Below are 43,853 nucleotides of genomic sequence, written 5' to 3'. Positions count from 1 at the left end.
ACTCATCCACACCCGAAAGTGCTTCAGCGTTCGACTTGCATGTGTTAAGCACGCCGCCAGCGTTCGTCCTGAGCCAGGATCAAACTCTCCAACAATGCTGTTGAACAATCCCAGCAGACACTCAAACAAACCCGAAGGCTCGGAGCGCCATACTCAAAGAAACCACCAACCAAAACCAAAGCCTTGGTCGGGGGCATTAAAGAACACTAACCAAAACAGTCCGCTGTTGAGTTCTCAAAGAACACACCCACACCATCACCACCAGCCATTCAAGACCAGCAAGCTCCGGGGAGCATTTCCTCTGTTCGCTTTCTTGTGTCGGTAACTCTAGCAGGCCGTTTTTCCGGGGTTTCAGGGGGGTCACTTTCGTTTCCCGCACCCGATTCGTTATCTCCCGGAGATCGAACCGTCCAGCGTTATGACAGCGAAGCGAATCGCAATTTTCAAAGTCTTGCCGTTTCGGGCTCACCCACTCTACCACTCGTTCGTGGGAGCTTGGTTCGTGACCCCGTGTCAGGCTCGGCCCGGTTTTCCCGGCCCGTGTCGCTCTGACTCGTAGAACTTTACAGACCCCCGAACACCCCCTGAACACCACCCCCCTTTAAAGGTCATCATCGCAGGTCAGAGCCGATGTTCAGGTCTCAGCGGCGAGGTCCGCCCGGAGTGCTGTTGATGTCCACGTTCGTGTGGTCCTGCTTCGCCACCGCGATTCGTCCCCCGCGCGCGGGTAACCTGCCAGGCGATCGTCAGGACGGGGGTACGCAGTGGACTCGACGCCGATCTACACCGAGCTGCGAAAGACTCTGGGAGACCCGGAGGACCGGAACTGGGGTCCGAGCTCTCCTCCGGAGTTCGCCGCTGCACTGGCGGAGCGGGTCGAGCGGCCCAAGGCGGAGGCGAAGAAGTCGGCGCGCACCGGTCCCGGTCAGCGCGCTCGCTCCCGCAGGCACCGCGCCGAGGACTAGGCCCCGGCCAGCCGGCGTTCGTGCTGCCGCTCCGGGTCCGGCACCGGGACCGCTGCCAGCAGGCGCTGCGTGTACTCGTGCTGCGGGCTCCCGAGGACCTGCGCCGTGTCGCCCTGCTCCACCACCTGGCCGCGGCGCATGACGGCCACCCGGCGGGCGAGCATGTTGACCACGGCCAGGTCGTGGCTGATGAACAGGCAGCTGAAGTTCAGCCTGGCCTGCAGCGACTGGAACAGCTCCAGCACCGCGTCCTGCACCGACACGTCCAGCGCGCTGGTCGGCTCGTCGGCGATCAGCAGCTCCGGTTCCAGCGCCAGGGCGCGGGCGATGCTGACGCGCTGCCGCTGACCACCGGAGAGCTCGTGCGGGTAGCGCTGGCGCCGGGACGCGCCCAGCTCCACCGCGTCGAGGAGTTCGTCCACCCGCTCGTCGAGCTCCCGGCCTCGCGCGACGCGGTGCAGGCGCAGTGGTTCGGCGATGCTGTCCGCGATGCTCATCCGGGGATCCAGGGACGAGCCCGGGTCCTGGAAGACGATGCCGATGTTGCGCCGCAGCGGGCGCAGGCGTCGGGCGGGCAGGCGGCTGATGTCCCGGCCGTTGAGCACGATCCGGCCTTCAGCCGGCGTCAGCAGGCGGGCCGCGCACTTGCCGACCGTGGACTTCCCGGAGCCCGACTCGCCGACCAGCGCGAGGACCTCACCCCGGTCGATGCGCAGCGATACGCCGTCCACCGCGCGCTGGCCGCCGTAGGTGACCACCAGGTCCTCGACGACGAGCACCGGATCGGCCGGCTCGGGCTCCTCGCTCTTCCCGATCTCCAGCCTGGGCACCGCGGCGAGCAGCGCTTCGGTGTACTCGTGCTGCGGTGCGCGGAACAGATCGGCCGCGGCGGCTTCCTCGACCACCTCGCCGCGGTACATCACCACCACCCGGTCCGCGAGGTCGGCGACGACGCCCATGTCGTGGGTGATCAGCAGGATCGTGGTGCCCAGCCGGTCGCGCAGGTCGCGCAGCAGGGCCAGGATCTCGGCCTGGACCGTCACGTCCAGCGCGGTGGTCGGCTCGTCGGCGATCAGCACCTTCGGTTCGCAGGCCAGCGCCATCGCGATCATCACGCGCTGCCGCTGCCCGCCGGAGAGCTGGTGCGGGTAGTGCTTGAGGCGGCGCGCCGGTTCCGGGATGCCGACCAGATCCAGCAGTTCCACCGCTCGCTCGCGGGCCTTCGCGCTGGTGGTGCTGGTGTGCAGGCGGATGGCCTCGACGAGCTGCCAGCCGATGGTGAACACCGGGTTCAGCGAGGTCATCGGCTCCTGGAAGATCATCGCGATGTCCTTGCCGCGGACCCGGCGCAGCTCCTGCTCGCCGAGCTCGGAGCCGTCGAGCTCGATGCGCCCGGTGACCTCGGCGGTGCGCGGGAGCAACCCCAGCGCGGACATCGCGGTGACGCTCTTGCCGGAGCCCGACTCGCCGACCACGGCCAGGATCTCGCCGGGCGCGACGCCGAAGCTGACCCCGCGCACCGCATCGGCAGTGCCCTCTTCGGTGCGGAACCGCACCCGGAGGTCGCAGAAGGAAAGCACGTCGCTCATCGGTTCCCCTTCGAGTCCAGGGCGTCCCGCAGGCCGTCGCCGAGCAGGTTGAAGCCGAGGGTGGCCAGCACCACCGCGATGCCGGGGAAGACCACCAGCCACGGGGCCTGCGTGAAGTAGGTCTGCGCGGACGAGAGCATCACGCCCAGCGACGGGGTGGGCGGCTGCACGCCGAGGCCGAGGAAGGACAGCAGCGCCTCGCCGATGATCGCCTGCGGGATGGCCACCGTGATCTGCACCAGCAGGGCGTTCACCGAGTTCGGCAGGATGTGCCGGAACATCGCGGTGGTGCCGGACGCGCCGGCCGCCACGCTGGCGGTCACGTAGTCCTCGCCGGCCAGTCGCAGGGTTTCGCCGCGCACCACCCGGATCAGGTTCGGCACCTGGGACAGGCCGATCGCGATGGCCGCGTTCGTCATCGACGCGCCCATGACCGCGGCGAGGCCGACCGCCAGCACCAGGAACGGGAAGGCCAGCAGCGTGTCGGTGATGCGGGAGACCACGGAGTCGACGGCACCGCGGTAGTACCCGGCGATCAGGCCCAGCGGCACCGCCACCACGAGCGCGAGCAGCACCGACAGCACGCCCACCACGATCGACGCGCGGACGCCGTAGAAGACGCGGGAGAGCTGGTCGCGGCCGAGCTCGTCGCTGCCCAGTGGTGCGGCCAGCGACGGCTGCTGCAGGACCTCGTCGAAGTTCACCGCGGCCGGATCGCTCGGTGCGATCAGCGGTGCGGCCAGCGCCACCAGCACGAACAGCGCCGACAGGACGAGGCCGACGACGCCGGTGCGGTGCCGCAGCAGGCGGCGCAGCACGCGGCGGGATGCTGTCCCGCCTCTCCGCGATTCACAGTGGTGGTTGCGTTCCGCAGTGACCTCGCGTTGCGGGGTTTCTTGTGGCTGGTTTGCGTCACGGTCCCCTGAGGTGCGGTTGCGCAAGGCTCGGGTTGGTTCAGGGCTGGGGTTGCTCATGCCGTACCTCCGCTGACCCGGATTCGGGGGTCCACCACCGAATAGAGCAGGTCGACGAGCAGGTTCACCACGATGTAGCCGGCCGCGCTGATCAGCACCGCGGCCTGGATGACCGGGTAGTCGCGGGTGAACACGGCATCGACCATCAACTTGCCGAAGCCCGGCAGCACGAAGATCTGCTCGGTGACCACCGCGCCGGAGATCAGCGTGCCGAGCTGCAGGCCGAGGATGGTCAGCACGGTGATCAGGCTGTTGCGCAGGCCGTGCACCGCCACCACCCGGAACTCCCCCGCGCCCTTGGCGCGCGCGGTGCGCACGTAGTCGGCGTTCAGGGCGTCCAGCATGGACGATCGCATCTGCCGCATCAGCACCGCGGCCAGCCCGCTGCCCAGCACGAACGCCGGCATGATCAGCCGTTGCAGGTTGCCCAGCGGGGATTCGGTGAACGGCACGAAGCCCGAGGCCGGCAGCCAGCCGAGGCCGACCGCGAAGATCAGCACGCACATCAGGCCGAGCCAGAAGTTCGGGATGGACAGTCCGAACAGCGACACCCCGTTGCCCAGCCAGTCCAGCGGTCCACCGCGGCGGACGGCCGCGATCACGCCGGTGGTGAGCCCGATCAGCGCGGCGAACAGCAGGCTCAGCAGGGCGAGTTCGAGGGTGACCGGGATCCGGCTGAGGACGATCTCGCCGATCGGCAGGCCGGTCTGCGCCGATTCGCCGAAGTCGCCCTGCAGGGCGCGGCCGATCCAGCTGAAGTACTGCACGTAGACCGGCTCGTCGAGCAGGTAGCTGCGGCGGATCTCCTCGATCGCGGTGTCGTCGGCTTCCGCCCCGGCCAGCGCGATGGCCGGGTCGCCGGGCAGCGCGCGCAGGCCCGCGAACACGACGAGCGAGACCAGCACCAGGGTCACCAGCGACTGCAGGACGCGGTTGAGCGCGTAGCTGCGCAGCATCTCAACTCCCGGACTCGACGCGACCGGCGGTCTTGAGCCGCATGATCCCGTCGGGGTAGACCTCGACACCGGCCAGCTCGGCGGTGTGCGCGGTGTAGTACTGCTGGCGGTAGAGGTAGATCACGTTGTTGCGCTGCTGCAGCTGCTTGACGACGTGCTCGTAGAGCTCGCGGCGGCGGTCGGTGTTCTGCTCGGCCGCGGCCTGCTTGAGCACCACGTCGGTCGCCGGGTCGAAGAAGCCGCTGTAGTTCTGCGCCGCGCCTTGCGCGTGCATGCCGGTGATGTTGCCGTCCGGGTCGGGGCGGCCGGACCAGCCGATCAGGAAGGTCTGGAAGCGGCCCTTCTTGCCCGCGGAGATCGCGCTGGTGGACTCGCTCGGCCGGAGCACGACGTCGAACCCGGCCTCGGCGGCCATCGCCTGGATGACCTGGCCGACGCGGCTGGTCGTGGAGTCGTTGGTGAGCAGCAGCTCGACGCGAACCGGGGTGCCCACGCCTGCTTCGGCGAGCAGCTGCCGGGCGCGGGCCACGTCGTGCGGCGGGCAGGCCTGCGTCGCGGGGGTGGCGAACTCGCTGGTCGGCGGGATCGGGCCGCAAGCGGGCTGGTAGAGGCCGTTGAAGGCGATGCGGTTGAGCGTTTCGCGGTCGATGGACAGCGACAGCGCTTCCCGCACCCGCGGGTCGTTGGCCAGCGGCCCGTCGACGTGGCCGGTCTTGCCGTCGACGTTGTTGGTGTTCACCGTGATGCCCATGTACTGGATCGACGGCTGGTTGAGCAGCACCAGGTCCTGCTCGCGGGAGACCACCGGCACGTCCGGCGGGCCGACCTCCCACACCACGTCGAACTCGCCGGAGCGCAGGTTGGCGATGCGGATGTTGTCGTCGGGGACCGCCTTGTAGACCAGCCGGTCCAGCCGCACCGCGTCGCGGTCGTAGTAGAACTCGCTGCGCTCCAGCACGATCCGGTCCTGGGCGATGCGCTCGACGAAGCGGAACGGGCCGACGCAGACCGGGTCGTCGGAGAAGTCGTCACCGAGCTCGTCCAGCTTCGCCGGGGACATGATCATGCCCGCGCGGTCGGCGAGCACGGTGGGCAGCGGGGCGGAGGGCTGCTTGAGCCGCAGCCGCACGGTCGCCGGGTCGACGACCTCGACGGAGTCGATGGCGGTGAGCTCGGAGCGGCGGCCGGAGGAGGGCAGTTCGCGGTGCCGGTCCAGGCTCTTCTTCACCGCTGCCGCGTCGAACGCGGTGCCGTCGTTGAACAGCACTCCGGTGCGCAGCGGGATGGTCAGCTCGCGGCCGTCCGGCGAGGTGCGCGGGAGCTCGGCGGCGAGCTGCGGGACCGCGCGACCGGCCGGGTCGACGTCGTAGAGCTTCTCGCACATGCTGTTGAAGACCTGCCGGCCGGCCAGCGTGGTGGCCAGCGTCGGGTCCAGCTTGTCCGGCTCCTGGTCCAGCGCGATCACGGCTTCACCGCCGCGCACCGTGGGGGCCTGCACCGAGGCGCGCAGCTGGCCCGCGGTCTGCTCGACGTCGACCAGCGGGCTGCAACCGGTTGCGCTCACCGCCAGGACCAGCAGTGCTGCCGGAGCACCACGTCTCAACCGCGCCGTCACCCGGGCCTCCCGCCAGCAAGAGGAGCAAAACGCGAGAACCGTATTTGGCGGCGGCAGGCCGTGTCCACAGCCGTGATCATTCCGGCATCGGGCCGGGACCCGGCCGGTGGTGGATCAGTCGACGGCGGAGGAGAACAGCGGCAGCGAGACCGCGGATGCCTGGGCCGGTTCCTTCTTCTCCGCCGCGGCGTCGAAGCGCGGTTCGGGTTCGACGATCTCGGGCTCGACGGCCTCGGCCTGCACTTCGGGCTGCTCGGTGGCCTTCTTGTGGTGCTCGCGGGTGCGCTGGGCGGCGCCGCGGATCTGCTCGGTCAGCTGCTTGTTGGCGCGGCGGGTCTGCTCCTCTTCGCGCTCCTGCTGACGACTGGTGCGCGCCGGTTCCGGCTTGGGCTTGCGGGCCGCTTCGATGTAGCGGGTGAGCAGCGCGCGCAGCTCTTGGGCGTGTTCGTCGTTCAGGTCGATTTCGTACGTCACACCATCCAACGCGAAGGTAACGGTGTGGGTGGCTGGAGACCCGTCGATGTCGTCGACGAGTTCGACCTGAATCCGCTCGGCCATGATCACCTGTCTCGGGAACGTGCCCCGCCTCGATCCGCGACACTTGCAGGTAAGACTACTGCGAGTCCCGCTCACGTTGTAGCACGTGACATCTCAGTTGTCTCGCATCCAACCATAGAACAGCGGACCGACCTGCCGATAACCGCCAGGCGGGTTGGTGTTGCCCGGCGTGCGAGCAGCGCGACCAACCGGAACGCACGGTAACCGGCGCCCGGTCTATCCGGAAAGTAATGCAGGGCACAGCGGAGAAAACTCCGGCCGCGGGTGGAACATTCTTCGCGCGATCGTTTATTGTTCGCTCGCTCTTCTCCGCACGCGCGGTGCGGAGAAGGAGGGGAATCGGACCGGAATCGAGGGTTACCGTGGCGCAGAAAGTCACCGTTCAGCTCGTCGACGATGTCGACGGCACACCAGCCGACACCACCGTCGAGTTCGCCTTGGACGGGGTGAGCTACGCAATTGACCTGTCCTCGGACAATGCCTCGAAACTGCGCGACTCGCTCGCGTCTTTCGTGGCCAGCGCGCGGAAGACCGGCGGTCGCAAGCGGATCGCGACCAAGCCGGGCAAGGCGTCGAGCACCCCGACCACCGCGGACCGGGAACGCAACCAGGCCATTCGGGAATGGGCCCGGAATCAGGGCATGCAGGTTTCCGATCGGGGCCGCATTCCCGCCGAGGTCGTCGAGGCCTACGACAACGCTCAGTGAGCGCAGGCACGGACGGCCGGTATGCGGTCGGGGAAACCGGCCGTCCGTGAAACCCGGGGAATGACGCCTCGTAGTCGAGTGGTCGACCTTCGGTAATTGCGCGCCTTATCGACCGGCCAGGAAGTCGGTGATTTCCCGGCGGGTCGGCATCGAACTGCTGGCGCCGTTGCGCTGCACCGACACCGCGGAACCGGCGGAAGCCGTGCGCATCGCCTCGGGCATGTCGGCGCCCTCGCCGAGCGCCGCGCTGAGCACGCCGACGTAGGTGTCGCCCGCCGCCGTGGTGTCCACCGCCTCCACCGGGAAGCTCGGCACCTCCACCCGCTCGCCGTCGCGGTTGCCGTAGAGCGAGCCGCGCGCACCGAGCGTGATCACCACCTCCGGGACCAGTTCGAGCAGCTTCGCCAGCGCCCGGTCCGGGTCGTCGTCGCCGGCCAGGATCGCCGCCTCGTGCTCGTTGGGCACCAGCAGGTCCACGTTCGACAGGACGTCGTCGGACAGCTCCGCGGCGGGTGCCGGCGTGAGCACCACGCGCACCCCGTTGCGCCGCCCGGCGGCCGCCGCCGCGGCCACGCCGGAGAACGGGATCTCCAGCTGCAGCAACAGGCTCTGCGAACCGGCGATGAGCTCCTCGTCCCCCTCGGCCAGCCCGTCGACGGTGCCGTTGGCGGCGGGCACCACGACGATCGAGTTGCCGCCCTGGTCGTCCACCACGATGTGCGCGGTGCCGCTGCGGCCGGGCACCGCGCGCAGCCCTGCGATGTCCACATCGGACTCCCGCAGGACGCGGCGGATCTCCGCGCCGAACTCGTCCTCGCCGACCGCGCCGATCATGCGCACCGCCGCGCCCGCCTTCGCCGCGGCGAGCGCCTGATTGGCGCCCTTGCCGCCCGGCACCGTGTGGAACTCCCGGCCGAGCACGGTCTCACCGCGCTTCGGGGCGGTGCCCACGTACGCCACCAGGTCCATGTTGCAGCTGCCGAATACGGCCACAGTCGTCGTCACGTGGTCCATCATGGCTGATGAGGGGCCCCGGATCGGCTGACGGGTCCGGGGGCGCGCGAGGACGTACCATGCCGACCAACCGGCGAGGAGAGGGCGAGACGCGGTGGACTATGCGGTGACAGCGGAGCTCGGACCGCCGACCGGGGTGGTGGAGCTCGACCCGCTGCAGCAGGAGGGGATCGCGGCCGTGCTGGACCGCCACCTCGCGCTGGTCGAGGGGGTCTCCGGCCCCGGTGACGCCGACATCGACGTCCTGGACTACCGCATCACCGTGCACCCGGCCGGGGCCAGCGTGGTGCTGGCGCTGGACGCGCCCTCGCTGCTGGCCGCGGAGGACGCCGCCGCCTCGGTGCTCGACGAGCTGATCGGCGAGAGCGAGGTGCTGGCGGGCTGGTCGGTCGCGCACTCGGAGGTGCGGATCACCGAAGACGAGTTCAACCGGCTGGCGGCCAGCGGCGAAGCCGTCGTCGACGAGCTGGAAGCGGCCGTCGAGGAGGCGCTGGAGACCTCGGCGGAGCCCGCGATGGACGTCGAGCAGTGGCGGGCCCGGTTCGTCGGGCTCGCGCCGCGGCTGCGGGCGTTCGGACCGGAGGCGTTCGGCGGGCCGGGCGGCCCGGCGACGCTGGCGGCCGGGGCGCTGGTGCACGCGGTGCGGGTGGTGACCGACGAGGTCTTCTACGACGAGCTGGCGCTGGCGGTGAACAACGCCACGGTCGCCGACGCGGTCGGCCTGCTGGTCCTGGAGGAGCTGCCGCCCTGCTACGACCACCGCTACGACGCGTTCTTCGCCCGCGCGTTCGTGCTGGCCTCGATGCCGGTCGCGGAGCGGTTGACCGCGACGTCGTGGACGCCGCCGCGCTCGGTCGCCGAGGCGCTGGCGCTGCGGCTGTTCGTCAACGAGGCCCGGGTGGCGCTGGAGGCCGCCGAGCTGATGAGCTGGGACGACAGCGAGTCGGTGTTCGCGGGTTTCGCCGCGCGGGCGGCGGGCGAGATCGTGCCCGACGAGCTCTACGAGGTCGATCTGCCGCTGGCCGGGGACGCCGAGCCGGAGACGGCGGCGCAGGCCGCCAAGCTGGAGGCGGAGCTGCACTCGCGCGGCCTCGCGTTCGACCAGTGGTTCGCCCCGCGCGACGGGGACCCGGCGCAGCACCCCTACCTCGACTCGCTGTGAGCCTCTTCGCCGCTCAGGGCAGCTGAGACCGCTCGACTGGTATTTCTATACCGGCCGGTGCTAACGTCGGTATTATTATACCGGCTTCCATGGCACGCGAGGTACCCGTGATCGAGCTCAAGACGCCCACCGAGATCCAGCGCATGCACGTCACCGGCCAGTTCGTGGCCGAGGTGCTCACCGAGGTCGGCCGGATCGCCGACGTGGGCGTCAACCTGCTGGACATCGAGCACCACGTGCGCGACATGATCAAGCAGCGCGGCGCCGAGTCCTGCTACTGGGACTACGCCCCGTCCTTCGGCGAGGGCCCGTTCCGCAACGTCATCTGCCTGTCGGTCAACGACGCCGTCCTGCACGGCCTGCCGCACGACTACGTGCTCCGCGACGGTGACGTGCTCACCGCCGACATCGCGGTCGGCATCGACGGCTGGGTGGCCGACTCGGCGCGCACGCTCGTCGTCGGCACCCCCGCCGAGGAGGACCTGCGGATCATCCGCGCCACCGAGGAGGCGCTGGACGCGGCCATCGCGGCCGCGCGCGCGGGCAACCGGATCGGCGACATCTCGGCGGCGATCTGGGCGGTGGCCTGCGAGTACGGCTACCCGGTCAACACCGAGTTCGGCGGCCACGGCCTGGGCCGCACCATGCACGAGGACCCGCACGTGTCCAACCGGGGCAAGGCGGGGCGGGGCATGAAGCTGCAGGCGGGCATGACGCTCGCGCTGGAGCCGTGGTTCGCCCGCACCACCGACCAGATCGTCTTCGACCCGGACGGCTGGACGATCCGCTCGGCCGACGGCTCGCGCACGGCCCACTCCGAGCACACCGTGGCCATCACCGAGGGCGACGCCCTGGTGCTCACCCAGCGCGGACCGGCCGCCTGAGGATCCCGCGAACCCGAGTAGCTCGGGAACGGTTTCAGCTGGTCAGCGGCCGTGAGTGCTTTGTGGTGCCATAGCCCCACAAAACACTCACGGACCCACCGCCCAACCGGCGGCCGGGGCACCCGGCCCGGCCACCCGCTCAGCCCTGGTTGCGGACCGAGTAGGGCGGCACCGTGGCGCCGATGATCGTCGCTTCGTCGATCGTCTCCGGGCGGTACGACGACTTCGGGAACGATTCGAGCATCACGTTCGTCGGGTCGTCGATCTGCTCCACGCGGCCGAAGATGAACGCCCACTCGTGCTCGTCGGAGCCGAAGTAGGCGACCGTGTCGAACGCCGCCTGGAACCGGTTGTAGGCGCGGATCAGCGTCTCGTTGCGCCACACCGTCGGGCAGCCCGCCTGGAACGCGACCACGCCGCCCGCGGACAGCACCGACTGGCAGCGCTGGACGAACTCCATGCCGTAGAGCCGGTTGTGCTGGCCGTCGGCGTCGTCGGCCCGCTCGTCCGGCAGGTCGACGACCACGATGTCGTAGCCCTCCGGCGGTGCCTGGTCGAGGAAGCCCCAGCCGTCCGCGTAGTGCAGCTTGACCGGCCCGTCGCCCTGCTCGGCGCGGGCCAGCTCCTCGGTGCTGTAGCCGTAGGGCAGGTGCTCGGCGCACTTGCGAACGCACAGCTCGTCGATGTCCACGTGGTCGACGCGGGTGGCACCGGCGGCCACCGACATCTGGCTGGCCACGCCCTCGCTGGAGCCGATGATCAGCACCCGCTCCACCTGCGCGGCCAGCAGGAACGCGGGCACCATCATCGCTTCGTGGTAGACCAGCTGGGAGAACTCGGTGCTCTGCCGGTCGTCGTCGCAGAACAGCGAGACGCCCTGACCGGTGCGGCCGATCACCACGTGCTGGTAGGGGGTGTCGCCCTCCCACAGCACCTCGTCGACCCGCCACAGGCGCTGCAGGTCGGCGCCCATCGGCTCCTTGATCCACCGCTGCCCGTCGATTTCGATCAACGGTGCTCCTCTCTTGAAGGTGTTCCAGGCTCGTTTTGCTTGGCGGTGCAGGTAGCGGCCCCCCTGCGGGAGTTACAGCGCCCACCTGGACTCCGGGTGCCCTGACTCATGTATGCCAATACACAGCGTCAGGGCCGTCCTCGCCAGGTGAACGCTGAGAACCCGCAGCGGTGCAAGCGCCGAGGGCGGGCTATGCCCCTGCGGCGCATGCGACACCTTCCAACCGGTGCCGATCGCCCGTCGCAGTCGCTGTCCACCGCTGGAAGCGGCTGACGCCGCTTGCCTGGCGGTCGAACATTGACAACAACCCTCGCCACCGCTGTTCCGTCCGCGGGTCCTGGCAGTTTCAGCTCAGGTGTTCGTAGTCGTGGCCGCGCTGGATGGTCTGCACGTTCTGCGTCGTGGGGCGCAGCGCGTCGGCGAGCAGGCGCACCGCCAGCTCCGGCTTCGCCGTGTGCCCGCAGGTGAAGACGTCGATGAAGATCGAGCCGTCCTCCGGGTAGGTGTGCAGCGAAGCGTGGGATTCCGACAGCAGCGCCAACACGGTGACCCCCTGCGGCTCGAACCGCTTGGCGATCATCTGGCACACCGTGGCGTGCGACCGGCTCAGCGCGTCGTGCAGGGTCTCGCGCAGGAACTGCTCGTCGTCCAGCAGTTCCGGATCCACGCCCTCCAGCTCGGCGAGGACGTGCTGGCCGGTGAACAACCCGACCGGTGGTGTCCCGGTGTCGACGGACATCTATCGACCTCCCATCATTTCGCAGAATTTCTGGTTCTTCGCGGCGTTCTCGGGCGCCTTCGCCCGGTGCCGGGCGATCACTGCTGCTGATCGCCGTCGACGCAGTAGGTGGGCAGCGGGCCGAACCCGTTGAAGCCCACGGAGGAGTAGCTCGCCGTGTAGGCGCCCGCGCTGAGCAGGTCCACCCGGTCACCGCCGCGCAGCGTGCGCGGCAGCTCGTAGCGGGTCCGCTGGTAGAGCACGTCATCACCGTCGCAGGTCGGGCCCGCCAGCACGACCGGACCCACCGGGTCGCCGTCGCGGGAGGTGCGCAGCCGGTAGGTGATGGCCTCGCCCTCGGTCTCGGCCAGCCCGTTGTAGCGGCCGATGTCCAGGTAGACCCAGCGGGACTCGCCGTCGCAGGCGTCGGTGACGAGCACCACTTCGCTGCGCAGCACGCCCGCGTCGCCGACGACGAACCGCCCGGGTTCGACGAGCAGCTCCGGGCGCTCGGCCCCGAAGTGGCGGTCCAGGGATTGCTCGATGCGGCGCACGTAGTCGGCCAGCGGCGGCGCGGACTGGGTGTAGGCGGCGGGCAGCCCACCGCCCAGGTTCACCATCCGCAGCCGGAGCCCTTGCTCGGCACAACCGGCGAAAACCCGTCGTGCGGCGTCGATCCCGTGCTCCCAGGCCTCGGGTTCGAGCTGCTGCGATCCAATGTGGAACGACACGCCGAAGGCGTCCAGGCCGAGATCCCGCGCGCGCACCAGCAGCTCGACGGCGGTCTCCGGCAGGCAGCCGAACTTGCGGCCGAACGGGGTCCGGGAGCCCGTGTTGTCCACCAGCACCCGGCAGAACACCTGCGAGCCCGGCGCGACCTCGGCGATGTTGGCCAGGTCGGCGGCGCTGTCCGTGGCGAACAGCCGGACGCCCTGCTCGTAGGCGCGGGCGACGTCGCGGCGCTTCTTGATCGTGTTGCCGTAGGAGATCGACTCCGGGGCAGCGCCCTCGGCCAGGCACAGGTCGATCTCGCCGGGGCTGGCGACGTCGAACGACGCCCCGAGGCCGACCAGCTCACCGACCACTTCGGGCGTGGGATTGGCCTTGACCGCGTAGCAGATGCGAGCATCGGGCAGGGCGGTCCGCAACTGCCGGTAGCGGTTGCGCACCTGCGCCAGATCCACGACCAGGCAAGGGGTTTCGGGCCGCTGCCGGTCCAGGAACTGCTGGATCGCATCCGGAGTCGTGCCGGTCTGCTGCGCGGTGCCGCTCGGGCGGTCCGTCACACCGGTGGTGGCGGACAGATCGGTCAATCCCGTTACCTCCGTCTCGGGTGGTGGGGTGGGGGTTTCGCCGGGCCGATCCCGCCGGGGCGGGTGCCCGTGGAGCACAACTGCGACCAAGCACGGTACCTCCCTCACGGAGAGATTTCGAACCGCGCCCACCCGTTCCCCCGGAAAGCCGAACCCGGTGTGAGCACACCCACGGATCAGCCGCTCGCACGTCGCTTTGCGTGCACGGTCACCGACGTGCCGTGTCCGCGCCGATTTCGCGCGAAATCGTCCCGTTCACCCGCCGATCACGCTGATTTCGCGCGAAATTGCCCCGGGCCCGGTACCGGCCTTCTTCCTGTCCACTGCGGAAAATCCTTGCACGGCAAGGAGTCCCGCAGCACGGTTCTTCACGGGACGTTGACGGCGCGGATCAGCGGCCGGGCGGCGTGGTGCGGTCGAGTTCGAGGGCCAAGTAGAAGTCCACTCGGGACGGGAACTCCGAGAGGTCGCGCCCGGTGATCTCCTCCACGCGCTGGATCCGGTAACGCAACGTGTTCACGTGGACGTGGAGCCGCTTCGCGCAGCGCGACCACGAGCCCGAGCAGTCCAGGAACGTCCGCAGCGTGCGCACCAGGTCGGAGTGGTGCACTTCGTCGTAGGCGATCAGATCGGCCAGGAGGCGTTCGCGGTAGGAGCGGCGCAGCTCGTCCGGGGTCGAGGCGAGCAGCACCTCGTGCGAGGCCAGCTCCGCTGCTGCGACGACCTCCGCCTGCCCGCGCTTGCGCTGCGCGAGCCGCCGCGCGTAACCCGCTTCCTCCAGCGCGCCGCGCAGCGCGGTGGCGCGGGTGATGTCGCTGACCCCGACGGCCAGGTTCCGCCCGTCCAGGCAGGGTTCGGCGTCGGCGACGATCCGGCCGAGCTGGACGTCCAGCTGCGCGAGGTGCTCCTCGTCGTCGACGAACAGCGCGGTCGCGCCGTCGCCCAGCGGCGCGGTCACCGAGGCCATGCCGGTGGCCGCGGCGATCTCGCGCAGCAGCGTCGTGGACTCGACCACGTCACCGACGTCGAGCGCCACCGCGCGCAGCGGATCCCCGGCGGGCAGCCCGGCGGTCTCCAGCCGGGCGGCGACCTCGGCCGGGGTGGACGTCCCGTCCAGCAGCCGGCGCAGGGCCGCCTCCACCGAGCGCCCCGCGATGCGCCGGGCCTCGTCCACCCGCGCGCGCAGCAGCGCCACCACGGTGCCGAGGTCGGTGGCGATGGCCACCTGTTCCGCGTCCCACTCGTCGAAGGCACCGGCGGCGAGGACGAACCAGCGGGCCGCGCGCGGTTCGGCGTCGGATTCCACCGGCCACAGCACGTGCGCACCATCGGAGCGCGCCGTGCTCGGCAGCCGACCGGTCGCGAACTCGCGCAGCGCGGCGCGGCGGGCGTCCTCCGGCAGCTCCGCGGTTCCGCCGACGATCCAGCCCGCCGCGGACAGCACCCAGCACTCCGCGCCCAGCTCGTCGGCCGCCATCCGCAGCGCCTGGTCCAGGTCCGCGCCCGCGGCCACCGCGGCGACCAGCTCCCGGCGCGGCGCGGCCCGGCGCTGGACCCGGTCGGCGAGCGTGTTGAAGCTGACCGTCAGCGGCACCTCGACGACGGGCAGGTCGTGGCGGCGGCAGGCTTCGACCAGGTCGGGCGGGGCGTGCCCGAGGCGCGCCGTGCCCGCGGCCAGCGCGGCCACCCCGGCGTCGACCAGCGCGGTCACGAACCGCTCCGAATCGGCCGGGCCGTTGTGCCACATCAGGCCGCTGAGCACCAGTTCGCCGCCGTTGAGGTAGCGGCGCGGGTCGATCAGGTCGGTGATGTAGACGCCGCGCACCGGCCGGTCCGCCCGGTCGGCGCCGTGCAGCGCCACCAGCCCGAGCTCCGGGTCGGCGAGCAGATCGCCCAGCAGCACCCGATCCACCTCTCCACCGGGCCGCGACGCGAACCGGTCATCTGCATTTGGAGAAACATACAACTCCCGTTCGGCGCCCGGAAGGCTTTTTCGGGGTTTCCGCCGCTAGTCAGCGAGCGCGTCCCGGCTGTGTACTGACTCACACCTCTCCACCGGCCGTGACGAGGAGTACAACCGTGGATTTCCTCCGCCCCGCGACGTGGCGGGAGGCGCTAGAGGCCAAGGCCGCGCATCCCGACGCCACCCCCATCGCCGGCGGCACCGACGTGATGGTCGAGATCAACTTCGACCACCGGCGTCCGGACGTGCTGCTGGACCTGACCCGCATCCCCGAGCTGACCACCTGGTCGCAGGACCGCGAGGTGCTGCGCATCGGGGCCGGGCTGCCCTACTCCCGCCTGATCGACGAGCTCGGCGACCGGGTGCCCGGCCTGGCCATCGCCAGCCGCACCGTCGGCTCGCCGCAGATCCGCAACCGCGGCACGCTCGGCGGCAACCTGGGCTCGGCCTCACCGGCGGGCGACGGGCACCCGCCGCTGCTGGCCTCCGACGCGCAGATCGAGGTCGAGTCGGTGCGCGGCACCCGGCTGATCCCGGCGGCGGAGTTCTTCACCGGGGTCAAGCGCAACGCGCTGGCCGCCGACGAGCTGATCGCCGCGGTGCACATCGCCCCGGCGACCGGCCCGCAGCAGTTCTCCAAGGTCGGCACGCGCAACGCGATGGTCATCGCGGTGTGCACCTTCGCCATCGCCCTGCACCCGGAGGAGCAGCGGGTGGGCACCGGGCTCGGCTCGGCCGCCCCGACGCCGCGGCGGGCGCTGGAGGCCGAGGAGTTCGTGGCCGCCGAGCTCGACTGGGCCGGGCGGCGACCGCTGGAGGACTCGGTGGCGCGCCGCTTCGGCGAGCTCGTCGCGCAGGCCTCCTCCCCCATCGACGACGTGCGCGGCACCGCCGACTACCGCCGCCACGCGCTGGCCGTGATGGCCCGCCGGACCCTGTCCTGGGCCTGGCACGAGCACTGTTCCGGGAGGCAGGAATGCGCCTGAAGTTCACCGTCAACGGACAGCCGCACGAGGCCGACGACGTGTGGGAGGGCGAGAGCCTGCTGTACGTGCTGCGCGAGCGGCTCGGCCTGCCCGGCTCCAAGAACGCCTGCGAGCAGGGCGAATGCGGTTCCTGCACGGTCTACGTCGACGGCGTCCCGGCCTGCGCGTGCCTGGTGGCCGCGGGGCAGGCCGAAGGGCGCGAGGTGCGCACCGTGGAGGGCCTGGCCGACGGCGAGCGGCTGGACCCGGTCCAGGAGGCGTTCGTCGAGGCGGGCGCCGTCCAGTGCGGCTTCTGCACCCCGGGCCTGCTGGTGCAGACCCACGACCTGCTGGAACGCACACCAGAGCCCTCGGACGCGGAGATCCGCGAGTCCCTGGCCGGAAACCTGTGCCGCTGCACCGGCTACGAAAAGATCATGGATGCCGTCCGGCTCGCCGCGCAGCGGAAGGCTCGGGCATGAGCAGCCCTTTCTATGGCCGAGTCCTCCAGAACCGCACCTCAGGGGACCGTGACGTAACCCAGCCACAAGAAACCGCGAAACGCGAGAACTCTGCCCAACGCAACCACCACTGTGAATCGCGGAGAGGCGGGACCGGGGCATGACTCTCGTGATCGAGGGTGGCGCCGTGGTGACCGTCGACGACTCGGGTACCGAGTTCGCCGAGGGCCACGTCGTCGTCGAGGGTGATCGCGTCGTCGCGGTCGGGCCCGGTTCCGCGCCGCCGCAGGGCGGTGCGGTGCGGCGCATCGACGCGTCCGGATGCCTGGTCACGCCCGGGCTGATCAACACCCACCACCACCTCTACCAGTGGGCGACCCGCGGCTACGCGGCCGACGCCACGCTGTTCGGCTGGCTGACCGAGCTGTACCCGGTGTGGGCCGGGATCGACGAGGAGATCACCCACGCCGCCGCGTCGGCCGGTCTGGCGCGCATGGCGCTGTCCGGCTGCACCACCGCGGCCGACCACCACTACGTCTTCCCGCGCGAGGGCGGGGACGTGTTCGGCGCGGTGGTTTCGGCCGCGGAGCGGATCGGGATCCGGCTGCACGCGGTGCGCGGGTCGATGGACCGCGGCCGCTCGCACGGCGGGCTGCCGCCGGACTCCGTGGTCGAGGACCTCGACCAGGCGCTGGCGGGCACCCAGGAGGCCATCGACCGGTTCCACGACCCCTCACCCGGCGCGCGCGTGCAGGTCGCGGTCGGGCCGTGCTCGCCGTTCTCGGTCAGCACCGAGCTGATGCGCCAGGCCGCCGAGCTGGCGCGCCGCAACGGCGTCCGGCTGCACACCCACCTCGCCGAGACCGTCGACGAGGAAGAGCAGTGCCGGGCCGAGTTCGGCAAGACGCCGGTGGAGTACGCCGACGACCTCGGGTGGCTCGGGCCGGACGTGTGGCTCGCGCACACCATCCACCTGTCCGAGCAGGGCATCGCGCGGCTCGGCGAGACCGGCACCGGGGCGGCGCACTGCCCCAGCTCCAACGGCAGGCTCGGCGCCGGGACCGCCCCGGTCCGGCCGCTGCTGGATGCCGGAGCGCCCGTCGGGCTGGGCGTCGACGGCGTCGCGTCCAACGAAGCCGGCGGGCTCGGCGAGGAGATGCGGCAGGCGCTGCTGACGGCGCGCGCCCGCTACGGGCCGCAGGCGCTGTCGGTGCGCGACGCGCTGCGGCTGGCCACCCGCGGCGGGGCGCGCTGCCTCGGCCGGGACGACGAGCTCGGCTCGCTGGAGCCCGGCAAGCTCGCCGACATCGCGGTCTGGCAGCTGGGCGGCCTGGACCACGCGGGGATCGCCGATCCGGTGGCCGCGCTGGTCCTCGGGCAGCTGCCGAAGCTGGAGCGGCTGCTGCGCGGCGGCGAGGTCGTCGTCGACGACGGCCGGCTGATGTCGGTACCCGACCTCACCGGCGAGCTGACCACGGCCAGCGCCCGGCTCCGGGAGGCGTCATGACCAGCACGAACACGATCTTCACCAGTCGCAGATCCGCAATTTCCATTGAAATCAGAGATCCGATTTCAATGGAAATCAGACGTCGAACTTCCATTGAAATCGCGCAGACCCCGGCCGAGCGGCCGTCCACGACCAGCACTGATCGGGTCCGGGCAACACCGGAGGTGTTCGCATGAGCAGTCCTGTCGCAGGCCGAGTTCCACTCAACCGCACCTCAGGGGACCGTGACGCAACCCAGCCACAAGAAACCGCGAAACGCGAGATCACTGCCGAACGCGACCACCACTGTGAATCGCGGAGGGGCGGTACAGCATCGCGGAGAGGCGGAACTGCTCACTCGCCTGCTCGTAGTCCGCAGGAGCTCAACGACGCCATCGGGGGCGGCATCGGTGAATCGCCGTTGCGGCCTGACGGCACCATCAAGGTGCGCGGCGAGTTCGCCTACTCCTCCGACCTGTGGGCCGAGGACATGCTGTGGGGCGCCACGCTGCGCAGCCCGCACCCGCACGCCCGGATCCGGTCGATCGACATCGGTCCGGCGATGGCGATGGCCGGGGTGCAGACGGTGCTCACCGCCGAGGACGTGCCCGGCGACAACTGCTTCGGCCTCAAGTACGCCGACCAGCCGGTGCTGGCCTCCGACGTGGTGCGCTACGAGGGCGAGGCGGTCGCGCTGGTGGCCGCCGACCACCCGGAGACCGCGCGGCGGGCGCTGGAGAAGATCGTCGTCGACTACGAGGTGCTGGAGCCGGTGCTCGACGCCGAGCGGGTCGCGCACGACGAGTCGCTGCCGCGGCTGCACCCGGACGGCAACGTGGTGCGCCACCAGAAGATCGTCAAGGGCGATCCGCGCGCGAAGGCCGACGTGGTCGTCTCCGGCGTCTACACGGTCGGCATGCAGGACCAGGCGTTCCTCGGTCCGGAGTCCGGGCTGGCGATCCCCGCCGAGGACGGCGGCGTCGACCTGTACCTGGCCACCCAGGACCTGCACTCCGACCTGCGGCAGACCGCGCGAGCGCTCGGGCTGCCGCCGGAGAAGGTGCGGATGACCATGTCCGGCGTCGGCGGCGCGTTCGGCGGCCGGGAGGACCTGTCCATCCAGGTGCACGTCTGCATGCTGGCGCTGCACCTGGGCAAACCGGTCAAGATGGTCTACAACCGCGAGGAGTCGTTCTACGGCCACGTGCACCGGCACCCGGCCAAGATGTACTACGAGCACGGCGCGACCCGCGACGGCGAACTCGTCTACGTCAAGGCGCGGCAGTACTTCGACGGCGGCGCCTACGCCTCGAAGACGCCGGTCGTGGTCGGCAACGGCACCACTCTCGGCGCCGGTCCCTACAAGGTGCCCAACGTCGACATCGAGGGCTGGGGCGTCTACACCAACAACCCGCCGTGCGGCGCGATGCGCGGATTGGGCGCGGTGCAGCCGACTTTCGCCTACGAGTCCCAGATGGACAAGCTCGCCGCCGAGCTGGGCGTGGACCCCGTCGACCTGCGCATCCGCAACGCCATCGAGCAGGGCGACTCGATCCCGACCGGCCAGGTGCTGGACTACCCGGCGCCGGTCGCCGAGCTGATGGAGCGGGTGCGGGCGCTGCCGATGCCCGCCGAGCAGGCCGGGCCGGTGGACATCCGGAACCTGCCGGGCGGGGCGTCGAACACCACGCACGGCGAAGGCGTGGTGCGCGGTGTCGGCTACGGCGTGACGATCAAGAACATCTGCTACGCCGAGGGCGCCGACGACTTCTCCACCGCGCGGGTCCGGCTGCAGGTCATCGGCGGTGAACCGGCCGCGATGGTGCACACCGCGGCGGCCGAGGTCGGCCAGGGCCTGGTGACCGTGCAGCAGCAGATCGCGCGGACCGAGCTCGGCGTGGAGCGGGTGACCATCCACCCGAACGACACCAGCGTCGGACCGGCGGGCTCCAGCTCCGCCTCGCGGCAGACGCTGGTGACCGGCAGCGCGGTCAAGGCCGCCTGCGAGGCGGTGCGCGACGAGCTGTTCGCCCGGGTCGCCGAGCGCTACGACGTCGACCCGGCGCAGCTCTCGCTGCACGGCGGCAAGATCGCCTCGGAGACCCGCGGCGTGCTGGCCGACCTGGTGGAGGTGCTGGGCGACGACGTCGTCGAGCAGACCCGCGAGTACCACCACCGCGAGACGTTCCCGCTCGACGAGCAGGGCCGCAGCGACCGGGTGCACGTCCAGCACGCGTTCTCCGCGCACCGCGCGGTGGTCGACGTCGACCTGGACCTGGGCCTGGTCAAGGTGGTGCAGCTGGCCTGCGCCCAGGACGTCGGCAAGGCGATCAACCCGGACGCGGTGATCGGGCAGATCCAGGGCGGCTCCGCGCAGGGCATGGGGCTGGCGGTGATGGAGGAGATCAAGGTCGTCGACGGCCGCATCCGCAACCCGTCCTTCACCGACTACCTGATCCCGACGATCCTCGACACCCCGCCGATGGAGATCGACGTCATCGAGCGCGGCGACCCGAACGCGGCCTACGGGGTCCGCGGCGTCGGCGAGCCGCCGACGATCTCCACGACTCCGGCGGTGGTCGCCGCGATCCGCGCGGCCACCGGTAAGGAACTGCTGCACACGCCGGTCGCACCGGAGCACATCGTGTGACACCAGACCTGCTGCGGCGGCGGGGCCGGGCCGCCGCCGCAGCAACCCCCTCACACACCCCGGCACCGAACCGAAGGAGAGAACAACAATGTCCGTGGACGTCGCGACGAGCGCCGAGCAGGACTGGATGGCCCAGGCCATCGAACTGGCCACCACCAACGTGGCCGCGGGCGGCGGGCCGTTCGGCGCGCTCGTCGTCCGGGGCGGCGAGGTCATCGCCACCGGCACCAACAAGGTGACCGTCGACCTCGACCCGACCGCGCACGCCGAGGTCACCGCCATCCGCAACGCCTGCCGCGCGCTGGGCACCTTCAAGCTCGACGGCTGCGTGCTGGTGACCTCGTGCGAGCCGTGCCCGATGTGCCTGGCCTCGGCGTTGTGGGCGCGGGTGGACCGGGTGCTGTTCGCCGCCGACCGGGACGACGCCGCAGAAGCGGGCTTCGACGACCGCGCCTTCTACGACGTGTTCGAGAACCCGCAGGCCGAATCGCCTTCACCGGTGCAGCGAGTGGCGATGCCCGACCGCAACGCGGCCTTCGACGCCTGGCGGGGCAAGACCGACCGCGTCGACTACTGATCCGCCCCTGAACGGGGCAGACGCCCTCCCCTCACCTCAACAGCCGCCTTGACCAGCGGTTCCGGCAGCGACGACCGGGTCGCCCCGGAGCCCAGCGAGCGGGCCTCCACCACCGCTTCCGCCTGACGCGGAACCAGGCCCGCCCGCCATCCCGGAATCCTCACCGGGACAGCGAATTCCACTCACCAAACGCCCCAGCGCGAATTCGGCGGATTCCCGCCGGGCCCTCCCCTGCCCGGAAAACCGCCGGAGGAAACAGTCCGGGCGGCACTCAGACGTGCCGCACGGGGGCGCCCACCGGCATGGGAGGACTCATGACCCAGCAGCTGAGACCGGACAGAGCCGACGCGGAACCGTCCGGGTTAGACCGCTTCTTCCGCATCACCGCCCGCGGTTCGACCCTCTCCCGCGAACTCCGCGGCGGTCTGACCACCTTCGTCGCGATGGCCTACATCGTGATGCTCAACCCGCTCATCCTCGGCTCGTCAGCGGACGCCACCGGCGCCCAGCTCACGCCCGAGCAGCTGACCACCGCCACCGCGGCCACCGCAGGCGTGATGACCATCGTGATGGGCCTGGTCGGCAACGCACCGCTGGCCCTGGCCGCCGGGCTCGGCGTCAACGCCGTCGTCGCCTTCACCATCGCCCCCGCGATGACCTGGGCGCAGGCGTTCGGGCTGGTGGTGCTGGAGGGCATCGTCATCGTCGTGCTGGCCGTCAGCGGTGTGCGGGAGCGGATCATCAACGCCATCCCGGCACCGCTCAAGACCGCGCTGACCGTCGGCATCGGCCTCTACATCGCACTGATCGGCCTGGTCAGCGCCGGATTCGTGAGCCGGGTGCCGGACGCGGCCAACACCACGGTGCCGGTCCAGATGGGCACCGGCGGACATCTGTCCGGCGTGCCGATCGCGATCTTCTGCCTGAGCCTGCTGCTGATGCTGGTGCTGCTGGCGCGGAAGGTGCCCGGCGCGATGCTGATCGGCATCGCGGTCAGCACCGCCGTCGCGGTCGCGGTCAACGCGGCCTTCGGCATCGCGCCCGAGCAGTGGGGCACGATCGTGCCGGAGCTGCCCGACCACGTGGTCGGCAGCCCCGACTTCAGCCTGTTCGGCCAAGTGGACCTGTTCGGCGGGTTCGCGGCGGCGGGCGGCATCGCGGCCACCGTCTTCCTGTTCACCCTGGTGCTGTCCGGGTTCTTCGACGCGATGGGCACCATCACCAGCGTCTCCTCGGAGGCCGGGCTGGTGCGCGACGGCAAGGTCGAGGGCATGGGCCGGATCCTGGCCGTGGACGGCGTCGCCGCCGCGGCCGGTGGCCTGACCGGCTCGTCGCCGAACACCGTGTTCCTGGAGTCGGCCACCGGCGTCGCCGAAGGCGCGCGCACCGGGCTGGCGAGCGTGGTCACCGGGCTGCTGTTCTGCGCGGCGCTGCTGTTCACCCCGCTGGCCGCCGTGGTGCCCGCGCAGGCCGCCGCCCCGGCTCTGGTGATCGTCGGCGCGCTGATGATGGCGCAGGTCCGGCACGTCCCGTGGGACGACCCGGAGTACGTCGTCCCGGCGTTCCTGACCATCGCGGTCATCCCGTTCACCTACATGATCACCAACGGCATCGGCGCGGGCCTGATCGCCTACGCGGTGATCAAGGTGGCCCGCGGCAAGGCCCGCGAGATCGGCTGGCTGGTCGGCACCCTCGCCCTGGTCTTCGCGGCCTACTTCGCCATCGAAGCCGTCGAAGCCCTCATCGGGTGACGATTTTCCGCGGTGAAGGGCACCTTTCGCCAAGTTACTAGGCGAAAGGTGCCCTTCACCGTTCACCTGATCAGGTGGAAACGCGCGTTGGGGCCGGGTGGGTAGCGTGGTGGGGGTGGAGGTCGCGGGAGTGGTGCTGGCCGGCGGGGCCGGACGGCGGTTCGGGATGCCCAAGGCGCTGGTCGAGCACGAGGGGGCGTTGCTGGTCGAGCGGGCCGCCCGGGTGCTCGCGGACGGCGGGTGCTCGCCGGTCGTCGTGGTGCTCGGAGCCGCCGCCGACGAGGTGCGCGAGCGCGCCGATCTGACCGGGGCCGCGGTGGTGCTGAACCCCGAGTGGGACACCGGGATGGGATCCTCGCTGCGGGTCGCACTCGACGCTCTGACCAGCACTGATGCCGATGCTGCCGTGGTGCTTCCGGTCGACATGCCGGGCATCGGGGCGGCGGCCGTGCGCCGCGTCGCCGAGCTGGCGGGGCCGTCCGCGCTCGCCGCCGCCGCGCACGGCGGCAGGCGGAGCCACCCGGTGCTGCTCGGGCGCGAGCACTGGGCCGGGGCGCGGGCCGCCGCGACCGGCGATGCCGGGGCTCGCGGCTACCTGCGCGACCGCGAGGTGGCGCTGGTGCCCTGCGACGACATCTCCGCCGGGTTCGACGTGGACCGTCCCGAAGACCTGCCGCGAGCGGGCACGTAGAGTCGGCGGCCACGCGGGACCGGTCCGGGAACCGCGTCACCGCTGCCGGGCCGGGACGTCACACCAGCGCCCGAGAAAGCCAGAGCAGGAGGCGTCCATGGCAAACGGACACATCACCGCCAACTACCTGCCCGAAGGCGACGACTGGCTGGTCACCGTCACCACCGACGCCGATCAGCGCAGCGCCCGCGCCCCCGGCCTGATCGCCGCCCGCGACCAGGCCGACCAGCTCATCGAGCAGCTCGCGCCGAGCTCGGTCGGCAGGATCGTGATCCACCTGCTCGACGGCGACGGGTTCGCCTTCACCACCGCCTACCTCCAGGCCCGGCACGGCGTCACCGCCCAGCCCGGCGGGTGACCGCGCGGTGCGCCGCGAACGCGTGCACAGTGGACCGACACCCGCGAACGGCCTGCGCAGCAGCTCACGCCGTTCGCGGACCCAACCTCGACCCGGCCCGGAGCTTAGGATGACGGTCGTGAACGCGCCCACGAGCAGTGCACGCGAGGAGGAGACCTTGGCCAGCGCCGAGCAGGCCCGGCCGGTCGGCCGGGGGCGACCGCGGGACGCCTCCCGCGACGCCGCGCTGCGCCAAGCCGCGATGGAGGTGCTGTCCCAGGTCGGCTACCGGGCGCTGACCATGGACGCGGTCGCCGCGCACGCGCGCGCGGGCAAGGCCACCATCTACCGGCGCTGGGACTCCAAGCTGGACCTGGTCATCGACACCTGCACCCAGCTGGTCCAGCGCAACATCCCGGAACCCGACCGGGGATCGATCGAAGCCGACCTCGGCGACTTCCTGCGCAGCTTCGCCTCGTTCCTCACCGGTCCGGTCGGCAAGGCCGCCCAGGCGCTGGTCGGCGAGCTGCCGCACGAGCCCGAGCTGGCCGCCGCGTTCCGCGAGTCGTTCCTGCTCCCGCAGCGCGACGTCCTGCGCCGCCTCGTCGAGCGCGGGGTGCAGCGCGGCGAGATCCGCGCGGACGCACCGATAGACACCGTCGTGGAGATCACCGGGGCCTGCCTCATATACCGGCTGATGCTCACCGACGAGCCGCTCGACACCGGCTTCGTGGACCGGCTGGTTACCGAAGCGCTGCTGCCGCTGCTGCACGGCTGATCCGCTCCGCCGTCCGAGCTAGGGTGGAGCCCGGGCTCGGGAACGGAGGATCGGGTGGCGCTGGGAACGGTTGCGGAGCTCCATCGGTGGCCGGTGAAGTCGTTGCGCGGTGAACCGGTCCGGGCGGCCAGGTTCGACCACCGCGGCATGGCGGGCGACCGCGCTCACGCGCTGCGCGACGAGCGCCCGACCCGCGCGGGCAACGTCCTCACCGTCCGGCAGAACCCGGCCATGCTCGGCTGGGGCGCCGCCTACGGCGAAACGGCCGACCCGGCGGAACCGCCGCAGCTGCACGCCCCGGACGGCGCGATCTGGAACTGGCAGGACCCGGAGCTAGGCGATGCGCTCGCCGAGTCCCTGGGCATTCCGCTGAGCCTCCGCGCGGCCGACGGCCAGCAGGATCGCGGCCCGACCGTGCTGGTCACCTTCGAGGCGTCGCGCGCCGAGCTGGGCGAGGAACTGGGCGCCGAGGTCGACCTGCGCCGGTTCCGGACGAACCTGCACGTCGAGGCGGACCTGCCCGCCTTCGCCGAGGAGCTGTGGGAGCCCGGCGCGACGCTCACCGCCGGTGCGGTGGAGCTGGAGGTCACCGGCGACCACGCCGGGCCGTGCATCCGCTGCGCGGTGCCGAGCTGGGACGCCGCAGGCCGGGAGCGCTGGCGGGATCTGCAGACCCACCTGATCGGCCGCCACGACAACAAGTTCGGCGTCATCATGCGCGTCACCGCGCCCGGCGAGATCCGCCTGGGCGACCCGGTGACGACGAGCTGAACGCGGGCGGTGGGAACCCGCGGGCCCTGTCGGAAGGGCCCACGGGTCTCACCGGAACAGCTTGCGCACCACTACGACGGCGACCAGGGCACCGACCCCGATCAGCGCGTAGCGCACCCGCGGATCGTTGAGCTTCTCCTGCACGCTGGCCTTGCCCGCCTCGACGAACCGCTGCGGGTGCGCCTTCACGCTCAGCTGGTCCAAAGTGGTGGCAAGCGCTTCGCGCGCCTGCTCGATGTCGCGCTCGATGGCGTCCGGATCACGAGCCACGTGTCCTCCTCACCCATTCACCTGGCTGCTGACAACCGTAGAGCACCGGCGAACCGGCGACGCACCAGCGGTTGGCGTGTCGCGCACCGCACCACCCCGGACACACCCCGCAGACCAAGATCACCCCACCGGCTAGGCTGTCTCCCAGCTGGGGGCCGTAGCCCAATTGGCAGAGGCACTAGGTTTAGGTCCTAGCCAGTGAGGGTTCGAGTCCCTCCGGCCCCACCACCCGGTCTACCGGTTCACGGGTTCGCGAGAGGCGATCCGGTTCGTGCGGCCGACCGCGCGGGCCACCGCGTTGCGCACCGCGAGGCCCTGCCGGGTGCGGGGCACCAGGAGCCTGGAGAGCGGACCGACGCGTCGCTGCCGCGGGCCCACTTCACGGCGGAGCCGCGACTCGTACGCGGCGAAGGCGCGGGCGTGCTCACCGGGATGGGCGGCCAGCTCTTCCGCGAGGGCGTGCGCACCCGCCATCGCCATGCTGGACCCGTCGCCCAGCAGTGCCGTCGCCGCCGCCGCGTCCCCGACCAGCACGACCCGCCCGCGGGACCACGAGGGCATCCGGACGGTGGTCAGCGGGTCGAAGAACGGAGCCGGGTGCTCCAGGTACGCCGCCACGAGTTCCGGTGCCCGCCACCGCACGTCGGCGTAGGCCTCGGCCACGATCTGCTTGTGCAGGGCGGTGTTCTTGCGGTCGTGGGGCGCTGGCCGTGCGGCGCGGAAGGTGAAGATCGCCAGCGGAGTGGTCCGCGAGGGATGGACGACCAGCATCCGGTTCGGCGCGGTCAGCATCGTCAGCTCGCTCGGATCCTCGATGGCGTCGGGTTCCAGCGGGACGGTCGCGCCGTACAGGCCCAGGTCGCTCGCGAACTGCCGCTCGGGCCCGAACACCAGGCTCCGCACGGCGGAGTGCATCCCGTCGGCACCGACCACCAGGTCGAAGCGACGCGGCGCGGACCGCCGGAAGGTGACGTCGACCCCGCCTCCGTCCTGGTCGAGAGCGGTGACCGTGTCGTCGAACAAGAACTCGGCCTCGTCCCGCGCCGACCGGTGGAGCACCTCGGACAGGTCGGCCCGGGTCACCTCGACCGCCGGCGCCCCGCCGGAGGCGCCCGGGAGTTGCAGGATTCGCCTGCCGGCGGGGTCGAGCAGGGTCAGCGACCGGTTGCGGGTGGCGAGCCCGCGGAGCTGCGGGAGGACGCCCATGCGCTCGGCGACCGGGATCGCGGGCCCCTTCACGACGATCGCGCTACCACCGGAGCGCAGCTGCCGGGCCTGTTCGACGACCGTCGGCCGGTACCCGTTCCGGGAGAGCCAGTGCGCGAGCGCGGGCCCCGCGATTCCGGCTCCGACCACGAGCACCTCGGGCTTCTTCATGGCGAGGACCTCTCACGAGCGAAGGTACGATCAATTTCGTACCTCAGTAGAGCACGGGCTGAGGTACGATTCAAGTCGTACCTGAAGGAGGTGCCGCGTGGCCGGGACGGACCTGGTCGGCCCGGAGGCCGACGCGCTCGATCTGGGTGCGGTGTTGCGCGCCCTCGCCGACGAGCACCGCCGTTCGGTGATGACGGAGCTGGCCGCCGACCGCAGCGACGGCGAACGGGGCTGCAACTCGTTCAACCTGCCGATCTCGAAGCAGACCCAGACCCACCACTTCCGGGTCCTGCGCGAGGCGGGCCTCATCGACGAGATCGACTACGGCAACCGCAAGGGCATCCGGCTGCGGCGCGCGGACGTCGAGAAGAGGTTCCCCGGACTGCTCGCGCTCCTGGAAGCCGAGTCCCGGGGCGGCACCGCTGCGCGCTGAGCACGGAGCGGGGTGGACGTTCTCGTTCGGTAACGTGCTCGGGGTGCGGATGCGGGAGCGGCGTGCCGCCGAGGCCATCACCGCCCACCTCGGTCGAGGTGGGCGGGTTCTCGATCCCGTTGCGCTCGCCCAGGTCGTCGGCTCCGCCCTGGGGGCTTCCGGGTGCGCTCTCGTCATCGGGGGGCAGCGGTTCCAGTGGCGCGCTGGCGATTCCTGGGTCGAGCAGGACATCTCCTACGGCGGCTCGGTGTGCGGGGTGCTCGCCGCGGCTCCCGAGAGCGTTGGGCCGGTCGCGTCCGTTGCCGCGGTGCTCGGGGCTCCCGTCGCGATGATCCGGTTGGCCCGGGAGACCGATCACGCGCGGCGGGCCGGGGATTCGGCTGCGCGGGCGCTGGTCGACGACCGGTGGCGGGCCGCCGCCGAGATGGAGGCCGAGCGGCGCGGGCTGGAGCGCGATCTGCACGACGGCGCTCAGCACCAGCTGGTGGCGCTGCGGATGTCGCTGGCGCTCGCCGAGCACGCGCTCAGCACCGGGCAGGGCCAGGAGCACGTCGCGAAGCTGATGGGTCAGCTCGACGACGCCGAGCGGGTGCTCGTCGAGACCGCCGCCGGGATCCTGCCCGATGTGCTCGCCGCCGACGGGCTCGCCGCTGCGCTGCGCACCGAGCTGGCCCGGCACGGCGTCGTCTCGCTCGATCTCGATGGCTTGCGGCGCCGCTACCCGACGCCGGTCGAGTCGGCCGTCTACTACGTCGTGCTCGAAGCCGTGAACAACGCTCGCAAGCACGCCGCGGGGGCGCGGGTCACCGTCACCGCGTGGGACAGCTACGAGGGTTTGGCCTTCGCCGTCTCCGATGACGGACCGGGTTTCGCGGCGAGCACCGGCCTGCCCAACCTCACCGCGCGGGCCGCGTCGGTCGGCGGGGTCGTGGAGGTTCGCTCCGCGCCCGGCGCGGGCACCACCGTCAGCGGCGTCGTGCCCGTCTAGCAGGCCGTGCCCTTCGGGGCGAGCAGGCCTTCCGCGGTGCGCACCAGCACCTCGCAGGCCGCTCGGTCGCGGCTGCCGTTCGCCGGGTGCTCGGCGTGCGCGCGCCAGCGGGTCACCGCTGCTCGGGCCGCGGTCAGCACTTCCTCGTCGGTCGCGCTGGGCGGCAGGCCCAGCCTGGTGCGCGGGTCGATCCCGTCGGCGCCGAGCAGCCGGGCCGCCGCGGTGGCCGCAACGCGCAGGACACCGCCTCTTTCGAGGTCGTCGAGGAGGTCCAGCTCGGCGAACTCGTGGGCGTCGGCGCCCACCCGCTCGACCGCCCAGCGCAGCTGGTGACCGGCGGGCAGGCCGCGGACCAGCTCGCGCATCGCCACCACCGCCCGGCGCGCCGCGATGACCGGGCCGTGCGCGGCGAGCCTCGCCGCCAGCGACCCGACCGAACCGGATTCCGCCAGGACCACGCGGTTTCGCCCGGTCAGCAGCGCTTCGCGGAACTCCGGTGCGGCCGGGACCCGGCACAGGACGCCGTCCACGCCACCGCGCGGGTCGTCGTCGGCGCGGAGCTCCTCCGCCAGCTCCCGGTCCGCCGGGGTGTCGAAGACGATGATCGAGGCGAGCGCGCCGCCCTTGATGTCCCCGCCGGGGCCCACCACGGCGAGGCGCGGTGGCATGGTCAGCCGCTCCGCGACGGCGTCCCACTCCGCTCTCCCCGGCGCTCCGCCGACGGCGGCCTGCCCCTGGCGCACCAGTTCTCGCACCTTGCGGTAGACGGCGCTGCGCTCCAGCTCGGCCGGGTCGACGGCGGGCGGGGCCAGCTCGACGCGCTCCGCGAGCCGGACGGTGATGACCGCCGCGCCGTCGACGACCACGCACTCCATGCCTCCGCCCAGCACCGCGAGCCGCTCGACGTCCTGGCCGAGCGCGTAGCGCAGTTCCGCTTCGGCGGGCGCGCCCGGCGCGTGGATCCTGGCGCGCAGCGCGTCGTCGCGGCCGAAGGTCACCGTCAGCGGGTGCGCGGATGCCTTGCCCGCCAACAGGTTCAGCGCCGCCGCGACCGCGTGGTAGAAGCCCGACTCCAGCTGCCAGCCCGCCCGGCGGCCGAGATCGCCCTCGAAGCTGACCGCGCGCGGCAGCGTCGCCGCCAGCTCCTCCAGCGCCGCGCGCGGGCCGCGGTCGGGCAGCATCGCCGGGAACACCCCGCGCACCACCGACCGGAAGTCGTCGATGAGGTCCTCCAGCACGGCCGCGGCGCGTTCGGTGCCCTCTTCGGTGACCGCGCGCAACGACTTCCGCACCTCGCCGAGATCGCGCAGGGTCGTCGCGGTGATCGCCTGGACCAGCCGGTGCCGCTCCAGGTCCCGGACCCGCGCCAGCCGCGCGCGGGCGCTGTTCAGCTCCGCGTTCAGCCGGCGGGCGCGCTGGTCGGCTGCGGCGTGGTCGACGTGCAGGCGCGCCAGCTGGACCGCCACGTCGAGCCAGGCCGCGGTGTCGCGGAGCAGGGCGCGCGCCGCGTCGTCCCACTTGCCCGGGGCGATGACGAAGAGCGCACCGCCCGTCGAACCGACCTGCTCCGCGCCGACCGCGTCGGCGACGCCGGACAGGCCCGGCGGCCAGGACTCGACGACGACGTGGCTCCGCTCGGTCGGCACCGCGTAGGCGGTCTTCCCGCCGGTGCATTCCGCGAGGTTGCGGACGAGGGCCGCGGCCAGGCGCTCGGGCGGTTCGGCGGCGGCGATCTCGTGCGGCGGGCGGCCCGAAGTGGACAGCCAGCGCCGGACCAGCCCACCGCTCAACGCATCGACCCGTCGATCCGCTGGGCCTGCAGGTACGCGAGCACGGCGAGCACGCGGCGGTGGTGCACCGTCGCGTCGCCGGGCAGGCCGAGCTTGGTGAAGATCGCCGCGATGTTCTTCTCCACGGCCTTCGCCGAGATGTAGAGCTCCTGGGCGATCGCGTTGTTCGCGCGCCCCTCCGCCATCAGCCGCAGCACGTCGGTCTCCCGCTCGCTGAGCTTGCTGATCGCGCTGTCGGTCTGGGCCGCGCCGCCCTGCACCAGCCGGCGGGCCAGCACCGGTTCGATGACGATCTCGCCCGCGGCGATCCGGTCCAGCGTGTCGCCGAGCACCTTCACCCCGGCCACGCGCTCCTTGAGCCGGTAGCCGATCCGGTCCGCGCCGATCTCCAGCACCCGCATCAGGTAGTGCGTCTCGGCGTAGTGCGACAGCAGCAGCAACCCGACGTCCGGGTGCAGCGCGCGCACGCGCTCGGCCGCGACGAGCCCGCCGGTGGGGCCCGGCGGCATCCGGATGTCCAGGATCGCGACGTCGACCGGATCGGTGGCCACCGCGGCGACCAGCGCGTCCCCGTCCTCGAAGCAGCCCACGACCTCGTGCCCGGCGGCCTGCAGCAGCAGCACCAGGCCCTCCCGGAACAGGGCGCCGTCCTCGGCGATCGCTACTCGCACCGCAGCACCGCCCGGTGGGCCCGGCGGGCCGACCCGCCCGGCTGTTGATCGGTGATGCTCACCCGAACGATCCGACGTCCCCGCACCCGCACGCCCACTACGCTACCGGGCCGCAACGTGTGGAGGTGATCGGCGATCAGCAGACCGATCCGCGCCCGCGCCTGCCCGCCGAGCGCGGTCCGCGGCAGGTCGAGCAGCAGCCGCAGGTCGAGCCGCTCGGCGACCGCCCGCAGCCCCGGTCCCAGGCCCGCGCCGGCCAGCACCGGCGGGTAGATCATCGCCTCGACGCGGCGCAGGTCGTCCAGGATCCCGGTGACCCGGTTCTGGGCCGCCGCCACCCGTGCGGCGGCTTCCGCATCGCGGGTTGTGTCGGAGATCATGCCGAGTTCCAGCGCCAGCGCGGAGATCTCGGCCACCGCGCCGTCGTGCAGCAGGCGCTCCAGCTGGTAGCGCTGGCGGACGTTGGTGCGGCCGGGTGGCCGGATCGGCGTCGGCAGCGCTGCCGCGGACCAGCGGAACCAACGAACCAGGCGGTGCACCGTTGCCAGCGTCGTCGCGAGGCCGGCCTTTGACAAGGGTGCGGCCCCTCCGCAACGGTAGGGATATCCCCACCGTCGTGTCCCGAACCGCAATCAAGTCGCCTCGCACGATCAACCCGCGGCGACCGGGCGCGGCCTACATTGGGGGACGATCGTCCAGGCCTGCGGTTCGGTCGGACGGCAGCACGGGGTTCACAGGAGGTGGCGTGTCGTACGCGATGGGGATCGACCTCGGCACAACGTTCACATCCGCCGCCGTCGGCGATGCGGCGGGAACGAGGATGGTGCCGTTGTCCCGGGATATCGTCGTCCCGTCTCTGGCCTACCACGCGCCGGACGGAACTCTGCTGACCGGCGCCGCCGCAGCAGCGGCCGACGGTGATCCGGCGCGGCTCGGCCGCGGGTTCAAGCGCAGGCTCGGCGACCCGACGCCCCTGGTGCTCGGTGGCGCCACCTACTCGCCGAGCGCGCTGATGGCCGCGCAGCTGCGCGCCGTCCTCGACCAGGTCCGCGCGCACATGGGCGGGCCGCCCGCGTCGATCGTGCTGACCTGCCCGGCGATCTGGGGCCCCTACCGGCGGGAGCAGTTCGCCGAGGTGCCGCGGCTGGCCGGTGTCGAGAACGTGCAGGTGATCACGGAGCCGGAAGCCGCTGCCACGCACTACAGCCGGGAGCGGGCGCTCGGCGAGGGCGAGGTCGTCGCGGTCTTCGACCTCGGCGGCGGCACGCTGGACACCACCGTCCTGCGGATGCGCAGCGACGGGATGGAGATCCTCGGCACGCCGGAAGGCGTCGAGCACCTCGGCGGCATGGACTTCGACGACGCGCTGCTGGCCCACTTCGACGAACGCCTCGACGGGGCGATCAGCAGGCTCGACCCGGCCGATCCGGCGGCTGCCGCCGCGCTCGCGCAGATCCGCGCGCAGTGCGTGCGCGCCAAGATCGACCTGTCCACCGAGCCGGACGTGGCGCTCAACGTCGCGCTGCCGTCGGGACCGCGCGAGCTGACGATCACGCGCCAGGAGTTCAACGCCGCGATCCGGCCGTCGGTGGAGGTCGCCGTCGACGCGCTGCGCCGCACGGTGGCCTCGGCCGGGCTGCGGGGCGACGACCTGTCCGCGGTGCTGCTCGCCGGTGGTTCCTCGCGAGTTCCGCTGGTCACGCAGCTGGTCTTCGAGCAGTTCGACAAGCCGGTGCGGATGGCGCACCACCCGAAGTTCACCGTCGCCCTCGGCGCGGCGACGATCGGGACCCGCGCGCTCACCGCTCCGGCGCCGCGACCGGCGCAGGCCGCCGAGCCCGCGCGCAGCGCGCCGAAGCGCCGCCGCTGGCTGGTGCCCGCCGCCGCGGCTGCGGTGGTCGCCGCGGTGGTCGGCGGCGTCCTGCTCGTCAGCAACGGGCCCGACGTCAACACCGCGGCGAGCACCAGGGCCCCGGCACCGGAATCGTCCACTTCGGACGCCAGCGCGGTGCAGGGCGCCCGGGTGCCCGATCCGCTGCTGGTGTTCGACGACGACACCACCGGGCCCTACCGGGCCTTCATCGCCTCGCAGGAGAAGTGGGACGGCACCGAGGTGATCGGGCACAGCGCCGGCCACGCCGGGATCTCCGCGACCACCGGAAACGGGTTGCAGGTGCAGTGGAAGAGCGCCGAGGAGGCCCAGGTCTACCTGCAGACCGGCAACAACACCCGGGACCTGTCGTCCTACGCCGACAACGACGGAGCGCTGGTGTTCGACGTGGTGGTGAACCAGCCGCTGAGCGGTTCGGCGTCGGTCGCCACGCACTGCGGCTACCCGTGCGGAGCCGAGCTGGACGCCACCGGGCTCTTCCGCGGCCTGCCCGTCGGCCAGCAGGCGAAGGTCACCATCCCGCTGCGCTGCTTCACCGAGAAGGGCCTGGACCCGAAGCGGGTCAACACCGCGTTCCTGGTCTTCGCCCAGGGCCCGTTCGACGCGACCTTCCGCAACATCACCTGGGTAGCGGGCGCGGCCACCAGCCCCGAAGCCACGCCCTGCTCCGCGTTGTCGTAGTGCACGGGGGGTTATCCCTACCTGAGAAGGCGGGATAACCCCTTGAGCTGGAGGGACAAACCCAGCGACGGTTCCGCTCCGGGCCGCGACGCTTGCTGTCGTAGTCAGCAGGCGATACGGCGGGAGCGGCAATGCCCAGTGTTCAGCTCGAAGACGTGATGCGGGCCCACGGCGATGCTCTGCACGCATATGTCACACGTCTGACCAACGGCGATCGGTTCGCCGCCGAGGACGTCGTGCAGGAGACCTGGGTGCGGGCCTGGCGCAACCTGGACCGGCTCACCGAGAACCTGGGCTCGGTCCGCGGCTGGCTGCTGCGGGTCGCGCACAACATCGCCATCGACCAGCACCGCAGCCGCCGCGCCCGGCCGACCGAGGTCGGCCTGCCCGAGCAGGACCTGGAGTACGCGGCGGTGGCGCCCAGCGCCAACGACCAGGTCGAGACGAGGATCGTCGTCCGCGCGATGCTCGAAACCCTCTCCCCCGCGCACCGCGACACCGTGCTGGAGGTCTACTACGCCGACCGCACGGCGGCTTCGGCGGCCAAGGTCCTCGGCGTCCCGCCGGGCACGGTGAAGAGCCGCCTGCACAACGCCATGCGCACGCTCCGCGAATCGGTCTCCGCGCAGCCGCTCGCGGCCTGACCCCGGGGCGTTGCGACTTCGCCGGATCCGTTTCCCCTGTTCAGTACCCGTGAGTGTTTTGTGGTGCTATAGCCCCACAAAGCACTCACGGGTCTGTGGAGACCGAGCAACTCCCGCCGCCGTACCTGTGGTTCAGGCTCCGGCCGTGCGGTGCTGGGGGCCGGGGACGTCTTCGGGCAGGAGCAGGCAGAGGTCGTCCATCGTGGGTTCGGTCAGGGAGCGGGTGCGGCGGGCGTGGTGGGCGATCGTCTCGTCCAGGACCTGGCGGGCGTAGCGGCCGTTGCCGAAGGACTCGCCGCGGCTCATCGTCGCGAAGTGGGTGCGCAGGGCCGCCACCGTCGGGCCGGTGCACTCGTAGCCGGTGTCGGTGGCGTGCTGGTTGACGATCGTGACCAGCTCGTCGGGCGTGTAGTCGGCGAAGCGCACGCGGTGCGAGAACCGGGACGACAGACCGGGGTTCGCCGCGAGGAAGCCCTCCATCTCCCGCTCGTAGCCCGCCGCGATCACCACCACCTCGTCGCGGTGGTCCTCCATCAGCTTCACCAGCGTGTCGATCGCCTCGCGGCCGAAGTCGTTGCCACCGCCCTTGCTCGACGACAGCGTGTAGGCCTCGTCGATGAACAGCACGCCGCCGCGCGCGCGGTCGAACGCCTCGGTCGTGCGGCGCGCGGTGTGCCCGATGTACTCGCCGACCAGGTCCGCGCGCGCGACCTCGGTGACCTGCCCCTGGGCCAGGACGCCGAGCGCGGCCAGCAGCGAGCCGTAGAGGCGGGCCACCGTCGTCTTGCCGGTACCGGGCGGGCCCGCGAAGATCAGGTGCCTGCTCACCGACGGCACCGGCAGCCCGGCGGCCTGCCTGCGCCGCGCCGAGGTGAGCAGGTCGACCATCGCCGACACCTCCGCCTTCACCTCGTCCAGGCCCACCAGCGCCTGCAGGGTGCCGAGCAGCTGGTCGATGCGCTCCTCGTCCACCCGGCCCGCGCCCGCCCCGACCGAGGAACCGGGCAGCGGGCCGAGGTCCTCCGGCAGCAGCCTGGTCAGCGCGACGTGCCCGGCGTCGAGGTCGTCGGCGAGCCGGTAGGCCTGGCGGCCGAGCATCTCCTCGAACACCTTGCGGGCCGTGCGGCCGTTGCCGAACGCCGCGTCGCGCGGCAGGTTCGTGAAGTAGGCGTGCAGCGCCGCCCTGGTCTCGAACTCCAGCCGGTAGTCGTGCCCGCGGCACAGGCCCTCGACGATGGTGACCAGCTCCGCCGAGGAGTAGTCGGCGAACTCGATGGTGCGGGAGAAGCGCGAGGACAGCCCCGGGTTCGCCGCGAGGAACGAGCGCATGTCGTTGGTGTAGCCGGCGACGATCACCACCACCTCGTCGCGGTGGTCCTCCATCAGCTTCACCAGCGTGTCGATCGCCTCCCGGCCGAAGTCCGGGCCGCCACCGCCGTTGTTGCCCGCCGACAGCGTGTAGGCCTCGTCGATGAACAGCACGCCGCCGATCGCCTTGGTGAACATCTCGGTGGTCTTGATCGCGGTGCCGCCGACCACCGATGCGACCAGGTCCGGCCGCGCCACCTCGACCAGCTGGCCGGAGCGCAGCACGCCGAGCGCGGTGAGGATCCGGCCGTAGAGCCGGGCCACGGTGGTCTTGCCGGTGCCGGGTGCGCCGGTGAACACCAGGTGCCGGGACAGCGGCGGCGACGGCAGGCCCGCAGCCGCCCGGCGCTCGGACATCTGGTGCAGCCGCACCAGCGTCTCCACCTCGCGCTTGACGCCGTCCAGGCCGACGAGCGCGTCCAGCTCCGCGAGCAGGTCGTCCAGCTCTTCGGTGTCGCCGGGCTCGACCGGGGCCGGTGCCGGGGCCGCGGCGGTCTCCTCGACCAGCGCCGGGACCTCGCCGCCGGGCAGCCGGACGTCGGTGCCGAGGTTGCGCTCGGCGGCGCAGCCGCTCACCTCCACCGGCTGGTCGGACTGCACCGCGATGCCGTCGCCCAGGTTGTCGCGCACACCGCAGCCGGTGATCGAACCGTCGGCGTGCCCGCGCCACACCACGCCGGTCTGGCACTCGCGCACCTCGCCGCCGTCGACGACCAGCCGGGCCTGGTCGGTGGCGAGCAGGCCGGTGGCCGCGGTGCCGACGACCGAGGTGTCGCGCACGGTCACCGCGGCCTGCCGCTCGACCAGCACGCCGTTGCCGGCGCCACCGGTGATCTCGCAGGCCACCAGCCGGATCGTGCCGTCCGCACCGGCGACCACGGCGTCGTGGCCGGTGCCGGTGAGCACGCACTCGGACAGGTCGGCGGTCGATCCCTCCAGGACCTGCACCGCGTGCCCGCGCGCTCCGTCGACGGTCACCCGCTCCAGCTCGACGGCCGATTCCTGCACCACCACGACGGCCTGCGCGCTGGTGCCGAGCAGCCGGCAGTCGCGCAGCACCGGGCGCGAACCGCTCGCCGACAGCACGCCCACACCGTCCACAGCGGACACCTCGGTGCCGGTGACGATCAGCTCGCTGCGCTCCTCGACCACGATCGCGGTGCCCGCGATGTCGCTGATCCGGCAGTTGCGCAGCTCGCCGCGCCCGCCGTCGGCGGCGAGCACCGCGCCCTTCGCCTCCGTCACCGCGCAGTCCACCAGCACCGGGACGCCGCCGGAGCGGGCGACCACCGCGGTGGTGCTCACGGAGGTGATCGTGCAGCCGGTCAGCTGGGCCGCACCGCCGTCGAAGGCCAGCACCCCGGCACCACCGGGATTGCGCACCGTCGTGGTGTCGGCGCGCAGCTGGGCGCCGCGGCGGACCACGACCGCCACCTCCGAGTCCGCCGCGACCTCGCACTCGCCCAGGTGCAGCGCACCGGACTGCAGGTCGACGGCCACTTCGCCGTCGGAGTGCGCGAACTCGATGCCGGAGACCTCGGCGTGCTCGGCGGTCACCCGCAGCACCGGGGTGCCCGCCGCCTCGATCCGCACCTCGCCCGGCGAGCCGGAACCGGACAGCGTCACGTCGCGGTCCAGCACGATCGACTCCGGGTACACGCCGGGCCGGATGGCGATCACGTCGCCGTCGCGCGCCGAGCTGATCGCGTCGCCGACGGTGCGGTAGCAGTCGGGCTCGGTCGGCGAGACGCCGAGCACCGAGCGGACTCCGGACATCCTGCTCGTCACGATGGGCCCTCCTGGGGTGTCAAGGCCGCGCGCACGCGGTGGCGGGCCAGCGGGGTCAGGCGGCCGCCCGGCCTGCCCGCCAGCGCGTGCCCGGCCAGCTCCGCATCGGGCGCCAGCTGGTAGCGGTCGAGGTAGTACTTGGCGGCGTCCGACCACACCCAGGTGCCGTCGGAGCGCAGGCCTGCGGGCACCGCTCGGGTGCCGGTGAACACGTCGAGCATCAGCACGTCCGCGCTCAGCACGACTTCGCCCGCGGTGAGGAAGTCCAGCAGCCGCCTGCGCTCGGCGGGATCCACCACGAGCTCGTGGCCGGGGTCGAACCACGGCCCGGCGGCGGTGGCGCCGTCGAACGTGCGGGCCACCCGGACCTCGGGGCCCGGCGCCGCCGACCACAGCAGCGTCGCGGCCAGCAGCGCGTCCTCGTGGTAGCCGGGCAGGACGTCGTCGGGCGCGAACACCTCCACCCGCGGTGAGTCCGCCAGGCCCGCCAGCGCGCGGTGACCGGCGGTGGTCGCGGCCGTCAGGTCGCCTTCGGACTGGATCAGGTAGACGCGGTCGGTGCCGCCCCGGGTGGTGGCCCAGCACGCCTGCGCGCCGGGCTCGGCCCGGATCGCGGCGAGCACCGCGCCGTCGGCCTCCTCGTGGCCGTCCGGTTCCGGCGCGAAGGTGTGCTGCTGGGGTTTCGCGTCGCCGAGCAGGGCGAACAGGCTCTCGAGGCGGGTCTCGTCGGCGGCGGCGTGCGCTTCGCGGGCGATGGCCAGCCAGCCGTCCGGCGCCCGACCGGCCAGCGCGAGCAACTCCTGGTGCTGGATCACCGGTTCTCCTCTCAAGCCGCCGGGAGCGGGCCGAACCACCTGCTGGTGGCCTGCTGGTCAGCGATGCCGGCCCGCGCGGCAGCGGCGGCGCGGAGCCTGGTGAGCGCCGCGTCGCGGGCGGTTCCGTCCTCGGCGAGCAGGATCCGCTCGGACTCCACGGCCAGCACCCGCAGCTTCGTGTGCCCGGAGAGCACCACGTCACCGCGGTGCGAGATCGGCTCGTCGAGCAGCCCGTCCAGCCTGCGGCCGGTGGTGGTCCAGATCAGCGCCTCGGCCGGGCCCACCGGTTCGGTGCCCGCCGCCGGGGCGGCGACCACCGGGGTGGGCAGCCGGAGAACGGACTCGGGCCGCACCGCCGTGTCCGCCGGGATCCCGCGCACCACGACGGTGCGCACCGTCGGCAGCCGGCGCAGGCCGTCGGCGAGGCAGACGTAGAAGTCGGCGTCGTACTCGCCCGCCGGGTCGTCGGCGAACACCCGGACCACGGCGAGCTCGGCCAGCAGCGCGGCCCGGTCCTCGGAGGCGAACCGCATGCCGGGCCGCTCGGAGAGGAGCCGGGTGACCGCGCGGGTCGCGACGTCGTAGCGGGAGCCGAGCGCCGCTCGCATCGCGCGCCGCTGCTCCGGCGTGCTGCGCACGTCCTCCGGCACTTCCACGGCCTGGGCTGCCGGGAGGTCGCGCTTCGGCAGCAGCCCGGCGACCGACTTGGCGGCTGGTTCCACTGTGGACTTGGTGCTGGCGGGCAACGTGCCGACCGCTGCCGGTGGGGGCGGCACCGCGCTCGCCGAACCGATCGAGCGGAAGTCCCGCGAGCTCGTCGTCGCGGGTATCGCCCTGCTCGGCTCCGCCGGGAGCGCGCTGGTCCTCCGGTCGTCGGTGGCCTCCGGCTGGGCCTTGCTGTCGTCGTTCGCGTCCGGCTGCGCTGCTGCGTCGGCTCTCCGCTCCTCGGTGACCGCCTGCGGCTCGGGTGCCGTCGTCTCGGTCGGCCACACCGGTTCCGCCTCGGCCCGTGCGGGAGCGGTGTCGAGCTGACCGATCCACGGCGGCTGGCCACCGGCCGGGGCCGAGCGCGGGTGTCCCCACAGCGGCGCGTTCGCTGCCGGGGGCGGAGCCTGCACGACTGGCGGCGCCTGCTGGGCGGAAGCGGGCTGGGCGGAAGCTGCCTGCTGAGCCTGGATCGCGTGCGGTGCCTGCACGATCCGCGGCGCGGGAGCGGCGATCGGGGGCCACGTCGGGGCGGGTGGGCGCGGCGGTGCCGGGGGTGTCGGCTCCGGCCGGGTCGGTTGCAGCGCCTCCGGCAGCTGGATCTGCTGCTGCACCGGCGCCGACGAAGCCGGTCGGGCCGGGGGCAGCTCGGCGGAGACGTCCGGGAGGTCGCGGGCGTTGTTCTTCGGGGCGGGCCGCGCGGGCACCGCGAGGATCGGGGCGACGGGCAGGATTCGCCCGTCGGGTGTCACCATCACCGCGCCCTTCGGCGGGGCCACCGGTGCGGCGCTCACCTGGCGCGGCGCGGGGCGCTCGGGGGCGGCCTCGATGCGATCCGCGGCCTCGACACCGGCCAGCGCCGAAGGGTCGACGACCGGGACGATCCGCAGGCTCTCCCGCGCGGCGGCGGGGAGTTCGCGCACCAGGTGGTCGAACGCGGCCAGGACTTCCGGCGGCACCGCGCGCTCGGCCGCGAAGACGACGTCGGCCGTCGGGCCGGGATCCGCGGCCGTGATGGCCTCGTCGAGGTGCACCGCGTCCGGCCGCACGACGAGTCCGCGCGGCACCACGTCGACCCGCCAGCCCTCGATCAGCCGGTAGGACCCGGGCTCGACCATCGCCAGGGACGCCGGAGCCAGCCAGCGGTCCAGCACCGGCGGGCCGCCGTCGCGGTACACGCTCTCCACCGCGAAGGGCTGCCAGCGGACCGCGCCCTCGGCGTCGACCTGCACCAGGCCGTCGTCGCCGGGCACGCCGTGCGCCACCCGCACCGGCGCGCGCAGCTCACCGGCCACGTCGCGGATCAGCTCACCACCGCCGAAGCCGTAGCAGGCCAGGACCGCCCGGTCCCGGCCCTCGTCGGGCAGCGCGCGCAGCACTTCGACCACGGACTCCGCCGCGGGCGGCGGCTCTCCCGGCGCGCCGAGCACCACGTACATCCGGTCCGGGTCGGGCGTCCGGCGCAGCAAGCGGTCATCGGGCCGGGGCGAGGTGCCGGGCCGTCGGAGCCACAGGCCGGCGGGCACGTGGACGAGGTGGTCGGCCGGGTCCGGCAGCCCGTCCTGCCACCACGGTGCGGGAAGCCGGGCGCCGATGCGGGTGCGGCGGCCGTCCGGCCGGAACGACACCCAGCCCGGGCTCGGGCCGGGCACGAACAGGCTGCCGTCGCCGAGCGCGACGGGATCGCCATCGGGGGCGGTGATCTCGACGCCGAGCCGTTCGGCGAGCAGCTTCGCGGGCGGCAGCGCACCGTTGTCGCCCATCGCGCCGAAACCCGGTGCCACCACGCACAGATCGCCGCGCGCCTCGTCGGCGAGATCCGCGGTGACCCACGGGTCGAGCCGCTTCATCGCGTCGAGCGCGGAGGTGCCGACCACCACGAAGGTGCGATCCCGCTTCGGCGGCAGGTTCGCCGCCAGCAGCACGGCGGCGCCGTCCGCGTCGAGCCGCCCCACGACCAGTGCGTGCCGAACGCGCTCCACGGTGATCGACTCGTCCACTCCGCCTCCTCCGCTCTCCGGAGAACACGGCTGCACGACCCGCGGGAGTTCACCGCAGCGGTGGTTCAGCTCTCGGCAGCGCCGACCCGCTCCGGGCGGCCTCGGGGTGGGAACTTGAGCTCTTCGAGGCCGGGCGGCGGCTCGTCGTCCGGTTCCGGGGGTTCGGCGTCGGGGCCGATCACCAGGGCGATCAGGTCGCGGTTGGTCAGGGCGGCCAGGTCGGCGGCGAGTTCGGCGGTGATGGCCGCGCCGACCAGGCGCAGGCCGCCGAGGCTCGGGACCAGGCGGCCGTTCGTGCCGGGCACCGGGATCTCCTCGCCCGCCGCGGCGGCCCGGCGCATCTCGTGGGCCAGCTGCGCCCGCTCGTGCTCGGCGGTGGCGTAGGCGTCGGGGTTCGCAGGCGGTTGCGGCGCCGGTGCCGCGTCTTCGACGTAGTTGCCGTCGGCGTCCAGCGGAGTCGCGTAAACCCGGTCCAGCCAGGAGAAGCCGTCCGTGGTCGCCGGCCGGACCGTGCCCGCCTGAGCGTCCACGATGGACACCTCGCCGTGGTGGTTGACCACGTTCCACGCGTGTCCCCCACCGCTGCGGGGAAAGCCGACCACCAGCGCATCCGCACCGTGCCCGGCCCGGGTGACCCGGTCGATCACCTCGGCCAGCCCGGACGGGCCCTGGCTGAACAGCTCCGGCGCGTAGCCGAGTCCTTCCGCGGCTGCCGTGCCCGCGCTCCGCGGCACCCCGTTCGGCGCCGCACCGGCGACCCGCGGGTTGCCCTGGTAGGTCTCGTGGAACGCCAGCGCGGCGTCGACGCAGTTGACGTCGCGCCCCTGCTCCGATCGCGTCCCGTTGATCAGCTCGACGAAGCTCGCCGGGTCGGCGAACCGGGTGCCCGGCGGCACCGCCGCGAGGAGCTGATCGGTGTCGCTCTGCGCGGGCGGCACCAGGCGCTCCGGGAGCGGCCGCTGGTGGGACGGCTCGTAGGTGGTGGCCGGGCCGTCCTCCTCGAACTCCTCGCGCGACCGCTTCCGCGACTCCGCCGGAGGCTCACCCGCGACGACATCACCGGCCGCAGGAGCAGCAGCAGCGCGGCGATCCACCGCCCCGGCAACGGAATCCGCGTTCTGCGCGGACGGTTCCGAACCACCCGTGGTGACGTCCACCGGGTTCGCCTGGTCGTCCTGCGCATCCGGTCGGCCTTCCCGCACCGCGTCGCCGAGCACCTGGTACGCCGTCGGGATGTCGCCGGTCTGCTGCTCGTGGCGCTTCGGCCGGGTCTGCTCGAAGGTCTGCGGGTCCTGTTCGAGGAGCTTGTACGAGCTGTACTCCGCGAGGTTGTCGAAGGCCTCTTCCTTGAACGACTCACCGAGCGTTCTGCCCCGCTCCCCGAACGGGCCGTCGGCGCCGAGCGAGACGCTCGCGAACCGCTGCTGCCACTCCGCGCGCTGCGCGCTGCGCTCCGAGTTCCAGTTGTCCGCGTACCACTCCCAGAGCGTCCGGGCGTCCCGGTAGGCCAGCGGCACCGCGGCCTGCGAGTAGGTCTTCTGGACGTCGCCGCTGTTGATGTCCTGGTGCATCGCCAGCGCGTGGACCTGCACGCCCGGGCCGAGGTGCTGCTGGAGGTAGAACTGCGCCGCGACCAGCGAGAGCGCGCTCTGGGTGTAGTCGATCAGCACGATGTTGCGATCCGGCGTGCCGACGAACTCCCGGAAGTGCTCGCGCAGCATCTGCCACTGCGCATCGGACAGGGGCGTGGTGTCGACCCCCGGCCGGTCGAACACGCGGTCCAGGATCGAGTTCAGCTCCGACGGCGGCCCGGGGCGGAAGCTCGACAACGGCACCGAGACCGCCTCGTGGCCGAGCGATTGCAGGGCCGCCACCACCGGGGCCGGGCTGCGACCCAGGCCCACGTAGCTGTACTGGTCCGGCGGGTACTGGTCGGTGACCCAGGTCGCCAGCTCGTCGACCGCGGTGACGACCTCCTGCTGCCCGGCCAACCACGAGTCGCGCCGCCGCTCGCGGAGATCGGCGATGAACTCGTCGCGCTGGTCGAGGCCGTACTCCTTGCGCACCCCGTCCGGCCCGTACAGGTGCTCGTGGAGGACGGTGCTGCCCAGCCCGTCGGTCAGCAGCGCGAGATCCGGCGAATCCGAGAACCACTTCTTGACCATGAAGGGGGTCATCCCGGCGGTGCTGCCGTCGTCGAGGCGGAAGACCGCGCGCTCGGACGGCTGGTCCGCGACCCACACCTGGCGGCCGTCCTTGAGGGCCTCGATGTCGTACCGGCCGCCCTCCCGCTCGCCCGGCCCGGGCCGGAACTGCTCGACCCGCTGGGCGTCGGTGGGGCCCGTGAAGTCGGATTCCGCGTCGTAGTACTCGGATTCGGAGTCGCTGGGCTCGCTCGTCAACGCGGTGTCCGGCCTGGTCCGGGCCGCAGGCGGTGGCGCACCGATCTCGTCCGTGCGAGGTGGCGCGACGACGGGCGGGGGCGTGCTGCGCGCGGTGGTCGAGCCGTCCGGGCTCGCCTGCCCCGGCCCGGAC

38 protein-coding genes, 1 tRNA gene and 1 rRNA gene are annotated in these 43,853 nt (G+C 72.2%); 20 read left to right on the top strand and 20 right to left on the bottom strand.

What is annotated here, in order from left to right; all coding sequences use genetic code 11:
- Positions 1–95: ribosomal RNA gene (locus tag OU416_RS39705) — 16S ribosomal RNA — on the bottom strand; the annotation flags it as partial.
- A gap of 669 nt (positions 96–764) precedes the next feature.
- Between OU416_RS39705 and OU416_RS39700 the strand changes: the two genes are divergently transcribed.
- Positions 765–965, top strand: a complete 201-nt coding sequence (locus tag OU416_RS39700) for a hypothetical protein (RefSeq protein WP_270932259.1) — start codon at positions 765–767, stop codon at positions 963–965.
- On the opposite strand, the gene OU416_RS39695 is transcribed toward OU416_RS39700, so the two are convergent.
- From OU416_RS39695 to OU416_RS39675, 5 genes are all read right to left on the bottom strand, one after another.
- The gene (locus OU416_RS39695; protein ID WP_270932258.1) at positions 962–2,554 is read right to left on the bottom strand and encodes an ABC transporter ATP-binding protein; all 1,593 of its coding nucleotides are present in this window, start codon (positions 2,552–2,554) and stop codon (positions 962–964) included. The two genes, OU416_RS39700 and OU416_RS39695, sit on opposite strands and share 4 nt — an antisense overlap.
- Complete coding sequence (locus tag OU416_RS39690; protein WP_270932257.1) at positions 2,551–3,372, bottom strand: ABC transporter permease; 822 nt, start codon at positions 3,370–3,372, stop codon at positions 2,551–2,553. Before OU416_RS39690 ends, OU416_RS39695 begins: the two co-directional genes overlap by 4 nt.
- 152 nt (positions 3,373–3,524) lie before the next feature.
- Positions 3,525–4,484, bottom strand: a complete 960-nt coding sequence (locus OU416_RS39685; protein WP_270932256.1) for an ABC transporter permease — start codon at positions 4,482–4,484, stop codon at positions 3,525–3,527.
- A gap of 1 nt (position 4,485) precedes the next feature.
- Positions 4,486–6,099: an ABC transporter substrate-binding protein gene (locus OU416_RS39680; RefSeq protein ID WP_270932255.1), complete on the bottom strand. Its 1,614-nt coding sequence runs from the start codon at positions 6,097–6,099 to the stop codon at positions 4,486–4,488.
- Positions 6,100–6,213: 114 nt separating this feature from the next.
- Positions 6,214–6,657: a histone-like nucleoid-structuring protein Lsr2 gene (locus OU416_RS39675; protein ID WP_270932254.1), complete on the bottom strand. Its 444-nt coding sequence runs from the start codon at positions 6,655–6,657 to the stop codon at positions 6,214–6,216.
- Between the two features lie 362 nt (positions 6,658–7,019).
- On the opposite strand from OU416_RS39675, the gene OU416_RS39670 reads away from it, so the two are divergent.
- A complete protein-coding gene (locus OU416_RS39670) occupies positions 7,020–7,364 on the top strand; it encodes a histone-like nucleoid-structuring protein Lsr2 (RefSeq protein WP_270932253.1) in 345 nt (114 codons plus the stop codon).
- 105 nt (positions 7,365–7,469) lie between these two features.
- Here OU416_RS39670 and rbsK read toward each other — a convergent pair whose 3' ends face one another.
- Positions 7,470–8,369 carry a ribokinase gene (gene rbsK, locus OU416_RS39665; RefSeq protein ID WP_270932252.1) on the bottom strand — a complete coding sequence of 300 codons (900 nt, stop codon included), beginning with the start codon at positions 8,367–8,369 and terminating at the stop codon, positions 7,470–7,472.
- Positions 8,370–8,472: 103 nt separating this feature from the next.
- On the opposite strand from rbsK, the gene OU416_RS39660 reads away from it, so the two are divergent.
- Positions 8,473–9,540 (top strand): hypothetical protein, encoded by a 1,068-nt coding sequence (locus tag OU416_RS39660; RefSeq protein ID WP_270932251.1) that lies wholly within the window; start codon positions 8,473–8,475, stop codon positions 9,538–9,540.
- 107 nt (positions 9,541–9,647) lie between these two features.
- Entirely contained in the window at positions 9,648–10,424 is a 777-nt protein-coding gene (gene map, locus OU416_RS39655) for a type I methionyl aminopeptidase (protein ID WP_270932262.1), read from the top strand.
- 139 nt (positions 10,425–10,563) lie between these two features.
- Here map and OU416_RS39650 read toward each other — a convergent pair whose 3' ends face one another.
- From OU416_RS39650 to OU416_RS39635, 4 genes are all read right to left on the bottom strand, one after another.
- A complete protein-coding gene (locus OU416_RS39650; RefSeq protein WP_270932250.1) occupies positions 10,564–11,436 on the bottom strand; it encodes a spermidine synthase in 873 nt (290 codons plus the stop codon).
- 346 nt (positions 11,437–11,782) lie between these two features.
- Positions 11,783–12,175, bottom strand: a complete 393-nt coding sequence (speD, locus tag OU416_RS39645; RefSeq protein WP_270932249.1) for an adenosylmethionine decarboxylase — start codon at positions 12,173–12,175, stop codon at positions 11,783–11,785.
- 77 nt (positions 12,176–12,252) lie between these two features.
- Positions 12,253–13,467 carry a type III PLP-dependent enzyme gene (locus OU416_RS39640; RefSeq protein ID WP_270932248.1) on the bottom strand — a complete coding sequence of 405 codons (1,215 nt, stop codon included), beginning with the start codon at positions 13,465–13,467 and terminating at the stop codon, positions 12,253–12,255.
- A 391-nt stretch (positions 13,468–13,858) separates the two neighbouring features.
- Positions 13,859–15,379 carry a PucR family transcriptional regulator gene (locus OU416_RS39635; protein ID WP_270932247.1) on the bottom strand — a complete coding sequence of 507 codons (1,521 nt, stop codon included), beginning with the start codon at positions 15,377–15,379 and terminating at the stop codon, positions 13,859–13,861.
- Between the two features lie 167 nt (positions 15,380–15,546).
- Here OU416_RS39635 and OU416_RS39630 point away from each other — a divergent pair, with 167 nt between their 5' ends.
- The 11 genes from OU416_RS39630 to OU416_RS39580 all read left to right on the top strand — a co-directional run bounded on the left by OU416_RS39630 (position 15,547) and on the right by OU416_RS39580 (position 25,897).
- On the top strand, positions 15,547–16,416 hold the full coding sequence (locus OU416_RS39630) for an FAD binding domain-containing protein (protein WP_270932246.1): 870 nt from the start codon (positions 15,547–15,549) through the stop codon (positions 16,414–16,416).
- A complete protein-coding gene (locus tag OU416_RS39625; protein ID WP_270932245.1) occupies positions 16,407–16,877 on the top strand; it encodes a (2Fe-2S)-binding protein in 471 nt (156 codons plus the stop codon). The genes OU416_RS39630 and OU416_RS39625 overlap by 10 nt, the downstream gene beginning before the upstream one ends.
- Before the next feature lie 139 nt (positions 16,878–17,016).
- Positions 17,017–18,363, top strand: coding sequence for an 8-oxoguanine deaminase (locus tag OU416_RS39620; protein WP_270932244.1), 1,347 nt, complete (start codon positions 17,017–17,019; stop codon positions 18,361–18,363).
- Positions 18,360–18,539, top strand: coding sequence for a hypothetical protein (locus tag OU416_RS39615; protein WP_270932243.1), 180 nt, complete (start codon positions 18,360–18,362; stop codon positions 18,537–18,539). The genes OU416_RS39620 and OU416_RS39615 overlap by 4 nt, the downstream gene beginning before the upstream one ends.
- 197 nt (positions 18,540–18,736) lie before the next feature.
- Entirely contained in the window at positions 18,737–20,992 is a 2,256-nt protein-coding gene (pucD, locus tag OU416_RS39610; RefSeq protein WP_270932261.1) for a xanthine dehydrogenase subunit D, read from the top strand.
- Positions 20,993–21,080: 88 nt separating this feature from the next.
- On the top strand, positions 21,081–21,569 hold the full coding sequence (locus OU416_RS39605; protein ID WP_270932242.1) for a nucleoside deaminase: 489 nt from the start codon (positions 21,081–21,083) through the stop codon (positions 21,567–21,569).
- A gap of 314 nt (positions 21,570–21,883) precedes the next feature.
- Positions 21,884–23,320 carry an NCS2 family permease gene (locus tag OU416_RS39600; protein ID WP_270932241.1) on the top strand — a complete coding sequence of 479 codons (1,437 nt, stop codon included), beginning with the start codon at positions 21,884–21,886 and terminating at the stop codon, positions 23,318–23,320.
- 115 nt (positions 23,321–23,435) lie between these two features.
- Positions 23,436–24,011 (top strand): nucleotidyltransferase family protein, encoded by a 576-nt coding sequence (locus tag OU416_RS39595; protein WP_270932240.1) that lies wholly within the window; start codon positions 23,436–23,438, stop codon positions 24,009–24,011.
- Between the two features lie 97 nt (positions 24,012–24,108).
- Entirely contained in the window at positions 24,109–24,369 is a 261-nt protein-coding gene (locus OU416_RS39590; RefSeq protein WP_270932239.1) for a hypothetical protein, read from the top strand.
- A 118-nt stretch (positions 24,370–24,487) separates the two neighbouring features.
- Positions 24,488–25,126, top strand: coding sequence for a TetR/AcrR family transcriptional regulator (locus tag OU416_RS39585; RefSeq protein ID WP_372907228.1), 639 nt, complete (start codon positions 24,488–24,490; stop codon positions 25,124–25,126).
- A 54-nt stretch (positions 25,127–25,180) separates the two neighbouring features.
- Positions 25,181–25,897, top strand: a complete 717-nt coding sequence (locus OU416_RS39580) for an MOSC domain-containing protein (RefSeq protein WP_270932237.1) — start codon at positions 25,181–25,183, stop codon at positions 25,895–25,897.
- A gap of 48 nt (positions 25,898–25,945) precedes the next feature.
- On the opposite strand, the gene OU416_RS39575 is transcribed toward OU416_RS39580, so the two are convergent.
- Positions 25,946–26,167, bottom strand: a complete 222-nt coding sequence (locus OU416_RS39575) for a DUF3618 domain-containing protein (protein ID WP_093157736.1) — start codon at positions 26,165–26,167, stop codon at positions 25,946–25,948.
- Positions 26,168–26,318: 151 nt separating this feature from the next.
- On the opposite strand from OU416_RS39575, the gene OU416_RS39570 reads away from it, so the two are divergent.
- Positions 26,319–26,395 (top strand) — tRNA-Leu (locus tag OU416_RS39570).
- A 6-nt stretch (positions 26,396–26,401) separates the two neighbouring features.
- Here OU416_RS39570 and OU416_RS39565 read toward each other — a convergent pair.
- Complete coding sequence (locus OU416_RS39565; RefSeq protein WP_270932236.1) at positions 26,402–27,544, bottom strand: FAD-dependent monooxygenase; 1,143 nt, start codon at positions 27,542–27,544, stop codon at positions 26,402–26,404.
- Between the two features lie 97 nt (positions 27,545–27,641).
- On the opposite strand from OU416_RS39565, the gene OU416_RS39560 reads away from it, so the two are divergent.
- Positions 27,642–27,977: an ArsR/SmtB family transcription factor gene (locus tag OU416_RS39560; RefSeq protein WP_270932235.1), complete on the top strand. Its 336-nt coding sequence runs from the start codon at positions 27,642–27,644 to the stop codon at positions 27,975–27,977.
- 49 nt (positions 27,978–28,026) lie between these two features.
- Entirely contained in the window at positions 28,027–28,965 is a 939-nt protein-coding gene (locus OU416_RS39555; RefSeq protein ID WP_270932260.1) for a sensor histidine kinase, read from the top strand.
- Here OU416_RS39555 and OU416_RS39550 read toward each other — a convergent pair.
- Genes OU416_RS39550 through OU416_RS39540 form a run of 3 tightly spaced genes read right to left on the bottom strand, consistent with a single transcriptional unit; the run spans position 28,962 to position 32,001 of the window.
- Positions 28,962–30,755: an ATP-binding protein gene (locus tag OU416_RS39550; RefSeq protein WP_270932234.1), complete on the bottom strand. Its 1,794-nt coding sequence runs from the start codon at positions 30,753–30,755 to the stop codon at positions 28,962–28,964. The genes OU416_RS39555 and OU416_RS39550 overlap by 4 nt on opposite strands.
- Entirely contained in the window at positions 30,752–31,426 is a 675-nt protein-coding gene (locus OU416_RS39545) for a response regulator transcription factor (protein WP_270932233.1), read from the bottom strand. The genes OU416_RS39550 and OU416_RS39545 overlap by 4 nt, the downstream gene beginning before the upstream one ends.
- Positions 31,417–32,001 carry a histidine kinase gene (locus tag OU416_RS39540; RefSeq protein WP_270932232.1) on the bottom strand — a complete coding sequence of 195 codons (585 nt, stop codon included), beginning with the start codon at positions 31,999–32,001 and terminating at the stop codon, positions 31,417–31,419. The genes OU416_RS39545 and OU416_RS39540 overlap by 10 nt, the downstream gene beginning before the upstream one ends.
- 170 nt (positions 32,002–32,171) lie before the next feature.
- Between OU416_RS39540 and OU416_RS39535 the strand changes: the two genes are divergently transcribed.
- On the top strand, positions 32,172–33,998 hold the full coding sequence (locus OU416_RS39535; protein ID WP_270932231.1) for an Hsp70 family protein: 1,827 nt from the start codon (positions 32,172–32,174) through the stop codon (positions 33,996–33,998).
- Between the two features lie 131 nt (positions 33,999–34,129).
- On the top strand, positions 34,130–34,642 hold the full coding sequence (locus OU416_RS39530; RefSeq protein ID WP_270932230.1) for a sigma-70 family RNA polymerase sigma factor: 513 nt from the start codon (positions 34,130–34,132) through the stop codon (positions 34,640–34,642).
- A gap of 132 nt (positions 34,643–34,774) precedes the next feature.
- On the opposite strand, the gene OU416_RS39525 is transcribed toward OU416_RS39530, so the two are convergent.
- From OU416_RS39525 to OU416_RS39510, 4 genes are all read right to left on the bottom strand, one after another.
- Positions 34,775–37,798 carry an AAA family ATPase gene (locus tag OU416_RS39525; RefSeq protein WP_270932229.1) on the bottom strand — a complete coding sequence of 1,008 codons (3,024 nt, stop codon included), beginning with the start codon at positions 37,796–37,798 and terminating at the stop codon, positions 34,775–34,777.
- Positions 37,795–38,613, bottom strand: coding sequence for a hypothetical protein (locus tag OU416_RS39520; protein WP_270932228.1), 819 nt, complete (start codon positions 38,611–38,613; stop codon positions 37,795–37,797). Before OU416_RS39520 ends, OU416_RS39525 begins: the two co-directional genes overlap by 4 nt.
- An 11-nt stretch (positions 38,614–38,624) precedes the next feature.
- Positions 38,625–41,318, bottom strand: a complete 2,694-nt coding sequence (locus OU416_RS39515) for a hypothetical protein (protein WP_270932227.1) — start codon at positions 41,316–41,318, stop codon at positions 38,625–38,627.
- 65 nt (positions 41,319–41,383) lie between these two features.
- A partial coding sequence (locus OU416_RS39510) for a toxin glutamine deamidase domain-containing protein (protein ID WP_270932226.1) occupies positions 41,384–43,853 on the bottom strand: 2,470 nt, incomplete at its 5' end.

Origin of the sequence: Saccharopolyspora indica (assembly GCF_027853965.1) — a bacterium.
GTDB classification, from domain to species: Bacteria; Actinomycetota; Actinomycetes; order Mycobacteriales; family Pseudonocardiaceae; genus Saccharopolyspora; species Saccharopolyspora indica.
The sequence above is the reverse complement of the archived record's forward strand: the minus strand, read 5'-3'. Positions and strand labels throughout refer to the sequence as shown.

Coding starts and splice junctions, on each gene's coding strand:
- OU416_RS39695 (WP_270932258.1), bottom strand. CDS start 2,554: ATGAGCGACGTGCTTTCCTTCTGCGACCTCCGGGTGCGGTTCCGCACC.
- OU416_RS39685 (WP_270932256.1), bottom strand. CDS start 4,484: ATGCTGCGCAGCTACGCGCTCAACCGCGTCCTGCAGTCGCTGGTGACC.
- OU416_RS39675 (WP_270932254.1), bottom strand. CDS start 6,657: ATGGCCGAGCGGATTCAGGTCGAACTCGTCGACGACATCGACGGGTCT.
- speD (WP_270932249.1), bottom strand. CDS start 12,175: ATGTCCGTCGACACCGGGACACCACCGGTCGGGTTGTTCACCGGCCAG.
- OU416_RS39625 (WP_270932245.1), top strand. CDS start 16,407: ATGCGCCTGAAGTTCACCGTCAACGGACAGCCGCACGAGGCCGACGAC.
- OU416_RS39620 (WP_270932244.1), top strand. CDS start 17,017: ATGACTCTCGTGATCGAGGGTGGCGCCGTGGTGACCGTCGACGACTCG.
- OU416_RS39615 (WP_270932243.1), top strand. CDS start 18,360: ATGACCAGCACGAACACGATCTTCACCAGTCGCAGATCCGCAATTTCC.
- OU416_RS39605 (WP_270932242.1), top strand. CDS start 21,081: ATGTCCGTGGACGTCGCGACGAGCGCCGAGCAGGACTGGATGGCCCAG.
- OU416_RS39600 (WP_270932241.1), top strand. CDS start 21,884: ATGACCCAGCAGCTGAGACCGGACAGAGCCGACGCGGAACCGTCCGGG.
- OU416_RS39590 (WP_270932239.1), top strand. CDS start 24,109: ATGGCAAACGGACACATCACCGCCAACTACCTGCCCGAAGGCGACGAC.
- OU416_RS39565 (WP_270932236.1), bottom strand. CDS start 27,544: ATGAAGAAGCCCGAGGTGCTCGTGGTCGGAGCCGGAATCGCGGGGCCC.
- OU416_RS39555 (WP_270932260.1), top strand. CDS start 28,027: ATGCGGGAGCGGCGTGCCGCCGAGGCCATCACCGCCCACCTCGGTCGA.
- OU416_RS39530 (WP_270932230.1), top strand. CDS start 34,130: ATGCCCAGTGTTCAGCTCGAAGACGTGATGCGGGCCCACGGCGATGCT.